The following is a 46,287-nucleotide window of genomic DNA, read 5'->3' on the forward strand; positions in this document are numbered from 1 at the left end:
AAATGAAAAGATTATTTTTAACCTCATCATTCAGTTCAGTAGCAAAATTATTTGAAGATTTTGCAGGTGAACCCGTAAAAGGAAAGAAACTAGCATTTATTCCAACAGCAAGTTTGGTAGAAGAAGTGCGTTTTTATGTCGATGACGATAGAAAAGCCTTTGAAAAATTAGGTCTTATCATAGAAGAATTAGAAGTTTCTACCGCTACTACCGAAGAAATAGCTACAACATTAGAGCGAAATGATTATATTTTTATCTCTGGAGGAAATACTTTCTACCTAATGCAGGAACTAAAAAAGAAAGGAGCCGACAAACTACTTATTGAACAAATTAATAATGGAAAGTTGTACATAGGTACTTCAGCAGGTTCTGTCATTGCCTCTCCTACTGTTGAATTTGTTAGTGATATGGACGAGACCAAAAAAGCCCCTGAACTCACTGATTATTCAGGATTACATTTGGTAGATTTTTACTTTTTACCTCATTATTTGAACTTTCCTTTTAAGGAATCTTCTCAAAAAGTAGTAAATGACTATTCACAGAGAATAGATTTGCGACCTATTTCTAACAATCAAGTAATTACGGTTTTAGGTGATGAAATAAAAACGCTTGAAAAACCTAAACGAGCAACTAAGAAATAGTCTTGATGATGCCCAACATCTTATTGCAACAATTAGAAAACGCACTTCCCGCAGGAATGCAAATCCCCGAAGAACTCCGCCAACTCTATCAGTGGATAGAAGATAACGGCTATTATGATAGGATTAGAAGTGGTAACCCCTCATAGTATGGACGACGAAGCAACCGATGACCCTTTTTTAAATTGGTTTTATGAGATGGCAGATGAGTAATAAGAAGTGATTATGCATCTTTATGCTACCTATAATCAAATGAAAAACAGCTATGGGAGATAGAAATACAGAAAAAAAGTTATTTCGAGACAAACTTTTAAAAGGTTTAGACGTTGCTTACAAGCGAATGATAGCCGAAAAGCGGAAGAATAATCAAAAGATTGTGGTGCGCCGTGAGGGTAAAATCGTTACTATTAATCCGTAGAGAAAAGCATTAAATACTAATTACAAACATCAATTATTTTTTTATTATTGCATTCTTATTAAAATATTTTTAGTAATTTTGCCTTACCTTTACAATAATGATTAAGATTAAAATGCTATGGGACTAAAATTCTTAGAAGAAATTAAACAAGGCATCAGAAGCGCCTCATTGAAAAAGGATATTATCTGTTATTACATCAATAACGGAGATGATACACTTGCCGACCTTGGCAAGGAACTGAACTTCAGTGTGCCTACCGTTACTAAAATGGTGGGCGAACTGATAGAAGATGGTATAGTGATGGACTTTGGGAAGATGGAAACCCCAGGAGGTAGACGTCCTAATATCTATGGATTGAACCAAAGTTCGGGATATTTTATAGGTGTAGATATCTCTCAAAAACGCGTTCATATAGGGCTTATCAACTTTAAGGGAGATTTGATAGATGAACAGATGGATATCTCTTTTGAGGAAGCGCATCCTCACGAGCGTTTTGAACGTTTATGTGAAATAATTGAAGATTTTATGAGCCATACAGTGGTTCCTAGGGACAAAATACTGAGTATTGGCATTAATATTTCAGGGCGTGTGAACCCTCAAACGGGGCATAGTTATAGTTTCTTTTATTTCGATGAACGTCCGCTTACTGAAATGTTTGAAGAAAAATTAGGTATAGATGTCTCTATTGATAACGATTCGCGTGCGATGGCTTATGGTGAATATATTAAAGGGCGCGTACAGGCTGAAAAAAACATCATCTACGTGAATGTAGGTTGGGGATTAGGCTTAGGAATCATCGTTAATGGGCAGCTATATTATGGGAAATCGGGCTTTTCAGGTGAGTTTGGGCATATTACGGCCTTTGAAAACGAGATATTATGCCACTGTGGTAAGAAAGGTTGCTTAGAAACAGAAGCTTCGGGCTCTGCTCTTTATCGTAAATTCTTGGAAAAACTTCATAACGGTCAATCGTCTTTACTTACTCAACAGAAGGAAAATGAAGACGAAATTACACTCAACGATATCATAGATGTAGCTTTGCAGGAAGATATATTGGCTATAGAACTTATTGAAGAGGTGGGAAATACGTTAGGTAAACACGTGGCGGGTCTCATCAACCTATTTAATCCTGAATTGGTGATTATTGGTGGTACTCTTGCCAATGCAGGCGACTATTTGATATTGCCTTTGCGCAGTGCTATCAAGAAGTATTCTTTGAATTTAGTGAATAAAGACTCTTCGATAAAAGTATCAAAATTAGGTGATAAGGCGGGTCTATTAGGTGCAAGTCTCCTCGCCCGTAGTAAATTTATAGGATTGATATGAGAGAGCAACAACTTCAGGCTTTTGGGAGACTTCTCGATATAATGGACGACCTGCGTGCGAAATGTCCGTGGGATAAGAAACAAACAATACAATCGTTGCGCTATCTCACTATTGAGGAAACTTATGAATTGGGCGATGCTATCCTCAGTGGCAATCTGCAAGAAGTGAAGAAAGAACTCGGTGATTTGTTACTTCATATCGTTTTCTATGCCAAAATAGGTAGTGAAACGGGTGATTTTAATATTGCTGATGTGGCAAATGGTGTGTGTGAAAAACTCATTGAACGGCATCCGCATATCTATGGAGATGTGAAAGTAGACAACGAAGACGATGTAAAGCGCAATTGGGAAAAAATAAAACTCAAAGAAGGTAACAAGAGCGTACTGGGAGGTGTGCCTAAAAGTTTGCCTGCATTAGTAAAAGCTACTCGTATACAAGACAAAGTAGCAGGTGTAGGCTTCGATTGGGATAATATAGACGATGTTTTTGCGAAGATAAAAGAGGAAATAGATGAACTACACGCCGAAGTAAAAGCGCAAAAACAGACAAATATTGAGAGTGAGTTTGGCGATGTTCTTTTTAGTCTTATTAACTATGCCCGATTTTTGAAAGTAAATCCTGAAGATGCCTTAGAGCGCACTAATCGTAAGTTTATAACTCGGTTTCAATACTTGGAACAACGAGCCAATGAGAAGGGAAAATCACTCAAAGATATGACCTTACAAGAAATGGAAACTTATTGGCAAGAAGCTAAGAAAATAGTAAAACAATAAAAAACAATGGCAATACAAAAACCAAGCATACCTAAAGGCACTCGTGACTTTTCACCAGCCGATGTGGCTAAACGCAACTTTATTATTAACACTATTAAAAATACTTTTAACGCTTTTGGATTTCAGCCTATCGAAACGCCCAGCTTTGAAAATTACGATACATTGATGGGTAAATATGGCGAAGAAGGTGACCGTCTTATCTTCAAGATACTCAATTCAGGTGATTTTACACAAGGAGTTAAACAAGACGATTGGGAAACTAAGAATACTCAGAAGCTCACTCCCCAAATATCAGAAAAAGCACTCCGTTATGACCTTACAGTTCCTTTTGCACGCTATGTAGTACAACACCAAAATGAACTGACTTTCCCCTTTAAACGTTATCAAATTCAGCCTGTATGGCGCGCCGACCGTCCGCAAAAAGGACGTTTCAGAGAGTTTTACCAATGCGATGCCGATGTGGTAGGTAGTACCAGCTTGTGGCAGGAAGTGGAGTTCGTACAGCTCTACGACACCGTGTTTACAGCGCTCAATCTTAAAGGGGTGACTATTAAGATTAACAACCGCAAAATTCTCAGCGGTTTTGCCGAAGTGATAGGGGAGAGTGATAAACTCATCGACTTTACTGTAGCTCTCGATAAGCTCGATAAGATAGGCGAAGAGGGTGTTATCAAAGAAATGATAGAAAGAGGTATCAGCCACGAAGCTATTAGCAAGTTACAACCTATCTTCGCACTTAAAGGAGCTCTTACTGAAAAGCTCACTGCTCTGAAAGAGATACTAAAAACTTCTGAAACGGGGTTGAAAGGTATTGAAGAGGTGGAGTTTATAGCACAACAAATAGAGCGGCTTACCTTACAAACAGCTATTTTAGACCTCGATGTCACCCTTGCACGTGGACTGAATTATTACACAGGAGCTATTTTTGAGGTTGCTGCTCCAGCGGGAGTACAAATGGGTTCTATTGGTGGAGGTGGACGTTATGACGACCTTACGAGCATCTTTGGATTGAAGGGGATAAGTGGTATAGGTATCTCGTTTGGTTTAGACCGCATAGGATTGGTGATGGAAGAACTGAATCTTTTTCCTGAATCACTGAGCAATAGCATAGAAGTGCTTTGTATAAATTTTGGCAATAACGAAGCTTTACAGAGTATGAAACTATTGAAAGAGTTGCGTAAACTCGGAAAAAGAGCAGAACTCTACCCCGATGCAGCTAAGATTAAAAAGCAAATGGAATATGCTAATAAGCGAAGTATTCCGTTTGTAGTGATGATTGGAGAAAGCGAGCTTACCAAAAATACTTTTGTATTGAAAGATATGCTTAAAGGCACTCAAAAAGAATATAATTTTAATGAGGTAAATGAAGCATTATTTCAATAAAATGAATCATAGAATATATATATAAAGGGACTGATATATCATCAGTCCCTTTTTTAATGTATGCTTTGCTTGATTGTTGCTTAAACAATAACGGATAATAAGAAGATAGATTTATTTCACTATTATCTGAACCGTATCTGAAGCCACTTGTTTAAGTAGCACTTCTTTGTTCATTTCCACTTCTTTAATAGCCTCTTCCGTAGCGTGACGAATGGTATAAAGTGTTACGTTCTCAGTTACCGATACCTTAAAGCGTTCTTCCAACTTTTCTAAAAGTTCAGTTAAGGTATCGAATTTGTTGTCTACACATACTGAAAAACTAATCGCCGAGTTCTGTATCACACTTACTTTCATCTTAGTCTTATGCAAATTCTTGAAGATATAGCTAATACCCTCTTCCATTATAAATGAAAAGTCAAGTGAAGAGAGAGAAAGCAGTATTTGTTCTTTCTTGAGGATAAAGCAAGGTACCTTTGGAGATAATTCAGCTACATTACACACAGCGCTTCCTTCAGCAGTAGGATTCAAAAACGAACGTACATAAAGAGGGATTTCCTTTTGTTGGAGTGGTTGTAGGGTTTTTGGGTGTATTACTGAAGCGCCATAAAAAGCGAGTTCTATAGCTTCCTTATAAGGGATTTTATGCAAGAGCTCTGTATGCTGAAAATATCGAGGGTCGGCATTGAGAACACCAGGAACGTCCTTCCATATCGTTACACTTTCAGCGTTTAAACAATAGGCAAAAATAGCCGCTGTATAGTCTGAACCTTCACGCCCTAAGGTAGTAGTGAAGAAATTTGCATCGCTTCCTAAGAAACCTTGTGTGATGTTCAGTAATGATTTGTTAATATGCGTGCGAATGTTACTTTGTGTTTCTTCCCAGTCGATAGAGGCATCACGGTAATTACTATCTGTTTTTACGAGATTACGGACATCTATCCACGTGTTTTTAATACCATTGTCATTCAGATATTGACTGATAATAGTAGTAGAAATGAGTTCACCAAAGCCAATCACTTGGTCATATACAAAACTGTGTTTCGGCGACTTGTTGCGTTCTAAAAACGAAGTGAGCTCTGCAAATAAGCCATCTACTTTCCAATACACAGGGTGATTTTCATCGGTAAATAGTTCGCGAATGATATGGTAATGAAAGTCTTTTATCAGCTGAACGCTTTCCGAAAGTTTTTCTTGTTCCTTAAAATAGCTATTTACCACTACTTCTAAAGCATTAGTGGTTTTTCCCATTGCTGAAATGACGATGAGCGTATTAGCATAGCCTACCGTTTCTAATATTTTAGCGACATTGCGTACACCTGCAGCATCTTTTACTGAGGCGCCTCCGAATTTAAATATCTGCATTTCTTTTAGATATGAGGTAAAGTCTGCGACAGCAGAGTATGGTAAGAGGTAAGTAATAAACCTAAATACCCAAAATACCGAGATTAACAGTGCAAAGGTAGTGTATTTTAGTGAAAAGAGAAAAGTGAAGATTAAAAAATGTCATTTGGAAGTGATATTGTTATATTCCTAACGTTCTTTTTTATCTCTCGTTTTAGATATTTAATAAAAAATAATGAGTGTTGAGAAGTACTTCTCAACACTCATTTGTATAGTCAAGTATCAAACTATTTTTATTTGTTTCCAGCCTGTTTTTTAGCGTCTGCTTTCATCTTTTCATTAGGAACGATTACTACATTCACACGGCGGTTTTTAGCTCGTCCATCAGCAGTTTCGTTACTTGCTACAGGGTTTCTTTCGCCATACCATTTGGTAGTAAAACGGCTACCTGCTAAACCTTTACTTTTAAAATAGTTAGTAACGGCTTGTGCACGGCGTTGTGAAAGACCTAAGTTGTACTCATCTTTACCTACATTATCAGTGTGGCCAGCTACTATCACATTAGTATCAGGATATTCTTTAAGAATAGCAGATAGTTTATCAAGTGTTTGTCTTGATTTGTTGTTGATGTTATACTTATTAGTATCAAAGTATACACCTCCGTTATTTTCGTCGAAAGTAACCACGATACCATCGTCTACACGTTTAACATCAGCACCTGGGATTTCTTCTTCTATTTTCTTAGCTTGTTTATCCATTTGGTTACCAATAACAGCTCCTGCAGCACCTCCCACTACTGTACCGAGTACAGCACCGAGTTCGCTGTTTTGTCCGTTACCTACGTTGTTCCCTAAAATAGCTCCTAATAAAGCTCCACCAGCAGCACCAATTACAGCTCCGCGTTGTGCTTTGTTAGAGTTGTTGTATGCCTCGCAACCGGTAAGCAATACAGCTGCCGATAAGGCTAAAACTACGATTTTTTTCATCTTCTGTTTGTATTAATCTTTAATTATTTTACAAAATTCATTGAGATAACAAAAGGTTTGCCATCTACTCTCACGGTTTGTTCCCATACCATTGAGTCGTCAGAAATACTTGCCAAGTGCAAACGAATACCTTGTCTAGTTTCTGAAACGTATTTTTCATTAGTAGGTTTCAAGAGAAAATCATAGTATCCTGTTGATTTATCTACTTCTTGTACAATGAAAATGAAGTTTCTTTGTCCTGTTGAACAACCACTCGCGTTGATAGTATAGTGTCCGCGATTGTTATTTGGAACGAATTTCCAAGTACTGCCTTCAAAGCATTCTTTGGAAGTATCGTTTAACAAGGTAACTTCATATTTACCTTTTTCACTATATGTGATGGATTGTAATGTCCATTCACCTTTAATAGCTTTATTAGCTATATTTGTTTCTTTGGGTTTTGCAGTCATTGAGCCTGAAGAACTCTTACAAGCCATTACCAATACTGCCATTACAAGTAAAAGTGCAATTTTTTTCATCTTTAATTGTTTTTGATTACGAGGGCAAAAATAAACTTTTTTTTCTCGCCCACCTAATAATTAACTAAATATTAACATTCTATTACTAAGTTATCATATGCCAAAAATACGTTTTTAGGCAATCTTTTTTGTATCTCATCGTGAAAACCAAAGGTTTGGCTCACGTGTGTGAGATAGGTGCGCTTAGGTTGTACATCTCCTATAATTTCCAAAGCTTCCGCTAAATTGAGGTGTGTAGGGTGCACATCATCTCTTAGGCAATTCAATACTAAAACATCTAAATCTCGTAGTTTTTCTCTTTCGCTCTTGTCTATATATTTGGCATCGGTAATATAACCCAAGTCTTCTATCCGATAGCCTACGATAGGCAAATTGCCGTGTATTATGTGTATAGGTTCAACTGTTTTACCATACAAAGTAAAAGGCGCTTCGTCTATCTCGTGAGGTATTACCGAGGGAGCTCCTTCATATCGGTTTTCAGTGGCAAAGATATAACCAAAACGCACTCTCAGCTCATCGATTACTCTTTTTAGTCCGTAGATAGGCATATCGCCTTGCAAGCGTACAAAAGGGCGTATGTCGTCCATTCCGGCGGTATGATCGGCGTGCTCGTGAGTGAACAGTATAGCCTCCAAATGCTGTACATCGTTGGTGAGCATTTGCTGTCTAAAATCAGGGCTGCAATCTATTGCAATATTGGTGTCTTCCCAACTGATAAGTGCCGAAGTGCGCAACCTCTTATCTTTGGGGTTGGTACTTTTCCCCACAGGGTGGTTGCTTGCTATTACGGGAATCCCTTGTGAAGTACCTGTACCGAGGAAAGTAATCTTCATAATAATGATAAATGATTAATGGTTAATGATTAATTTCACAAGTCATTAATCATTAACCACTAATCTTTAAACAATTAAAATTGTTATTTTTTATGTCTTGGCTCAGAGGATACAGTAAGTTTTTTACGTCCTTTAGCGCGACGGCGTGCTAACACTTTTCTACCATTGGCAGTTGCCATACGTTCTCTGAATCCGTGTTTATTTCTTCTTTTTCTCTTTGAAGGTTGAAATGTTCTTTTCATTGCTTGTTAATCTTTAAAATCTTATTAAAAATGATACTTTATCTCTCTATTTTATCAATAGCGGGGCAAAAGTACGTCAATTTTTTGGAATGACAAAATATTTTTTATTTTTTCTTGTGTAAAACCCTATATTCTTCGTAACACTGACTGATGGCTTCAAGCACTTGCAGGTCGTTTGCCGTCATTATAAAATCGTTAGAATAGTTGCAAGAGCGAATGATATCTTCTAATTCACTACGGTCTACTTGCAAAAGTTCTAATAGGGTTTCGCGGTCGTAACGGGTGGAAAGAGCATCGCTCAATTCGTTGTCTTTGCGCATCTCTCTCAGTTTGCGCATTTCTTTCCCTTTGGCGCCAAACGAGCGACTCAGCAAGTCGGCAGGGTTCATTACAGCACTTAGCACTCTGCCCACAGCACTTGCACTAGCTCTACTTTCATAACCTATATCTAACCCCGAAATGCTATAACGCGTATTGTCATTGATAGGTGCATTTTTAGCGTCAATATCCAAATAACCTGTGAGTTTATAAGGGGTTACAACCACTTCTTGTAAAGTATAAGCAAGCTCTGTCATTCCTATTTTCAACCCTTGATATTTTATCATATCGTTTGTTATGCGTATCTTGGTAGATTTATACCCTAAAAAAGAAATGTATAGCGTGTCGTTAGCACTTACTCTGATACTAAAATCACCTTTGTCATTGGTAGTAGTACCTCTTACTTTATTGAGGTTTAAGATGTGTACATTAGGCATTGGTTTATTGTTTTGCACACTGTAAATATGTCCGTGCAACACTGTTTCCTGAGCTACAAGTGTCGTCACACATAAAAACATACAAAACCATAATATCTTCTTCATCATACTTACTTCTTTTAAGGGTAAAAAAATGGGTGTTCGAGGAGTGCCCTCGAACACCCTAATCATATTAAAACATTAGTTCTTTACATTGAAGGCTTTTTCTTTAGGATAGTAAGCTACTGAACCCAAAGATTCTTCGATGCGGAGCAATTGGTTGTACTTCGCCATACGGTCAGAACGTGAAGCCGAACCTGTTTTGATTTGTCCGGTGTTCAAAGCTACTGCCAAGTCGGCAATAGTGTTGTCTTCTGTTTCTCCTGAACGGTGAGACATTACGGCAGTATAACCAGCGCGGTTTGCCATATCTACCGCTGCGATAGTTTCAGACAAAGTACCGATTTGGTTTACTTTGATGAGAATAGAGTTCGCAATACCTTTGGCAATACCTCTTTCAAGGATAGATACGTTAGTAACGAACAAATCGTCACCTACCAATTGTACTTTTTTGCCCAATTTGTCAGTAAGGAGTTTCCATCCGTCCCAGTCGTTTTGATCCATACCGTCTTCGATAGAGATAATAGGGTATTTAGCTACCAATTCTGCCAAGTAGTCAGCTTGTTCAGCTGAAGTACGTACTTTACCTTTAGCACCTTCAAAGATAGTATAATCGTATTTGCCATTTTTGTAGAACTCAGAAGAAGCACAGTCTAAGGCGATTTTGATATCTTCACCCCATTTGTAGCCTGCTTCTTTTACAGCTTCTTTAATAGAATCGAGAGCGTCTTCGATATCTTTAAAGTTAGGAGCAAAACCTCCTTCATCACCTACGGCAGTGCTCAATCCTTTTTTGTGCAATACCTTTTTAAGGTTGTGGAACACTTCTGAACCCATTTGGATAGCTTGTGAAAAGTTCTTTGCGTTCACAGGCATAATCATAAACTCTTGGAAAGCAATAGGCGCATCGGAGTGTGCCCCAGCGTTGATGATGTTCATCATTGGTACAGGCAAAGTGTGAGCACTTACCCCACCTACATAACGGTACAAAGGCAAACCGAGTTCTTCAGCAGCGGCTCTTGCTACTGCCAATGATACTCCAAGAATAGCGTTAGCTCCTAATTTAGATTTGTTAGGAGTACCGTCGAGCTCAATCATTGTTTTGTCGATAAGGTTTTGTTCGAAAACGTCCATACCTACGATTTCTTCTGCGATGATATCGTTTACATTAGCAACGGCTTTGAGTACGCCTTTACCCATATAACTTTTACCACCGTCGCGCAATTCAACGGCTTCGTATTCACCTGTCGATGCTCCTGATGGAACAGCAGCTCTACCAAGGAAACCATTCTCGGTCATTACATCTACTTCTACGGTTGGATTTCCTCTTGAATCCAAAATCTGACGTGCGTGCACGCTTACAATAATACTCATATATTTTGTTATTTAATTATTTACTTTGTTTAGGGGTTAGGGATATCGGACTTATCTGACTTTATAATGCTAATTGTCAATTGTCAATTATCAATTGTTAAAGCTTTCTCTTCCCCAAAAGAAAGGCGGTTCAATACCCAAAGCGCGGAGGTAGGTATACCCTTGTCCGCGGTGGTGACTCTCGTTTTCAATGAAGTATAATATCCATTGGGCAAAGCTAAAAGTCATTTGATAAATAGTGAATGGTTGGGTATAATCACCTACTTTTTGCCATTCACGGTCGAGAATTTCAGTAGCTCTATCCCATAAAACCAATACTTCCGCTTTGGTAGTAGGAAAGGCTCCTTCCAAGAAAAGCGTGTGTCGCTCCTGAAATCTTTCTTTAAAAAGATAGTCCATAACTCTCAAAAACTCTTCTACCATTCCTGAAAACGGACGTAGGTTTGCAATGTTGAACTCAAAGAGGTCTTTCTCGGGGAAAGCCTCAATCACCTTGCGGGTGAGGGCACGTACATCTTTTAAATTAGTGAGCAGTGCTTCGGGTGTAAGTAATTCTTTCATATTAATCGTTAGTGTTTAGTCCTTAGTTTTTAGCCTATATTTTATACTCTTTTTATCCTTTTCACGGCTTGTCTCCCTTCGGGGGTTCGGGGGTAATTTTCACATTTTCTAATTCCTCAATTGCTCCACAAATTGGTCAAACAAATACGTCGCATCATTAGGACCTGGAGCGGCTTCAGGGTGATACTGCACACTGAAACACTTCTTGCCTTTCACTCGTAAACCCATCACAGTATTGTCGTTTAGGTGGGTATGCGTGATTTCCACATTAGGGTTAGCTTCTGCCTCTGCTCTATTTACAGCAAAACCGTGATTCTGAGAGGTAATCTCGTCCTTACCTGTAAGCAAATTCTTCACAGGGTGATTAATACCACGGTGACCGTTATGCATTTTGTAAGTGCTAATGCCGTTTGCCAGTGCAATAATCTGATGTCCTAAGCAAATACCAAAGATAGGCAAATCTTCTGCTATCATCTGCTTTACTTGGGCAATTACCTCGGTGAGCGGTTCGGGGTCGCCAGGCCCATTAGACAAGAAATAGCCATTGGGGTTCCACGCTTTTAGCTCAGCCAAAGGCGTGTTGTACGGAAATACTTTGATGTACATATCACGGGCTGCCAAGTTGCGCAAGATATTTTTCTTGATGCCGAAATCGAGCGCTGCTACTTTGTACTTCGCTTCTGGATTGCCAAAAAAATAAGGTTCAGTAACCGACACTTTCGATGCCAATTCTAAACCTTTCATATTAGGAATCTCATTTAAGCGAGCTTTGAGCAGTGCTAAATCGTCAGTTTCTGTGGAAATAACAGCGTTCATCGAGCCATTATAACGAATATAACTCACCAAAGCGCGGGTATCTACTTCACAAATGGCTACCAAGTGGTTACGGTCTAAAAAGTCTTTCAAGGTTTCCTCGGCAACAGCACGGGAGGCATCATAACTAAAATTTCTACATACCAGCCCTGCAATTTTCATACCATTCGATTCGTTGTCGTCTTCACAGATACCGTAATTGCCGATATGAGCATTGGTCATCACCATAATCTGACCAAAGTACGAAGGGTCAGTAAAAATTTCCTGATAGCCCGTCATACCCGTATTGAAACACACTTCGCCAAAAGCAGTACCTTCATAGCCAACGCTTTTACCATAAAAGGCAGTGCCATCAGCAAGGAGTAATACCGCTTTTTTCTTTTGTTGATACTTCATTGTGCTATTTCCTTAAATCGACTGCAAAGGTACAAAATATTTTTGAAATATAAATAATCAATGATATTTTTTAGCCTAAACCTATTAAAATTATTTCAATATTACCCTAAAATACAATCAATATTCATCTTATCTCCATCTTATCTTCACCTTATCTCCATTCATCGTTCGTTCATTCTTCGTTTATTGTTCGTTCATTGTTCGTTTATTGTTCGTTGTAGACCCACTGTAGACCCACTGTAGACCCACTGTAGAGCCACTGTAGAGCCATTGAAAGACCACTCATCGTTCGATTATCCCATAAGCTTTGTATAATCCTCCCCCAATTTCACCATTAACCATTAACCATTAATCATTATTTAAATATTCATAAAAAAAGTTCCTATTTCCAAAAAAATATTATACCTTTGTCATTATTTTAAATTCTAAAGCTATGAAACAACTATTTATTGCATTTCTCATTGTGTTAGGATTGAGTGCTTGTACCAATCCTGAAGAAGCTATAAAAGCGTATCAGCAACAAAAGGAAGCTATAGGTTTGCAAACTCCCGAAAAGCAAAATGAACTTTTAGAGCAGAACCCCGTTGCTTTTCAGCAGAACCTACAAGCGATAAGTAAACAATGCGCTGAGGTGTTAGCTAACGCTAAAGGATTACCTTCTGATTTTATAGTTAAAGAAGAGAAAGAGAACCAATACGAACTCTTGTCTCTTACTTCTGCTTATTTACTGAATCATCGCAAATATACCGAAGAAGAAGCCCCTGCTATCAAAGCCTTGGAAGAATCTCTTAAAGATGTAGATTTAGATAACGCTACCGATTTCGATGCGTATAATGCTTATAAAACCTTAGTGCATAATTGCTTCCAACTGAAAATCTATCGCTATCAAGTGCAATATGAGTTCAACGACCCGTGGGGTAAGATTTTAGCCGATTTCAATACGCTCAAATCACAAAATATTAAAGAAGACCTCACCCCTTTGCTCATCGAAGGCGTATCGGCTACCTCCGCTGAGACTACCAATGAACAGATTATAGCCTTAGTGCAAAAGGCAGTAAAAGATAACGAACTGTTAAACGCTCTTTCAGGACGCATTGCTACAGTAAACCGACTCAAAGCAGGACAACCTTTCCCTCTTTTTAAAGCTCTTACCGACTTGAACGATAAAGAAGTGAAATATGAGAGTTTACCCCTCAAAGGTAAATTGCTATTTGTAGATATATGGGCTACTTATTGTCCTGATTGCCGTAAAGAGTTGCCCGCCTTAGAAGCCTTACAGCAATCCTATAAAGGTAAGCCTATTGTCTTTCTTAGTATTTCAGTAGACCGTGATAAAGAAGCGTGGAAAGAGATGGTAAAGAATGATAAACTAAGTGGTATTCATCTGTATACCACCCCAGAAGTGAAAGATACTTATAAGTTTTTGTACGACTTGCGAAGTATCCCTCGCTATATGCTTATCGATGCGCAGGGTAATATCATCAACAGCAATGCACCAATGCCTTCCGATGAGAATTTAAAGAAACTCATAGATACCCATTTGATGGCTATTAACAATCCCAAAGCCAAGTAACTTTTTTAAACCATAAACATAACATAAAATGAAAAGAATTCTATTTTTAGTAGCTTTATTGATGGCAATTCCTGCCTCAGCTCAGTTGCTTCGTCATAATTTCGACGAAGAAGGCGACACTTTTATTCAAGGTATTGTACGTGGACAGTTTTGGGCTCGCCTTACCGAAACAAACCCTGGTACTACCGTACAAGGTGAACCTGCCGATAAGGTATTCGACCTTTCTGTAAGGCGTTATCGCTTAGGCTTCTTCGCCCAAGTAGAAAAGAAATGGTTGTTCTATATCCTAATGGGAAATAACAATCTCAACCAAAGTACCCTCCAAAGCTCCGATTTCCGTCTGCTTGACGTGCTCGGTCAGTATACTTTTAGCGAAAAATTGAGCATTGGGGTAGCCAAGACCACCTTTGCAGGAGCTGGGCGCTTTTCCAACGCTTTCTCTAACGGCTCTATGCTCACTCTCGACCCTTCCGTTTATTATCTTAACACCCTTAATCATTTCGATGATATGGGGCGTAGGATAGGTGTTTACGCCAAAGGTCAGTTAGGAAAGATTGATTATTTTGTGTCTTTGCAAAATTCACCTGCCCCCTCTGATAATGTTCGTACAGCTTTTAATTATAGCAAAGGGCAACCCAAAGTGCTTACTTCCTCTTACCTAAAATATGAGTTTTGGGACGATGAGAGCAACAAATTGCCTACTAGCGGAGGTAATGGCACTTATTTAGGAACTAAACACATAATGAATCTCGGTATTGGCTATGAATATCAAGCTAAAATGAGAGAAATTACTGATGGAACTAATACTTCCTATCGCGATTACTTCAATTTAGGAATCGACTTTTTTATAGATACTCCTATTTCTGAACGCAACGACGCTATTACCGCTTATTTGGGCTTTAACAGCACTCATTTTGGTAGTGATTATGTGAGAAGTGTGGGTGCTAATAGCATTTTTGGAGGAGGAACCTCTCTTAATGGAGCTGGCAATGCTACTCCCGCCATAGGTACAGGTAGTACCTTATTCTTGCAATTAGGCTATCTGCTTCCTAAATGGGAAAATTGTAATATCCGTGTACAACCCAATGCAGGCTGGCGATTTGCTAACTATAAAGCCCTCAACAGCAACGTGAATATCTATTCAGTAGACGTGAATACTTATTTTAACGGACAAAAGAGCAAACTCTCCTTAGGTTATGAGAACCGCCCTATCTTCGATGCTACTGATAAAAAGGTAAGTACTCGCTTAGGTACTTTTGTATTGCAATACCAAATAGAGCTTTAAGAGAGAATATTGGATAGTGAAAAGTCGTTTTTCTATTATATATTCTCCCTTCCAACTATTTAATTTGCATTGTATATCACCTCCTAAAAAATAAAAGAAGGCTGTCTGTTTTATATCAGACAGCCTTCTTTATATTAGTATTAACATTAACCACTAATCATTAATCATTAAAAAAAGTAGTTTTTACTTTCTCTACAAAGTCTAACTTTTCCCAAGTAAAAAGCTCTACTTCTATCGTTTTTGTTTTGTGATAAGGTGACGAGAACACTTTGGTTACTACCTTAGGTGTACGCCCCATATGTCCGTAAGATGCTGTTTCGCTATAAATAGGATTGCGTAGTTTCAGGCGTTGTTCTATATCATACGGACGCAAAGGGAAGATTTCTTGTATCTTCTTCGCTATTTCACCATCGGTGAGGTTTACCTTAGCTGTACCATAAGTATTTACGTACACGCCCGTAGGTTCGGCTACCCCTATGGCGTAACTCACTTGCACCAATATCTCATCGGCTACTCCTGCGGCTACCAAGTTTTTAGCGATGTGTCGCATAGCATAAGCTGCACTGCGGTCTACCTTACTCGGGTCTTTGCCGGAGAAAGCGCCTCCGCCGTGAGCCCCTTTACCGCCATACGTATCTACGATAATTTTACGACCAGTCAAGCCTGTATCGCCGTGAGGACCTCCTATCACGAAGATACCCGTAGGGTTGATGTGGTAAATAATCTTGTCGTCAAAGAATGGTGCATATTGAGGATACTTTTTAATCACACGCGGTATGAGAATGTTCACAATGTCTTCTTTTATCTTTTGAAGCATCTTCTTTTCCGTGTCGAACTCGTCGTGTTGGGTAGAAATCACAATTGTGTTCACGCGCACTGGTTTGTTGTCATCGCTGTATTCAAGGGTTACTTGGCTTTTCGCATCGGGGCGCAAATAGGTAATCTCTTTGTTTTCACGACGTAAATCGGCTAATTCTCTCAGCAAAGCGTGCGAGAGGTCTAAGGCAAGAGGCATATAGTTTTCGGTTTCGTTTACCGCATAACCAAACATCATTCCTTGGTCGCCAGCCCCTTGTTCTTCGGGGTTACCGCGGTCTACCCCCTGATTGATATCGGGCGATTGTTCGTGAATTGCCGAAAGCACACCACACGATTTGGCTTCAAACATATAGTCGCTTTTAGTATAGCCAATTTTCTCAATCACGTTGCGCGCAATTTGCTGTACATCTATGTAGGTGTTCGATTTTACTTCCCCAGCCAATATTACCTGACCGGTAGTAACTAAAGTCTCGCACGCCACCTTCGAATGAGGGTCGAAAGCAAGAAAGTTGTCGATTAGAGCATCGCTTATTTGGTCTGCGATTTTGTCGGGGTGTCCTTCAGAAACGGACTCAGAGGTGAATAAATATCCCATTGGTAATTATGATTTAGTAGAGGACGCAATTGTAAAGAAGAATGGGGAACCGACGTGAAAAGCAAGTAAAGATTACTGTTTTAGCATTTTTCGGGGAGTACCCCAAGAGGTTGCAATCAGTACAAATTTGTCCTCTTGTTATGTTTTTCGGTGCAAAGGTATAAAATAATTATAAATGAACAATTATAAATAAATAAATTTCTCTACTGTTCATTCGCTCACACCTATTTTTCGTGCTAATTGTCTGTGTGGCTCGCACTTCACTCTGTGGCTCACACTAAAGTCCTATCACTATCCCAACGCTCGGTATAAAACCACTGCTGAAAACACTTTTGTCCTTCTTGTAGAGCACATTGTAGCTCACACCTATCTGTATGTACACATTACCCCCCACATTTTGCATATAACCAGCTCCTACATACAAGGCATTTTCCTCAGTATTGTATTTGTAATCGGTGTTTTTATGCTTCTGAGAGATAAAATAATGCTGATAAGAACTACTCACATATGCTACCCTACCTATGTAATAGGTTAAAGCAGGACCTACGCCCACTAACAAACTGCGGTAGTATTCCGAGTTTTGAAAAGAACCATTCACCACAGCAGCAAGCTCCAAATCCTCAGTGATTTTGTACCCTAAGCGTGGCGATACATCAATCCCCAATCCATAAGTAGAGTAGCCAATGCCTATATTTCCCCCATAAGTCCAAGGGTTAGGACGGCTGTTTTGGTAATCAGGGTCTAAAATGTTAGGACTTTGTGACCAAGCTAAGTGGCTCATAACAAGGAGTGTGATAGCTGATAAAAAGCGCTTCATATTCATATGTTTATATTTTTCGGCAAAGATAATAAATAATTGCAAATAGCCAAATCTTATCTTATCAATAAGCAATGGCGTATTTTTCTATAAGATAATACTTTTTTAGAAAAACCAATAACAGAACATAAGTGTAACTACCTTATAGCGCTCAGCCAAGGTGTACAAAGGCTTTCGGTAACATTCCTATATCTATCTTCCAAGATTCGTATAAGCTTCCTATAAGCTTCCTATAAGCTCCATATAAAATTTTTTTTACCCAAAAAAACGCTCATAAAAAATATATTCATCACATTTTCAGTATATAAACTCTCAAAGTTCTAAAAATGCCATTTTGTCAATAAAGAGGCTATAAAACATATTTATTTTCTGTTTTGAGTTCTATTTTTAGAAAAATATTCTAAATGAAGAATCTCTTTTTTCTTTTGTTTGTTTTTCTCATTTTTTTTTAGAAAACTTTGCACTGAAAAATAAAGCGATTTATGAATTTGAAAAATTTATTAGTTTTTGTAGGTATTTTCCTTTGGGTATTACCTTCCTTAGCGCAAAATGTAACGATTAAGGGCTCGGTGAAAGACACTAAAGGTGAACCTATGATGGGCGCTTTTGTCTTTATAAAAGGCACCCAACACGGTACTTCTACTGACTTTGATGGCAACTATACTCTCAATGCCCAAGTAGGCGATGTACTCAAATATTCATTCTTGGGAATGAAATCTGTCGAAAAGAAAGTAACGGCAGGTGTAACCCAAATAGATATCGTCCTTGAAGACGATATTCAGCAATTAGAGGGTACAGTGGTAACTGGCTATGGAAGCAAAAAAATAGCCAGTCGCACGGTGGCTTCGGTAGCTACTGTAAAAGGCAAAGATTTTGCCGAGACCCCTAATGCTAATATCACCGATGCACTACAAGGTAAAGTAGCAGGTATGGTGGTAACTACCGAGTCCGGAAGACCAGGAGCAAGCTCTTCGGTACTCATTCACGGGCTCAACACGTTTATGTCAGTTTTTGATAAGACGATAGTCTCAGAACCTTTGTATATAATAGATGGTGCCCCTGTAAGTGGCGATATAATGACGATGTATAACCCTACCGATATAGAGAGCGTAACAGTACTCAAAGATGCTGCTTCTACTTCTATCTATGGAGCTCGTGCTGCCAATGGGGTGATTTTAATTACTACCAAAAGAGGTAAACGCAATGAGCGCACTCATATTACTATTAATCATCAGTTGGGCTTCTCAATGCGCACCAATGTAACTCGCAAATTTTTTGATAATATGGCGAGCCCACAAGAGTATATGGACTTTTGGGTAAAAAAAGACCCCAATGCTATTGTAGCCTTCGGTAGGCGTTCAGGCTACACCCAAACTACGGCAAGAGCTATCGCCGATAGTATCTTGGCGGCAAATCCTTATAATACACGTTGGGATAAAGTTTTCTTTCGCGATTTCGCTCCTATCTCACGCACCGATGTGTCTATTTCGGGAGGAAGTAATACGACCTCTTATTACATTTCGTTGGGCTACTTAGACCAACAGGGTATCAAGGCGCGTTCGGACTACAAACGCTATAATCTCAATACTAATTTAGACACTCAAATAACCGATTGGCTTAAAGCAGGGCTTTCAATCTCCTTAGGAACTACCACTGCCGAAGGAGTATCGAATGCTGGTAGTGAAACCGATATATTGTCGCTTCCTATTTATTCTCCCAAAGAGAGCGATGGGAAGAGAAAGAATTACATTCCTTCTTTTATTAATCGTCAAAATGGCTTTTTTCATCCTGATTATATGGCCGAAAAATACCCTTCTATTGATTATACTGAGGATATATTGCCTATAGGGTATTTATTAATAGAACCTATCAAGAACTTAACATTTAAAAGCCAAGTAGGGATACAGTATAATGTAAATGAAACTGAAAGCAAAGGGCCTCTGCCTTCTTATATAGATTATCGTTATAGTAATGATAGTAGCAAAACGGTAGCACAAACCTTTCGCTATCTCAATAAATACATACAGCGTACTTATACTAACCTATTGCAATACAAATGGAATATAAAGAACTTACACGATTTTGACTTCTTATTGGGGCAAGAATCTATCGAAACGCTGTGGCGCTCATTCAACGCATCGTCTAAGGGGCAACCTTCTGATGCTTTATCAATGCTCAGCCACGGAACTAAAGAATATAATGTAGGAGATAGTCAGTCTGAATCAGGATTTAATTCCTATTTTGCTCGTTTGGAATACTCTTATAAATATCGTTATTTTATAGACCTATCAGCACGCCGTGATGGTTCATCGGCTTTCGGTTCAAATAATCGCTATGCCAATTTCTGGGCGATAGGAGGAATGTGGAAACTCAAAGAAGAGAAGTTTTTGCAAAAGGTAAATTGGCTTACCAGCTTAGATTTGCGTTTTAGCACTGGTATTTCGGGTAACTCTTCTATTGGTGATTATCGCAATAGAACCTTGGTAGATGCTTCAAAATTATATAAGCAAACCCCAGGTTATTTTATTGCAATGCTCGGTAATCCCGATATTATGTGGGAAGAACAACAGAAAACAACACTCGGCTTGCACATTGGTATCGCCAAAGGTACTACTATCAATTTTGAAGTGTATGAACGCAATACCCATAAAACTCTTGCACAGCGTTATATCAACTCGGCATCGGGCTTTACTTCTATTCCGGATAATATAGGTGATATGCAAAATAGAGGTTTTGACCTTACTATTTCAACGATTGCGTATAGAAGTAAGAACAATGATTTAAGTATACGTCCTTATTTCAATATGAATTACAATGAACAGAAGGTAACCTCGCTATTCTTGAGCAAAGATAATTTTGTAAATAGACTTTTTAATAATGGATATAGGCTAAATGAACCATTACAATGGGCATTACCAATATTTAAGGGTATCAATAAAGACGGAGATGCCGAATGGTATCAACGAAACGAAGATAACCCTATGATACAACAAAAAGACGACTCCAAAGTTACAACCCAATTCAGTGAAGACCTAATACAAACTACAGGTAAGAAAATGTTTGCACCTATCAATGGTGGTTTTGGGCTAAGCGCTACTTATAAGAATGTATCACTCGATTTGGCATTTTCTTATGCTTTGGGCAAATGGCTTATCAATGAAGACCGATACTATACTTTAAACCAAAGCACTTTTGGAGGTAAGAATTTTAATAGAGAATTGTTTAACTATTGGAAACAAGAAGGTGATGATACAGAGTTGCCTAAACTCAGCAGTGCTTATTATATGCGCAAAGATACTCGCTTACTCGAAAATGCTTCTTATATGCGCTTGAAGAGTATAAGTTTAAGTTATGCGCTTCCTCAGGAAGTAATAGACCAAATGAGATTCTTTTCAGGAGTGCGCCTATATGCATCGGCACGTAATATTTTCACCATTACCAAATATTCAGGAGCCGACCCTGAGTTTTCTAATACGTTATCAAGAGGAGGTTATCCGCCTGCTCGTCAATTTAGTATAGGTGTAGAACTTAAATTCTAAAAAAGGAAAATGAAAAAAATAATATATATAGCACTTTTATGTTCTTTTTTGGTGTCATTGCCTACGGGTTGTGCTCGTTTGGACTTAGACCCTTATAATTACGCCAGCGAAAATACCAGTTTTAAAAATAAGCGCGATGCTGAAATGTGGGTAAACGGGATGTATAACGCTTTGCGTGATTACAATCAGGGGCAACAGATGTATGCCTCAGACCTCCAAGCCGATTATCTCAACGCAGCTGCGGGAGCAATGGAAAAGTTGCCCGATATGCATCGTTGGTCTACGTTTGCTTCTTCAGAGCACGCTACTGCCTCTATATGGAAAGAACGCTTTCTTATCATTCAAGATATAAACACAGGTATTAAGGGCTTTCCTAATATACCTGAGCAATCAGAAATACAAGAACTTACAGGAGCTCTTTACTTAGGGCGAGCCTATTGCTTTACCTATTTGGTTACGCACTTTTGCAAACCTTATAACAGTAGTACAGCAACTACCGATTTAGGTTTACCTCTGCTTACAGCTCCTACGCTCAAGAACTTTCCTCCGCGCAGTAGTTTAGCCGAAACCTATGATTTTATACTCAGTGATATTCAGAAAGCCGAAACCTTATTAGCAAACCAAACAGGAGCAGCAGGAGCTGATACTTTCACCCTCGATGCTGCCAGAGCTCTCAAAGCAAGAGTCTTGCTCTATAAAAATGACTGGGCACAAGCCTACCAAGTAGCAGTAGCACTTATCAATACTAATCGCTATCCACTGGCTACCTCTGCCGATGCTTTCAAGAAAATATGGACAGAAGATGATAATGCCGAAAGTATTATCCAGTTATACGCAGCTGTCAATGCAGGAGTTTATGAAACTTCTGATAATACCAATGAGCTCTATTTAGGTGAAAGTGAAAGTTTCTTTTTCCCAGGACAGATAGACGCTAATCCTAATGTATTGCCTACTCAGGATTTTATAGATTTATTTACTACTGACGACTGGCGAAAAGATGTTTTCTTGAAAGAAGTAACCGTAGGGTTTAGCTCTCTTTATGCTGTAAACAAGTACCCTCGAAATAGAGAATTAGAACCTATTGATAGTTATAATTTTTATTATGGGCATAAGGCTAAGCTTTTCCGCATAGCTGAAACTTACCTTATAGCAGCCGAAGCTGCCTATAAAAACAATGATGAAACCAATGCTAAAAAGTACTTAAACCTATTACGTGCTGCAAGAGGGCTCACTGCTATTACTACCTCAGGAAGTAACCTTTTTGCCGACATACAAAACGAGCGCAATAGAGAGTTAGCTTTTGAAGATTTCCGCCTGTATGACCTTAATCGCTGGGGATTGCCTGTAAAAAGAGGTACCCCTCAGGATGTAACGGCTATTAGGAATACTCCTGCCTCTGATTATAGTGAACTCAATATTCAAGTAGGAAGTAATTACTATTACAAAATAGTATGGCCTATACCAGTAGATGATATAGACTACGAACAAGGCAATTGGAAACAAAACCCTAATTGGTAATCCTATAATTAGCAAATTAGTAAATGTGGAAATTTGCTAATTTGCTAATTTTCTAATTTATAAAAATATGGAATATTACGAATTATACAAAAAACTAAAAACAGTTTTCGATACCCAGTGCGATACCGAATTACCCGAGCTGGGTATTCGTATTTTGCATAATAGCTTCTTCTCCGAAGGGGCTAAGTATTACTTGCCAGGAAGTCCGCATTTGTTTTGCCAAGAGCATAACTTATCGTTTCCTTCTCAGCTTAATGATGCGCAAGACGACCTCCATTGGGCTGACTATGATGTGGATTGTAATATTCATTTCCAGTATCATATAATACAACCTTTGGAAACTCCAAAAGCTGAAGGGGTGATTATTGTATTCCACGGACTCAACGAAAAAAAATGGGATAAATACTTACCGTGGGCTTATGGATTGGCAACACAAACAGGTAAGGCAGTAATGCTCTTCCCAATAGCCTTCCATATGAGTCGTGCCCCTGAGCGATGGAGCTCTCGCCAAGAAATGTATATTATTGCACAAAAGCGTATGAATGAGTTTCCGGATAATTCGGAAACCTCTTATGTGAATGCGGCGACTTCTACGCGTTTAGATGCCTTTCCTCAACGTCTCTTTTGGTCGGGTTTGCAAACGTATAACGACATAGTACAGCTCATCACCGACCTGAAAGCGGGCTTGCTCCCTACCATTGCACCTACGGCTACGGTAGACCTATTTGGGTATTCCATAGGCTCTTTCCTTTCTGTAATATTGATGATGGCAAATCCCAAAGACTATTTTACTAATTCCAAGCTCTTTTGCTTCTGCGGAGGTATGACTATCGACCGTATGTTTCCCATCTCTAAATACATAATGGACGGACGTGCAGCGATAACAATGCAGAAAACCTTTGCCGAACTGCTTAGCACTAATTTCAAGAACGACGACCGCCTAAGACATTATCAAGACAGTAACCTTCATTTTGGTGAAGGTTGGTTCAAAACGATGCTGCGCTACAACTATTACCAGAAAGAACGTGAACAGCGCTTTTTGCAGTTGGAGAAGCAAATCAAAGCTTTAGTATTGGAGAAGGACGAGGTAACACCTCCTATTGAGGCACTCAATACCCTTAAAGGAGGTTACAGAAATATCAATATAGAGGTACAAATAGAAGATTTTCCTTATCCGTATACCCATATGAGTCCGTTTGCTCTCACTACCAAGAATGCTCCCCAAGTAACCGAGGCTTTTGAGAGGTTTGTAACATCGGCAGTAGCGTTTTATTTAGGTAAAAGGTAAAAGATAAAAGGTAAAAGGTAAAAGGGAGTACAGGAATAACGAATGATGAACAAAAGACGAAGGGAAGGTGAACGAAGAGTGGCTTTACAGTGGCTCTACAGTGGCTCTACAGTGGCTCTACAGTGGCTCTACAGTGGCTAAAGGACGAACAAAAGACGAAGGAAAGACGAACAAAAGACGAAGGAAAGACGAATCTATACCGAGGATAAGGCAAAGAAAGGTTATAGAAATATTGGCTATTAGGAGTTGCACTTGTGATGTATTTAACCTATATAATTGTAAATAACTACTAAACACTAACGGCTGACAATCGATGATAGATACACATACACACTTATATTCAGAAGAATTTGACGCTGACCGTACCGAGATGATCGCACGAGCCAAAGCAGCTGGCGTAACCCGTTGTTTTATCCCAGCTATTGATGCGAGCTATACCCAGCGAATGTTTCAGCTGAAAAACGATTATCCTGACTACGTTTTCCTAATGAACGGTCTGCACCCTTGTAGCGTGAAAGAAAACTATCAGGAGGAACTTGCGCACGTTGAGAATTTGATGCAATCGCATTTCTTTTGTGCTATTGGCGAAATAGGCATCGACCTTTATTGGGATAAAACTTTTCTCAAAGAGCAACAAGAGGCTTTCCAGAGGCAAATACAGTTGGCTAAAAAACATCAGTTGCCTATTGTTATTCACTGTCGAAAGGCTTTCGACGAAGTGTTTGAGGTTTTAGAAACTGAAAAAAGCGACGACCTTTTTGGCATTTTTCACTGCTTTACGGGTACAGAAGCGCAAGCTCAGCGCGCTATTGCCTACGGCTTACATTTAGGTATTGGCGGAGTGGTAACTTTTAAGAACGGAAAGATAGACCAGTTTTTAAAAAATATAGATTTACAGCATATCGTTTTAGAAACCGATTCACCTTATTTGGCACCAGTACCTTACCGCGGGAAACGCAACGAAAGTGCTTATATAGTGAAAGTTGTAGAGAAATTATCGGATATATATGCTTTGCCTGAAAGCGAGATTATACGCCTTACTGACGAAAATGCTACAAATATATTTAAGATTTAATTAGGTATTATCAAATATATTTCGTTACTTTGCCTTTCGTTATCCAAAACAAGAGAATATAGAGTATCTGAAATGACCGATTATTTCAAGTCCATACGTCCGTTTAACGACAACGAAGTAGCACGTGCCTTGTCGCAAATTAAAGATAATCCTTTGATTCGAGCGATGATGGCTTATGCATTTCCTGATGAAACTCCCGAGGAGCGAGAGCGACGACTGCTTGCTTGCCAAAAGGTGTCCGATTTTCAGGAGGATATAATGTATCAAGTGGTTACTAAGGCGATTGAGAAAAGTATTTCGGAATTTACCTGTGATGGGTTTGACGGTTTAGACCCGCGCAAAGCTTATGTATTTGTTTCCAATCACCGCGATATTGTTTTAGATACTTCCTTATTAAACGTTGCCCTATACGATAATCACCTCTCGATGACGGCTTCGGCGATGGGTGACAATTTGCTCAGGAAAAAGTATTTGAAGATATTGGCGATGCTCAACAGAAATATTATTATATATAGGAGTCTGCCCCCACGAGAGGCTTTGGAGCATTCTAAATTGGTATCAGAATATATTTACCACTGCATTACAGAAGAGCATCGCAATGTGTGGATTGCGCAACGAGAAGGGCGCACTAAGAACGGCGACGACCGTACCCAGCAAGGGGTTTTGAAGATGCTCACCCTTAATGCTCCCGAAGATATATCACCTTTGCAGTACCTGAAGACACTTAATTTAGTACCGATGTCGATTTCCTATGAGTTTGACCCCACTGATGTGTTGAAGTTGCCCGCACTTATTGCCCAACATAACGGGGTAGAATACGTGAAATCTAAAAAAGAGGATTTTGAGAACATCATTCAAGGCTTGTTGGGACAAAAAGGACGTGTGCATATTTCGGTAGGACAACCGCTGTACGACCAGATAGACACTATAGAAGCCACACATCAGCATCTTAACAAGCAATTGCAAGCCTTAGCTGAATGTTTAGACAGAGCTATTCATCAACAGTACAAGTTGTTTCCTGCGAATTATATTGCTTATGATTTGCTGAACGACACCTCTATATATAAGGAATACTACAACGAAAAAGATTTTCGACGTTTTGAACGCCGAATGAACAACCGAAGCAATTCTGAAGACCTTTCACAAAAGAAGTTTTTAGAGATGTACGCTAATCCTGTAAAGAACAAATTCGATGGAAACCAATAATTCAAAAGTGCTCCTCATCTATACGGGGGGTACTATCGGGATGATAAAGGACTACCAAACAGGAGCCTTGCGTGCTTTCGAGTTTGATAATCTTTACAAGCGTATTCCTGAGCTCTCGCACTTAGATTGTGAAATCTCGGTGCACTCGTTTGAGAAAGTGATAGACTCCTCGGATATGAACCCCCAGCATTGGATTGAAATTGCTGAGGTGATTGAAAGAGAGTATAATCACTACGATGGTTTTGTAGTGTTGCACGGCAGTGATACGATGAGCTACTCGGCTTCGGCTTTAAGTTTTATGCTACAAGGACTTACTAAACCTGTAATATTTACCGGTTCGCAACTGCCGATAGGCGATTTGCGCACCGATGCCAAAGAGAACCTCATTACCTCTATACAGCTGGCAGCCCTAAAAGAAAATGGCGAGCCGGTGATACAAGAAGTAGGACTCTATTTCGAGTACAAGCTCTACCGAGGTAACCGCACTACCAAAATAAACGCCGAGCACTTTCAAGCTTTTGCCTCGCTGAACTACCCGCTGTTAGTAGAAAGTGGTGTACATTTAAAGGTAATGAAAGAGAACCTTTTACCCCGCAAGCAAAAGCAACACTTAAAAGTGTGGAAAGATTTTGAAACTAATGTAGCGATTATCAAGATGTTCCCAGGCATTACTGCATCTATACTGAATGGTATTTTCAATATCTCAAATCTGAAAGGGGTAGTGTTAGAAACCTACGGTTCAGGTAATGCTCCTACTGATGCTTGGTTTGTAGAGAGTTTGCAGAGTGCTATTGATAAAGAAATACACATAGTGAATGTTACCCAGTGTTCTGGAGGTAGTGTGATGATGGGCAAATATGAAGCGAGTGAAGCCCTCAAAAAGATGGGAGTGATAGACGGAAAAGACCTCACAACCGAGTCGGCAATCACAAAATTGATGCTTTTGCTTAAAAAAAATATTTCTCATAAACTATTCAAAATCAAGTTTGAAGAAAATATAGCTGGAGAAATTTAGCAAAAAATTAAGAAAAAACTTGTGGGATAGAAAAATAATTTGTTACTTTGGCATTCAGAAACAGCATAGAGAGAGGTGTCCGAGTGGTCGAAGGAGTACGCCTGGAAAGTGTATATACGCCACAAGCGTATCGAGGGTTCGAATCCCTTCCTCTCTGCTTCTTTCTAAAAAAAACAGAATAATTATTAAACATTAAATTATCAACTAACAATTTAAAAAGATTAAACAAATGAAAAAAATGTCATCTAAGCTACTTCTAGTAGCAATGTTAATTTTAAACGTGGCTATGGTTAGCGCTCAGGAAGCAACTGAAACGATGCAACAAAGCAAAGGCTTCCACCAAGTATTTAAAGAGCGTTTTATTGAAGGGGGTCCTATGTATATGGCTCCTATCTTGCTCTGCTTGATTATTGGTTTGGCAGTAGCTATTGAGAGAATTATTTACCTCAATATGGCGACTACCAATTCTAAAAAGCTAATTGCCGATATTGAAGAGGCATTGGATAGCAAAGGTATTGAGGCAGCTAAAGAAGTGTGCCGTAATACAAAAGGCCCTGTTGCATCTATTTTCTATCAAGGTCTTGACCGTTCATCAGAAGGTATTGATATGGTTGAAAAATCAGTAGTATCTTACGGAGGTGTACAGATGGGTCAATTAGAAAAGAACGTATCTTGGATTTCGCTCTTTATTGCTATTGCACCGATGTTAGGGTTTATGGGTACGGTAATTGGTATGATTGAAGCGTTCGATAAGATTAGTTCAGCTGGTGGTTTGGACGCATCATTGATTGCTGGTGATATCAAGGTTGCCTTGCTTACTACAGTGTTTGGTTTGATTGTAGCGATGATACTACAAGTATTCTACAACTACATCATTGCTAAAATCGACGCTATCGTAAATGATATGGAAGATGCTTCTATCTCATTGATAGACCTTTTAGTAGCAAGAAAAATGAAATAATTTATTCACCCATTAAACAACTTTAAGTATGTATAAAATAGCAAAATATGGAGCTCTTGCTTTGGGCGTAATTGGGGTAGTTCTATGGATTGTTTTGTCTTTCTTTACAAACGCAGAGGATCCCAATAACGGTACTATGCAAGCTTTGTTTGTGCTCACATATGTTCTTTTAGGAATAGCTTTGTTAGCAGTAATCATATCAGCGGCACAAAACATTTTAGCTTCACCAAAAGCACTTAAGAAAACGCTTATCTATACAGGAGGATTTGTGGTAGTTCTTCTTTTAGCTTATATCTTCTCATCAGGAGCTGTAGAAGCTAATGCCAGTGACGAAGTGAAGAAAGCCAGCGAATCTGTAAGAAGATGGGTAAGCACAGGTTTAATCGCTTTGTACATATTGGTAGCGGTAGCCGTAGTAGCTCTTATAGCTTCCAATGTGAAAAAAGCACTAATGAAATAAGAAATTATGGCAAAACGTTCCGCACCCGAGGTAAATGCAGGTTCAATGGCTGATATTGCTTTCTTGTTGTTGATATTCTTTTTGGTAACAACAACTATTGAGAGCAACTCAGGGATTACTGTAAAGTTACCTCCTAAACCACAAGAAAATACGCCACCACCTCCACCAGTAAAAGAGAAAAACGTATTGGTAGTGGTAGTGAACAAGTACAACCAGTTGTTAATAAACAACGAAGTTAAGGAACTTAAAGACGTAAAAGAAACAGCGCTTAATTTCTTGGATAACAATGGAGATGGTTCTTGTACTTACTGTAAAGGTAAAAGAGACCCTCTATCATCAGACAACCCAGATAAAGCAGTTATTTCTTTGCGCAACGACCGTGAAACTTCATATCACACTTATATAGCTGTACAAAATGAATTGATTAAGGCATATAATGAGTTACGTGAGCGTGAACGCAGACGTTTGTTCCCTAACGAAGTACCTTACGTTCAGATAGAGGAAGAATTTAACGCAGCTCGTACTCCTAAAGACAGGAAAGATGCGTTAGAACCTAAAATCGTGAAATTACAGGAGCTATTCCCAAGAAAATTGCTTGAAACAGCACCTAAGAAACACTAAAATTAGAAGGATATGTCAAAATTTACAAAAAAGAAAAGTGGCGAAACGCCCGCTGTTTCTACGGCTTCTTTGCCAGATATCATCTTTATGCTTTTGTTCTTCTTTATGACAGTAACAGAATCTAAAGATAGTGATTTGATGGTACAAAATAAGTTGCCAGTGGCAGACCAGGTACAAAAATTGGACAAGAAAGACCCAGTTGTGTACATTTATGCAGGGAAACCACTTCCTAAGTATCAGGCTAAGTTTGGTGTAAACGCTAAAATCCAAGTGAACGATAAATTCATTGATGTTTCAGAGGTAAGCCACTATATATTGAATTATAGAGAAGGTTTACGCGATGCACTAAAAGATGTATTTATGACCGCTTTGAAAGTAGATGCTGATACCAATATGGGATTAGTGAGTGATATTCGTGAGAAATTACAAGATGTTAATGCCTTGAAATTGACTTATATCGCTCGTGAAGGTTCTCCTTTGAATCAAAAATAAATAAGAAACATATTTCTGTGTTAAAAAGACTACCTTAAAAATTAGGGTAGTCTTTTTTTGTTATTATGAATAAAAATATTACCTTTGCATTATTAAAACAAGTTAATAGTAATTATTTATGAGAAAAATCGTTTTACTTTTTGGATTACTCCTCAGTGCAGGAGTAGCTTCAGCACAGTCGTTTGGGGCTGGTGATGTACAAATTAACGGAGGTTTAGGTGTTTCAACTCCAGGGGTTATGGTATATGGTTCAGTGGATGTTGGAATTAATGACCAAATAACCGTAGGGGGAGAGTTGTTTTACCGTGGTAGAAACTACAATAGCGTAAAATACAATAATATAGGTATTTTAGCTACGAGTAATTACCACTTTAATAAACTTATAAAAAGACTTCCTTCAAACGTAGATTTGTACGGTGGTTTAAGTTTGGGATATTACAATTGGAATAATGATTATAAATATGACAATTGGGATCCTTATTATGATTCAGGATTTGCAGTGCGTCTTCAAACAGGGGGGCGTTACTTCTTTACAGAAAACTTCGGTGTGAATGCTGAGTTGTTTGTAGAACACAACTCTTTTGCAACAGGAGGTTTTAAAGCAGGTGTTACTTATAGATTTTAATAACTTGAAAAATGAAAAAAGGGACTTCTGAGGAAGTCCCTTTTTTATTATGCTTTTTTAGCTTCTTTTAGTAAGTAGGCTCTGAATAAACGCAGTTCGTCCCAACTGTATCTTTCTTCTGTCTTTTCATAAAGACTTTTCAGGGTAGTAAGTTCTTCGTTTTCTTTAAAAATTGTATTCAGTTCATTGATGGTTTCCTCAGGAAGTACCTCAGTAATAGCAATTTTATCTTGTTCTATGCATTTGGCTATGTGAGAATAGATAGTAGCCTGTGATAGTGTACGCTCTTTGGCTATTTCGGCTACTGTTTTACCTTCTTTCCAAAGCTGAAGTGTAATATCATAAGTAGAGTGTTTTTCCTTCTTGGGCTTATCGTCTTTGGAGAGAGTATATTCGCCTATAAAGAGTTTTTCGTTCTTTAAAATATTATTAATTTTTCCGGTGAGTTCAGTATACAAAGTTTCTAATTTAGCTGAATGTATCTTTTCTTTATCAAAAGGTTGGTCGGATTGTGCTAATTGTATCATTTGTTCTAAGCGGAAGAGCTTCTTTAGCGTCTCGGAAAGGCTATTGTCTAACTCTTTTAGTTCGGTGAAAAATTGCTTGACTTTTTTCTGATTAGCTATCTTTCCTTCAACTAATAGCACTTCATACCACAATTGTTCTAAGAGCGGTGTAAAATAAGTGATACCTTTGGCTACGCGTTCGAAAATATGCTGAACATCGGTTGCATTATTGAAAAGTGTTTTGAGTTGCTTGATGAATTTCTCGGAGACGGTAACGAGTTCTTGCACTCTTACTAACTGCTGTGATGCCCAATCTTTATATAGGTTTTTATTGCCAATTTCACCTGAATAACTATTGCGGTGTAGCACCCATTCTTCTAAAAGAGTATTCCATTGGAAAGTGTTTAGAATATTCTCCTGCAAAAATTCGGTTTTTCCTGTATAACAAGCGGTTTGTACTTCTTTTTCGGAGGCTTTGTTTTCGGCATAACTTATTACTTCGCCATTGTTGTTGATACCATTAGCACTTACTGAGGATAGTAATACCAAGCCGTCTAACGAACGCAGGCGCGAAAATGCTACATAGGCTTGACCTGAGGCAAATACGCTTGCCAAATCTAAGATGGCTTTCTCGAAAGTGAGCCCTTGACTTTTGTGTATGGTAATTGCCCACGCCAAGCGCAATGGGTATTGGGTAAACGAGCCCAGGCGCTCTTCTTCTATATCTTTGGTTGTTTCATTCAGTTTATATCGCACGTTTTCCCATTCGTAGCGTTCGACGTTTATGACCCTTCCACCGTCTAATTTCACGGTAATTTCACCTTCGGAAAGAGAGACTACTGTACCCATCTTTCCGTTGAAAAACAGGTGTTCTCCTGAAATGTCATTTTTGATGAACATTACTCTTGTGCCTTCTTTTAGCTGAATGACTTTTTCGATAGGGTAGAGGTATTCGGGAAAATCATCAACAATATCAGCCTCGTAAGAGAATAGGGTAGAGGAGAGTTTACTCATTTCGCGTTGGTTCATTGCATCGGCTTTGGCGTTGTGAGTGGTAAGGGTGATATAATCTTTTAGGTGTTTTTTAGGGAAATCTGGCTGTACATACCTTTCTAACTGTTTGATATCCTCAGAGGTAAGTTGGTTTTCACGTAAGTGATTTAAAATGGAGATAAACAGCTTATCGGTTTGTCGGTAAATGGTTTCGAGTTCTACATATAGCAAAGGATTTTGAGTTATGACTTCGGACTGGAAAAAATACATTCCTTTATAATAATGTTTGAGCACTTCCCATTCCTCTTGTTTTACTACGGGGGGCAACTGTAACAAATCGCCGATGAAGAGCACTTGTACGCCTCCGAAGGGTCGTTTGTCTTTTCGGATAAACTGCAACATATAGTCCATAGCATCGAGCACATCGGCACGGAGCATACTCACTTCATCTACAATTAGCAATTCCATATTGCGGATAACCTGCTGTTTATTTTTGTGCATTTGGAAGTGTTTTCGCAAAGAAAATCGGTTTTCGAAGCGCAAGAATTCATTCACAATAGGGGGATTGCTGAGTGTTGGTAAGAAAGAAGCAAAAGGGAGTTGGAACATCGAATGAATGGTTACGCCACCAGCATTGAGAGCTGCAATACCCGTAGGGGCAACTACCACCGTATTTTTATAACAAGTATTGATGATTTTGTGTAGCAGAGTAGTTTTACCTGTTCCTGCTTTCCCTGTGAGAAAAATATTTCTATTTGTTTGATTTACAAGTGTAAGTATGTACTCTTCCATACCATTTGTTTGGTTGTTATCATTTAAAACGCAAAGATACGAAACTTATTTTAATTAGCAAATTAACAAATTAGATGTGAACTACACAGCTAAATTTTGGTAGGAAGGAGGGTAGGTTTAGCTTATAGAAAGCTTATAGGAAGCTTATACGAATCTTGGACGATTGGTATAGAAAGGGTATATAAATAGTTGAAAGTGAATGGTTAAGAGTGAACGTTTTTTTGTAAAAAAGGTACTGAAAAGTAATTGTACAGGAGCGGATAAATAAATCTTTTTTACTTTTCTTTTGTTACTATTAATTTTTTTTGCTACTTTTGTCACATTAATAATCAACCTTTAAAAATATTCACAGCTATGATTAAAAAAATCTATCAAGTAGCCATAGGCATTGCTGTATGTCTTGGCTTTGTGGCTTGTAACTGCAATCAAGCTACTTCTAATGAGAATAAGAGTAGAAGTTCTTATCAAATTAAAGTAACTACCCCCCCTCGTCCAGCTGGGCAAACAGATGTACTAAACCTTACTACTCCTAAAATGGATACCGTGCGTGTGGGAATCATTGGTCTTGGAATGCGCGGACATAGTGCGGTAGAACGTTATATGCACGTGCCCGGAGCGAAAGTTACAGCTATCTGCGATATACGTCCTGAAATGGTAGAAAAAGCGCAACAAGTAATTGAAAAAGCAGGACATAAGCGTGTAGCCCAGTACACAGGTGATGAAAATGCTTGGAAAGCGCTATGTGAGCGCAAAGATGTAGACCTCGTGTACATAGTAACTGACTGGAAACACCACGTACCAATGGCGCTTTATGCTATGGAACACGGTAAACACGTGGCGATAGAAGTGCCCGCAGCTCTTGATATGGAACAGATTTGGGCATTGATTAATATGAGTGAGAAGAAACGCTTACACTGTATGATGCTTGAGAACTGCGTGTATGACTACTTTGAAATTACTACTCTTAATATGGCACAACAAGGACTCTTGGGTGAAGTGATTCACGGCGAAGGCTCTTATATTCATAACTTAGACGACTTTTGGACTGAGTATTGGAACAACTGGCGTTTAGACTACAATGCTAAGAATCGTGGAGATATATACCCTACGCACGGTATAGGTCCTGTATGCCAAGCGCTTAATATTCACCGAGGAGACAAGATGAACTATTTGGTTTCATTTGATACGCACGCTTTTAGAGGTAAAGAAGTGTACAAACGCGTAATGGGCAAAGAAGATCCTAACTTCCAAAACGGTGACCTTACTGTTACAATGATTAAGACAGAAAAAGGGAAAACCATACAAATACAACACGATGTGGTAACACCACGTCCATATTCACGTATGTATCAGCTTACAGGAACAAATGGATTCGCGAATAAATATCCAATAGAAGGTTATCTTATTCAGCCAGAAAGTATAGCAAAAGACGAAGTGCCTAACCACGAAAATCTTTCGGCACACAGCTTTATGCCCGAAGAGGCTAAAAAAGCAATGATGGAAAAATACAAACCACGTATTCTTAGAGAATTGGAAACTAAAGCAAAAGAAGTGGGAGGTCACGGAGGTATGGATTTCATTATGGACTATCGCCTCATCTACTGTTTGCGCAATGGTTTGCCTTTGGATATGGACGTGTATGACCTTGCTGAATGGTGTTGCTTAGCACCTCTTTCTAAACTATCATTAGAAAACGGTAGTGCTCCTGTAGAAATACCTGATTTTACTCGCGGAGCTTGGAATAAACAAAAAGGTTACAAACACGCGTTTGCTAATTAGAATCCCCACCCCTTTCCCTCCCCCAAGGGGAGGGGGTAGGATAATATATTTTTCTAACTATTTATATTGCATTCTCTCTTCCTTGGGAGGGGGCGAGGGAGGATTATATAACTTATGTCAAACGTATTACGTCTTCCTGCGGAACAACTATATGCAAAAGAATTAGAGGCTTTAAAAGAAGAGGATAAAAAACAAGAAAAGCCCATAGGCTGGCAATTGTCGCCTAAAGCTGTGCTGAAATTTGTAACTGGAGGTACTGCCAGCGGGGTAGAGATTACTCCTAAATATATCGGTCATAACCGCTTGGTGGAGATAGCTATAGCTACACTCCTTACCGACCGCTCACTATTGCTTATAGGCGAGCCAGGAACCGCCAAATCGTGGCTTTCCGAGAACCTTACTGCAGCCATTTGTGGTGATTCTGGCAAAGTGATTCAAGGTACTGCGGGCACCAGCGAAGAACACATTCGCTATTCGTGGAACTACGCAATGCTCTTAGCTAACGGGCCATCGCACGAAGCCTTACTTAAATCACCTATTTATCGCGCGATGGAAACAGGAACTGTCGCTCGTTTTGAGGAGATTTCACGTTGTGCCTCCGAAGTGCAAGACGCACTGATTTCTATTCTATCGGAGAAGAATATTGCTATTCCAGAACTCAGTGAAGAATTACCTGCTCAGCGTGGTTTCTCTATTATTGCCACAGCTAATACTCGCGATCGTGGTGTAAACGAGATGTCCTCAGCACTTAAAAGACGTTTCAACATCATCGTGCTACCAGCTCCTGCTACTTTAGAAACTGAAGTGTCTATCGTAACCAAGCGCGTAGCCGAGATTTCTAACAACTACAAACTGAAAGCTGCCTTGCCAAGCAATGAAGCTATAGAGAAGATTGTAACTATTTTCCGCGAATTGCGCAAAGGAGCTACTTTAGACGAAAAACAGAAACTCAAATCTCCTAGCGGAGTTATTTCTACTGCAGAAGCTATTTCGCTTATCACCAATAGTATGGCATTAGCAGGCAGTTTTGGCAACGGTACTGTTACTGATGAAGATTTAGCATCAGGATTGCAAGGAGCTGTAGTAAAAGATGAAGATAAAGATAAAATGGTGTGGAAGGAATACCTTGAAAATGTAATGAAGAAACGCGGAGCATCGTGGCGTGAACTCTACAACCAATGTTCGGCAATGAACAATTGATAATTATTACATTGCTATATTGGCAAAATTACACATTTTCACATAGTAATAAATAAGCGAATTGTATTCAGGGTGTGCTTGAATCCACTGATGCAAGATAGGTATAAAGGTGGCGATAATCTCTTTATCGCCACTTTCTAATATATGTTTGCTATAAGCGATATAGATTTGTTCTGCCAAAGGCATAATAAGAATACCTTGGTATGACTTAGGTGCGAAATCCTCAGCGCGCAGAAACGGCATTACATCAGTAATTACTTCTAAATATTCATCGCGATCTTTATACGCTTTGTGCAACTGCTCTGCTAAGGCAGAAAACGCTTTTGAAGGCATCGTGAAATACATACCTTTCAAATTCTCGTACAGCACATCAATAAGCGCTATTTTTCCTGTTTTGCGCAACTGTGCGAAGAACTTCACGTATTGCCAAAGCAGTTGGTCGGTAATGAGCACTTCTTCAATGCTAAAACGCAGGTCTTTGAGTGCTTGCACATATTGCAGAAAAGTGTCTAAGTCGTTTTCGGCTACTGCCCTCTTGCAAAAATCGTAATACACCCAGCCCAACGAATATTTGTTGATACTGCTATTGTTTTCCTTAAATTCCTCAAGAGCGATGCGCAACGCCTCGTCCAAGTCACCTGCTTTGCGCAAAGCCGTTACCTCACTTATCATCATTTCTTTACAACTCTAAAAAGGGTGATTTTCTCATTGCCCGAAGCAACCATAGTTTGCTCATCTACAAAGAGTAGCGCGTGATAGGATTTATCCGAAAGTTGTTGCCAACTCTTGCCTTGGTCGTTAGAGAAGAAAAGACCATTAGGCGAAGTTGCCACCAAAGCATTCCCTTCACTATTAGGGATGTATTGCACACAACTCGCATAGCCAATAGCCTTGTCGGTCGCGATAGGCTGCCAAGTTTTACCTCCATCGAAAGTGAGTGCGCCAGAGCCTTTGCGCTCTGTAGGTTGTTCATAATCGCCACCGAGAACAATGCCCTGCTGGTCGTTGTAGAAAGCTATGGTGAAAGCCCCTTGAGTAGCTTGCCCTTGGGCGAGAGGTAGGGTAGCGAGGTCTTGCCATTTATAGCCCTTGTTGTCCGAGAACAACACCCTGCTCTTACTGCCGCCTGTTACTACCCATAGTTTGTTGCCATAGTGTGCCAAAGCCGAGTTGCTAGCGGCGAATACACTTTCACCCTCTTCGAGTTTTGGTGATTGTGACCACGTGAGTTTCGTCCATTGTTGTCCGCCGTTGAGCGTTGTTACTACCGATAGACGATTGTCGATAGGGTCGCCAATAGCGATGCCAAATTGGTCGTCCGTAAAGCGCAATACATCGTAGAATACATCGGGGTGTTCCTCGCGATACACTTCCTCCATACCACTTTGTTCTGCTTTGTAAAGCAATGCAGGGTTGCCGATAGAGAGCATAAAAAAGTTCTGACTCGTTGTTGCTACCGCACGGAAATCCGAAATCACCCCACGATTCTTCAAGTTAGAAGTCGCAATGGTTTGGTTTTGTGTGTTGATAAAACCAAAGGTAGCATCGGAGCCTGCAAAAGCCACGTTTTTCTCTAAGAGCACCATTGCTCGCACGCTTATCTTCTCCAATGGAAAAGACTTTACTTCTACCAATTTGATAGTAGTGTCCTTATAAGGATTAGAGTGCTTACACGCCCCAAAGCAAAGCAATATAAAAATAATAGCAATATGTTTCATACATCAGTGATAAACAAAGGCAAAGATAATGTTTTTGCTTGGAATAACAAAGAAAGGATATAATTTTTTCATCACTGACACTATTTGGCAGAGTAATGCCTTACCTTTGCACCGTGAAACTAAAAAACAAATAATCATTACTAAAACCTTTTTGAACAATCCTAAGGCGTATTTTAGAGAGGATTAGAGAATCTTTATCACTTCTCCTAAGTCCAAATACACTAAATATTTTCCTTTTACTTGCCAGCCTATGGCTGTTAGGTTTTGTTGGTAATGCTGTAGTTGGGTGCGGTATTGGTCGTTGGGTTGTCCGGTTTTGTAATCTATGATATAGACTTCGCGAGTGGTAGGGTTGTAGGCAAGTCGGTCGGGACGGAAATAGTTGCCATTAGCATCTATAAACTCGCGTTCCATAAAGTATTCGTAGTCCTCACTAAAGAAGGGTGCTAAAGTGTTGTCTTTGAGCAATCGCGCCATTTGAGGTTGCAATAACTCATATTGTTCGGCAGTGAGAGTGCCCTCTTGTAACGCATCGTTGAGCACAGTATCGAGGTCGGTGGCATAAGTGATTTTTGAGAATAACTCGTGAATGAGGTTACCGCGCTCCAAGGCTTCTTGTTGGTGAGTGTCCCATAATAGGGAGGCTCCCGTCGCAATCTTGTAGTTTGGCTGTTGCCAACCTTTTTGAAAAGGAATAGGTGATTCTTCAGCTGCTGCTTTCTCTTTCTTCTCAGGAAATATAGGGTTCCCAAAGGTATATTCCATTACATTCTCATTCCACTGCTTGTTTTCTTCTAAAAACTCTTTAAAGAACGTGCCATACGTTCCGGTACTACTTTTGGATAGTGAGGTGATTATATAGAGGAAAGATTCGGGACGCGTCATCGCTACATATAATACATTTAGCTGGTCGAGGAGGTTTTGTTCGTGCAATTGTGTCATCAGTTCTTCGGCTTGCGGGTCGTAGTTCACTAAACTTTTATTACTGTTCACCAGTAGATAGTCAAAACCGTTAAACTGCTCGTGATCTACGGGAAACCAAAGTTTTTCAGTATGTGTATCGATGAGTTTGCTATCGGCAAAAGCGTAGATAATCACGGGGGCAGAAAGCCCTTTGCTCTTGTGAACCGTCATCACGGTAATAGCATTCAAACCTTCGGGTGAACTGATACTCAGTTTTTCTTGCTGGTCGTCCCAAAACTCCAGAAAATCGGCTAAGCCTCCTTTGCGCGCATTCTTAAAATCGAATACAATATCCATAAAGTGAGTGAGATAAGCATCGGAGGTGTGGGCAAGCCCAAAACAATTCACCGCCAAAGCTACTCCTTCGTATAAAGAATATTGGTTGAACAACTCTATAGAAAACTGAAAATCGGCAAGGAAAGTGTTTATGGGTTCTTCTACATATTTGCTGAGGAATAGGTGAGGGTCTTTATCTCCTTTAAATCGCAGATAATCAAAGAGTAATTGCAGTTTGATTTCCTTACTATCAGCGTGGTAGAGCAAACGTAATAGGGTGATGAGAAACTGTACCGATACCACGTTTTTCAGCAATAGCGAATCGGGAGAAATCACATTTCTTTGGTGTTCTGAAAGGAAAGAGGCAACGGCAGCTCCTTCGCGGTTAGTGCGCACTAATATCGTAATATCCTTATCGGCAGCCCCTGCTCGGTTAGCGTGTTCTATTTTCTCTAAAATAGCTTCACAATAGCTGTGTTCGCGCGGTGAGAGTATAACGGCATTGCTGTTGTTATTCTCTTCTGTAAACATATCCTCTTCTTCTGTAGTGATGAACGAGAGATTGAAATAGCCTTTGGGTAAGGATTGGTCTTTTTTGTTTTCGGGATATTCCTGTGTAGAGTTTTTGTAAAGTTCTTTGTAGGTCTCACTTTGGAAAAGGTCTCCAGCAAACTTAAAAAAATGGTTGTTAAAATCGATAATGGCTTCTAAACTGCGGAAGTTTTCATTGAGGTCTTTGACTTCTCCTTTGATGCGGAAAGGGTTTACTTCATTGTTATACAGACTCATAAACTGTTCCGCTTTTCCTCCTCGCCAACGATAAATTGATTGTTTGGCATCGCCTACAAGTAATACCGACCCGCACTTATTGTTCACCTCACTTTGCACTGCATTGAGGATAAGCGGTATAAAGTTTTGCCATTGCAGTACTGAGGTGTCTTGAAACTCATCGATAAAATAGTGGCGGAATTTCTCACCGATACGCTCGTAGATAAAAGGTGCAGGCTGATTGCTGAGCTCTGAGGAAATCACTCCGTTGAACTCCCATATAGGCAAGATGTTTTCTTCTTCTTTAATGTTCTCTATTTCTTTTTGTATGCGGTTGAGTAAAGCCAAAGGCACAACATATCTCAGTGCGTTGTTCGCAAAGGCAAGAGCACCAAAAGCCTTTTTGATTGCCAAAAACAAGTTGGCAATCATCTCTTGCAAACTATCTATCAGAACAGTGTCGTACTTCTTAGCCGCTGAACCAGAATAAAGAGGTTCGCCTTCTAATAGATTGTTTTGCCAACCACTGCCCCACGAAGGCTCCTTAGAGTTGTCGGCAGTGAGGTTATCGAAGAATTTGTATAAATGTCCTCCATTAAAAGCGCCTTTATCCAAACCGTGCTCACACATCAGTTGCATAAAGTCTTGAGCAGAAGTTTTAATGCTTTTCAGGGCATTGTTGCGTTGTTTGAGTAAGGTATTTTTAAGGATTAGAAAATCAGGTATTTCCTTGTCTTTCAGTGATTGTAATTGCTCGTAATGGTTCTCATTGGTGAGCATTTCGGCTACGCCTAATAATTCTTTAGTAGTATCCCAACTCTTGTCGTCATCTATCTTTTCGTTGGCGAAATCGATGAGCAATTGGGTAAGCTCGGGGTCGTTTCCTGCCTGATTCATCAAATTATCAACCGCTCGCTCTAGTAAAGCCTTGCTGTCCAACTGTACTTCAAAGAAAGGATTGAGATGCAAATCCTGTGAAAAGTGGCGTATCAGTTGGTGATTGAACCCATCGATAGTACTGATATTAAAAGCTGCGTAGTTGTGCAGTATATGCTCCAAAGCCTTAGCCGAACGCGTTCTCAATTCTTCGTCGGGGAGATTCAATTCCTTTGCTAATTCAGTAAACATAGCGTGAGGTTTAGTGAGCATTTTGTCCTCACTGAATACCCCCAATAACTCTATGATGCGATTCTTCATTTCAAAAACCGCCTTATTGGTAAAGGTAATAGCGAGTAACTGCCTAAACAAATCGGGTTGCTTACTGCCGAGAATAATTCTCAGATAAGCTTTCACCAGACTGTAGGTCTTTCCAGACCCTGCCGAAGCGTTGTATATAATATAATTTGCTGAAGGTGTATTCATTTAATTACCTCTTACCTTAAAATTGCGCTGCAGGAGCGGTATCGTTGTTGAGCTTCTTGTCTACCGAATTGTTCTTTCCTTTGGAGAAATCGTAGCTAACCCCTAATACAAACATATTGCGGTTGTTTTCTATGTAGGTATAGCTATGCTGGTTTACCAAACCTTCGTAACTGCTCTTCATCTTGTATTCCGAAGGCATTCCTAACCAAAACATACCACCTTTAAGTGTCCAACTACCTAACTGGTATTCTATAAAAATATCATTGTTATTTTCATAAGTGCTCATAGTGTTGCCGTCTATGTAATAAATAGGAAAGTTGAAACTGTAATCTACCCTCAAATCTTTATAAGTAAAAGTAAGTGATAGGTTGTTGTCGATATAATCATTGCGAGCGCGTAGTCCAGCATCAGTAACCAAAGTCTCACGTGTAGGGGCTATATTAGCTGAAAATACAAATAAATCATTCCTTAATGGTTTGAAAGTACCATCTAATGAAAAACCAAACTCCTCGTGATATTTACTGTTTTCATAAGTGCTGAGTAGTCCATTGCGTACGGGGTCTTTGATATAAATATCAGTAATTACTCGTTGGGTGTTTTTGTAGAAGGGTTGAAGGTTAAAATCGGTGTACTCATTGTTGAAAGTATAAGAGAGTCCAGCCCAAAATATATGTTGTGATTTTAAGTAAGGATTTCCTGTCTCCAAGATGTTCGGCGCTTGTTGTGCTATATTGCTACTGAGTTCTGCACTACGCGGACTGCGGGGTACATAGTAACTTGTGAGGCGCAAACTCTGGTTATTAGCGAGTTCATAACCCAACACTACTTTTGGGGTAAACACCCATTCGGTAAAAGTGTTTTCGGCACTACGGTTGTGGGTGTGGGTAAGCCCAGCACTGGCTCTGTACATAAAATTAGCCTTTTTACCTACAAACTCGGTGTACAAATACTGATTGGTATAGGTAACATCGTAAGCCGAAGTACCTGCTAAGTTACGTAAGTCGTTGTCGATAAAAGTACTGCTAATGCGGTAGCCCGAATTGAGTTTGCCTATAGTAAACTGATGAGTATGTGCTACTTCACCTACCCAACCGCGTTGTTTTACTTTCAAATCCATATCATCGTCGTACACATTCTGCTGGGTTGCGGTCTCCCATTCCTTTGAGAGGTTCTCTTTGGTAGTGTTGTAATAGCTCCCCACGGCGTTCACGCTCAATTCATCACGTTTGCCTAATTTTTTAGAGAAGTATAGGTCTATCTTGGGGCGTAACCAATGGTCGTGACTTTTACCTGATAATGTGTGATGGCTAACCGTTGTACCTTGTGTAAATAGGTTTATGCCATTGCTATGTGCAGAGCGATTCAAAAGCTCCATTCCTGCTTTAACTTGAAAATTGTAGTTTTGTGGTACTACTGCGCTATAACGCACCGAAGCGTTGTGCGCATTATAGCTAAACCCTGATTTTGACTGTTGGTCGTTTGCATAACGTACACCCGATAGTTCGTAATCGGAGTGTTTTTCATAGTATCTATCGTTGTAATTGCGAAACTCCAATTTGTATTCGACTCCCAACGTATGTTTGCCTTTGGTGTAGTTACCATAAGCCGAAGCATCTACAAAACCCGTAGTAAGTGCCGAAAGCCCATCCACCCCTATCGAATACCCCTCTTCAGCCGAACGAGTGATGATGTCCACCACTGTATCAGCCCTATTGCTCCAGCGAGCGGGTGGAATATCGTAATAGTCAATTCGTGCCACATTTTGAGGAGCAATACCGCGTATTTGCAAGTCAGTTGCTTCTACACCGTTTACTAATACCAAGAGTGTACCCCTTTTAAGGGTGGCAATCTGGTTGGTTACAGGATTGAGGTGCAGGTTAGGCAAACTGCGCAAGAGGTCTTTGGCATAGCGTGCTTGTTCCACAGCTTTCTTTTCAAAGGTAAAACTCGCCTTATCGGTATACTGTGTTTTGCGCTGTGCTTTTACAATTATCTCATTGAGCACAATCGTATCCAAAGGTGTTTCAGGCACTACTTCTTGCGCTGTAGTGGTCATAAAATAAACTAATAGTAAGGTGGTTAAAAGGAGTTTCATATTTTATCCTGCAAACTCGTCTAACATATCCAAAGATGGTACAAAGAAAAGTGTTCCTGTTTCGGCAGTGCTGAAATCTAATAGGCGGTCGTAATTGCCAGCGGGATTGCCTATAAACATATTGGTAAGCATCTTTTCTACCGTGCTAAACGTATTGGCATAGCAGATGAAGTAAGTGCCCATTTGGTGACTTACGGGGTCGTGGAAAGGCATATTGTCTCTCACTACTTTCAAATCATCGCCTACATTGGCAAGTGCCGAGTGCGCATTGGTAGGCTTGGTATCCTCGTCCATTTCTATGTCCATTTCTTTGCTACGCCCTATTACTTTTTCTTGTTCGCTAACGGGGAGCACACGCCAAGCGTTCATATCGTGTACGTATTTTTGTACGAATAGGTAGCTTCCTCCTTGGTAATCGGGGTCTTCATCACCCACTACGGCAAACTGTTCGCGTTCTGCGCCACGCGGGTTTTCGGTACCGTCTACAAAACCAATGATAGCGCGTCCGTCCCAATATCTAAAACCTTGTACGTTTACAATACCATTGGCGATGGGTTGCATAACCTCGCTAATGGCAGCTGCCATATCGTAAGCCAAGCTGGGGTTGTGTGCGCGGATATGAAAGTGTAAGTCGCCTTCAGTGGCTACAGCAGTGTGTTTACTACCTCTGATGGGCTCAAAATCTTTGAGTTCTTTGGGGAGCGGTTTGGGTAACCCTAAAGTAAGCCACGCCCTATGGCTAATGCCTATGGTTACACTGGCACGACCTTCGGGAAAGCGGTCGGCTACCGAGTTGTTGAGGTTTCCTACCAAACCACATACTTTTGCAAAAGTATTATTAAGCAATGTCTTGTCTATATCTTTTTTAAATGCCCATACCAAAAATATGGTATTGTTATTAGGCAAGTCTGTTACATTCTGATAATTCATTATATTAAGTATTTTTAATTTTTTAGGGATATTTCACGTGCTCTTTTCTTAACTTCAGTATAAGGTCTCAACAATCCGTTATTAGCTTGCTCAATACCTCTTTCTGTGGAAGCTAATTACCCTCTTGTGAAATAAGTTTTTCTTCTGTCAAAAGAAATCTGTTTTTCCTTGCACCATTCTTCTACTAATAATTGCTCTTCGGTATGTAAAGGTTGTGTACTATGATGTTCATAGTTCATTCATTTTATAACTCCCTAAATTCACTAATGTTCTACCGAATAATCGTTTGAGTTCTATCAGGTCCCACCGATACTACTTTGATGGGCACTTCGAGTTCTTTCTCTAAGAAACTGATATAATCCAGAAGTTCTTTGGGTAGTTGCTGGTAATTGGTGAGTTTGGTAAGGTCTTGTTGCCAGCCTTTGAGTTCCGTATATATGGGCGTTACGTTCTGTTCCTCTATATTGTAAGGCAAGTGCTTGATTTCTTTTCCTTTATAAAGATATGACGTACATACTTTTAAAGTCTCAAAACCGCTGAGCACATCGGCTTTCATCATTGTAAGTTCGGTAACTCCGTTTACCTGTACAGCGTATTTAAGGGCTACCAAATCAAGCCAACCACAACGGCGACGCCTACCGGTAGTGGCGCCAAATTCGCGACCTACTTGGGTCATTGTTTCGCCCACTTCGTCGAACAATTCGGTAGGGAAAGGCCCACTGCCCACACGGGTGGTATAAGCCTTAAAGATACCTATTACCTCACCAATACTGCGAGGGGCTACACCCAAGCCCGTACAAGCTCCAGCAGCCGTTGTGTTCGACGAGGTTACAAACGGATAGGTACCAAAATCAATGTCCAACATAGAACCTTGTGCTCCTTCGGCAAGTATTTTTTTACCCTTTTTGAGGGCTTGGTATAGGTATTCTTCACTGTCGATAAGCTGAAACTCTTTCAGCACTTTTATCGCTTCAAAAAACTCGGCTTCCAACTCTTGTAGGTTATACTGAATATCCACCTTGTAGTTAGCGAGCATCTCTTCGTGTTTATCGGTCAGGTTACGGTAACGCTCGTTAAAGTCACTGAGCTCTATATCGCCCACGCGCAAGCCGTTACGACCTGTCTTATCCATATAAGTAGGTCCTATGCCTTTAAGAGTAGAACCTATTTTAGCTTTACCTTTGGAAGCTTCGGAAGCAGCATCTAAGAGGCGGTGAGTAGGCAAGATAAGGTGTGCTTTGCGAGAGATGAGCAAATTCTGTTTTAAATTTACCTCGTAAGGAGCGAGTGCCTCTATTTCTTTTTTGAAAATGATAGGGTCTATCACCACCCCATTACCGATAATATTTACAGCACCTTTGTGGAAGATTCCCGACGGAATAGTGTGTAACACGTGTTTAATACCGTTAAATTCAAGAGTATGCCCTGCGTTAGGACCTCCTTGAAAGCGTGCGATAATGTCGTAGTTCTGCGTAAGGACATCTACTATTTTCCCTTTTCCTTCGTCTCCCCACTGAAGACCTAATAATAAATCTACTGCCATTTTTGTTTCTTTTATTTAGTTGCTCTCTCTTCTTTTGGGGCATCTGCTTTGCGTGTACCGTAAAAATAAAGAGAGTGATTGCTAATATTAATGTTAAAAACTTCTTCTATGGTTTTCTGTATTGCTTGAATACGAGGGTCGCAAAACTCCACAATCTCACCCGTATCGGTAAGGATTACGTGGTCGTGCTGACGGTCAAAATACGATTTCTCGTAATACGCTTGGTTTTGTCCAAACTGATGTTTGCGCACCAAACCACATTCCAGCAAGAGCTCAATCGTGTTGTAGAGGGTCGCTCTACTCACCCGATACTTTTTCTTTTTCATATTTTCATAGAGAGTCTCTATGTCAAAATGGTCGTTGTATTCGTAAATCTCCTTCACAATCGCATAGCGTTCAGGGGTCTTACGGTGTCCGTTGTCTTCCAAATATTTGGTAAGCACCTTTTTTACAATCTCCAAGTTCTCTTCGGAGGTGTTTTTTTTATCTTTCTCAGCTATATTTTTCATATATTAAATATGTTTTTCAATAAAGGGCAAAAGTACTATTTATTTTTCAGAAAACAAAACACTACTATTATTTTTCAAAGCAAACACACCTCAGCCTCGCTACATTCGCTCTCTTAACATTACACCAACTCCTCCTTTGAAGGTAGCCAGCGATAGCTGGGTATGTGTAAAAGGAGAGGTTTGTCACCTTTTCCAGCTTGCCCCCCTTCGGGGGTTCGGGGGCTTACCGAATAAGAGCCTCGCTACATTCGCCCTCTTAGCATTGCATCAACTCCCCCTTTGAAGGTAGCCAGCAATAGCTGGGTATGTGTAAAGAGAGAGGTTTGTCACCTTTTCCAGCTTGTCCCCCTTCGGGGGTTCGGGGGCTTACCGAATAAGTGCCTCGCTACATTCGCCCTTTTAGCATTGCGTTAACTCCTCCTTTGAAGGTAGCCAGCGATAGCTGGGTATGTGTAAAAGGAGAGGTTTGTCACCTTTTCCAGCTTGCCCCCCTTCGGGGGTTCGGGGG

The 46,287-nt window shown here is 39.7% G+C and carries 40 protein-coding genes, 1 tRNA gene and 1 pseudogene; 23 read left to right on the forward strand and 19 right to left on the reverse strand.

Annotated features, from left to right (window positions below):
• Window positions 1–2: 2 nt before the first annotated feature.
• The 6 genes from HMPREF1321_RS05095 to hisS all read left to right on the forward strand — a co-directional run bounded on the left by HMPREF1321_RS05095 (window position 3) and on the right by hisS (window position 4,538).
• The gene (locus tag HMPREF1321_RS05095) at window positions 3–641 is read left to right on the forward strand and encodes a Type 1 glutamine amidotransferase-like domain-containing protein (RefSeq protein ID WP_009421702.1); all 639 of its coding nucleotides are present in this window, start codon (window positions 3–5) and stop codon (window positions 639–641) included.
• A gap of 8 nt (window positions 642–649) precedes the next feature.
• Window positions 650–787 carry a hypothetical protein gene (locus HMPREF1321_RS12000; RefSeq protein WP_198003457.1) on the forward strand — a complete coding sequence of 46 codons (138 nt, stop codon included), beginning with the start codon at window positions 650–652 and terminating at the stop codon, window positions 785–787.
• 116 nt (window positions 788–903) lie between these two features.
• Window positions 904–1,056 (forward strand): hypothetical protein, encoded by a 153-nt coding sequence (locus tag HMPREF1321_RS12005; RefSeq protein ID WP_002673339.1) that lies wholly within the window; start codon window positions 904–906, stop codon window positions 1,054–1,056.
• A gap of 117 nt (window positions 1,057–1,173) precedes the next feature.
• Window positions 1,174–2,382: an ROK family transcriptional regulator gene (locus tag HMPREF1321_RS05105; protein WP_009421688.1), complete on the forward strand. Its 1,209-nt coding sequence runs from the start codon at window positions 1,174–1,176 to the stop codon at window positions 2,380–2,382.
• On the forward strand, window positions 2,379–3,155 hold the full coding sequence (gene mazG, locus HMPREF1321_RS05110) for a nucleoside triphosphate pyrophosphohydrolase (RefSeq protein ID WP_009421696.1): 777 nt from the start codon (window positions 2,379–2,381) through the stop codon (window positions 3,153–3,155). Before HMPREF1321_RS05105 ends, mazG begins: the two co-directional genes overlap by 4 nt.
• Window positions 3,156–3,161: 6 nt before the next feature.
• A complete protein-coding gene (gene hisS, locus HMPREF1321_RS05115; protein ID WP_009421705.1) occupies window positions 3,162–4,538 on the forward strand; it encodes a histidine--tRNA ligase in 1,377 nt (458 codons plus the stop codon).
• Window positions 4,539–4,649: 111 nt separating this feature from the next.
• Here the strand turns inward: hisS and HMPREF1321_RS05120 are convergent, their stop codons facing one another.
• The 9 genes from HMPREF1321_RS05120 to carA form a co-directional block, all read right to left on the reverse strand.
• Entirely contained in the window at window positions 4,650–5,900 is a 1,251-nt protein-coding gene (locus HMPREF1321_RS05120; protein WP_009421686.1) for an aspartate kinase, read from the reverse strand.
• A gap of 272 nt (window positions 5,901–6,172) precedes the next feature.
• Window positions 6,173–6,865 carry an OmpA family protein gene (locus HMPREF1321_RS05125; RefSeq protein WP_009410919.1) on the reverse strand — a complete coding sequence of 231 codons (693 nt, stop codon included), beginning with the start codon at window positions 6,863–6,865 and terminating at the stop codon, window positions 6,173–6,175.
• Between the two features lie 23 nt (window positions 6,866–6,888).
• Window positions 6,889–7,383, reverse strand: a complete 495-nt coding sequence (locus tag HMPREF1321_RS05130; RefSeq protein ID WP_009421674.1) for a lipocalin family protein — start codon at window positions 7,381–7,383, stop codon at window positions 6,889–6,891.
• 71 nt (window positions 7,384–7,454) lie between these two features.
• Entirely contained in the window at window positions 7,455–8,216 is a 762-nt protein-coding gene (locus HMPREF1321_RS05135) for an MBL fold metallo-hydrolase (protein ID WP_009421693.1), read from the reverse strand.
• 83 nt (window positions 8,217–8,299) lie between these two features.
• Window positions 8,300–8,458: a 50S ribosomal protein L34 gene (gene rpmH / locus HMPREF1321_RS11530; RefSeq protein ID WP_002669412.1), complete on the reverse strand. Its 159-nt coding sequence runs from the start codon at window positions 8,456–8,458 to the stop codon at window positions 8,300–8,302.
• A gap of 104 nt (window positions 8,459–8,562) precedes the next feature.
• Window positions 8,563–9,321, reverse strand: coding sequence for a carboxypeptidase-like regulatory domain-containing protein (locus HMPREF1321_RS05140; protein WP_009421677.1), 759 nt, complete (start codon window positions 9,319–9,321; stop codon window positions 8,563–8,565).
• A 72-nt stretch (window positions 9,322–9,393) separates the two neighbouring features.
• Window positions 9,394–10,686, reverse strand: coding sequence for a phosphopyruvate hydratase (gene eno, locus HMPREF1321_RS05145; protein WP_009418860.1), 1,293 nt, complete (start codon window positions 10,684–10,686; stop codon window positions 9,394–9,396).
• Between the two features lie 90 nt (window positions 10,687–10,776).
• Window positions 10,777–11,247 (reverse strand): DinB family protein, encoded by a 471-nt coding sequence (locus HMPREF1321_RS05150; protein ID WP_009421683.1) that lies wholly within the window; start codon window positions 11,245–11,247, stop codon window positions 10,777–10,779.
• 108 nt (window positions 11,248–11,355) lie between these two features.
• Window positions 11,356–12,456 (reverse strand): glutamine-hydrolyzing carbamoyl-phosphate synthase small subunit, encoded by a 1,101-nt coding sequence (carA, locus tag HMPREF1321_RS05155; RefSeq protein WP_009421694.1) that lies wholly within the window; start codon window positions 12,454–12,456, stop codon window positions 11,356–11,358.
• Between the two features lie 433 nt (window positions 12,457–12,889).
• Here carA and HMPREF1321_RS05160 point away from each other — a divergent pair, with 433 nt between their 5' ends.
• Both HMPREF1321_RS05160 and HMPREF1321_RS05165 read left to right on the forward strand, forming a co-directional pair.
• Window positions 12,890–14,029, forward strand: a complete 1,140-nt coding sequence (locus tag HMPREF1321_RS05160) for a TlpA family protein disulfide reductase (protein ID WP_009421699.1) — start codon at window positions 12,890–12,892, stop codon at window positions 14,027–14,029.
• A gap of 28 nt (window positions 14,030–14,057) precedes the next feature.
• The gene (locus HMPREF1321_RS05165) at window positions 14,058–15,314 is read left to right on the forward strand and encodes a hypothetical protein (protein ID WP_009421690.1); all 1,257 of its coding nucleotides are present in this window, start codon (window positions 14,058–14,060) and stop codon (window positions 15,312–15,314) included.
• A gap of 160 nt (window positions 15,315–15,474) precedes the next feature.
• Here the strand turns inward: HMPREF1321_RS05165 and metK are convergent, their stop codons facing one another.
• Both metK and HMPREF1321_RS05175 read right to left on the reverse strand, forming a co-directional pair.
• On the reverse strand, window positions 15,475–16,728 hold the full coding sequence (gene metK, locus HMPREF1321_RS05170) for a methionine adenosyltransferase (protein WP_009421700.1): 1,254 nt from the start codon (window positions 16,726–16,728) through the stop codon (window positions 15,475–15,477).
• Between the two features lie 277 nt (window positions 16,729–17,005).
• Complete coding sequence (locus HMPREF1321_RS05175) at window positions 17,006–17,620, reverse strand: hypothetical protein (protein ID WP_009421684.1); 615 nt, start codon at window positions 17,618–17,620, stop codon at window positions 17,006–17,008.
• A 407-nt stretch (window positions 17,621–18,027) separates the two neighbouring features.
• On the opposite strand from HMPREF1321_RS05175, the gene HMPREF1321_RS05180 reads away from it, so the two are divergent.
• The 12 genes from HMPREF1321_RS05180 (at window position 18,028) to HMPREF1321_RS05235 (ending at window position 30,345) form a co-directional block, all read left to right on the forward strand.
• The gene (locus tag HMPREF1321_RS05180; RefSeq protein WP_009421680.1) at window positions 18,028–21,084 is read left to right on the forward strand and encodes a SusC/RagA family TonB-linked outer membrane protein; all 3,057 of its coding nucleotides are present in this window, start codon (window positions 18,028–18,030) and stop codon (window positions 21,082–21,084) included.
• A gap of 9 nt (window positions 21,085–21,093) precedes the next feature.
• Window positions 21,094–22,602: a RagB/SusD family nutrient uptake outer membrane protein gene (locus HMPREF1321_RS05185; RefSeq protein ID WP_009421697.1), complete on the forward strand. Its 1,509-nt coding sequence runs from the start codon at window positions 21,094–21,096 to the stop codon at window positions 22,600–22,602.
• A 67-nt stretch (window positions 22,603–22,669) separates the two neighbouring features.
• The gene (locus HMPREF1321_RS05190) at window positions 22,670–23,890 is read left to right on the forward strand and encodes a DUF6051 family protein (RefSeq protein WP_009421685.1); all 1,221 of its coding nucleotides are present in this window, start codon (window positions 22,670–22,672) and stop codon (window positions 23,888–23,890) included.
• Between the two features lie 313 nt (window positions 23,891–24,203).
• Window positions 24,204–24,965: a TatD family hydrolase gene (locus tag HMPREF1321_RS05195; RefSeq protein WP_009421691.1), complete on the forward strand. Its 762-nt coding sequence runs from the start codon at window positions 24,204–24,206 to the stop codon at window positions 24,963–24,965.
• Between the two features lie 72 nt (window positions 24,966–25,037).
• Window positions 25,038–26,171 (forward strand): 1-acyl-sn-glycerol-3-phosphate acyltransferase, encoded by a 1,134-nt coding sequence (locus tag HMPREF1321_RS05200; protein WP_002673277.1) that lies wholly within the window; start codon window positions 25,038–25,040, stop codon window positions 26,169–26,171.
• Window positions 26,158–27,186: an asparaginase gene (locus HMPREF1321_RS05205; RefSeq protein WP_009421704.1), complete on the forward strand. Its 1,029-nt coding sequence runs from the start codon at window positions 26,158–26,160 to the stop codon at window positions 27,184–27,186. The genes HMPREF1321_RS05200 and HMPREF1321_RS05205 overlap by 14 nt, the downstream gene beginning before the upstream one ends.
• A 69-nt stretch (window positions 27,187–27,255) precedes the next feature.
• Window positions 27,256–27,343, forward strand: a tRNA-Ser gene (locus HMPREF1321_RS05210).
• A gap of 72 nt (window positions 27,344–27,415) precedes the next feature.
• Window positions 27,416–28,147 (forward strand): MotA/TolQ/ExbB proton channel family protein, encoded by a 732-nt coding sequence (locus HMPREF1321_RS05215; protein WP_009418843.1) that lies wholly within the window; start codon window positions 27,416–27,418, stop codon window positions 28,145–28,147.
• Between the two features lie 28 nt (window positions 28,148–28,175).
• On the forward strand, window positions 28,176–28,607 hold the full coding sequence (locus HMPREF1321_RS05220) for a hypothetical protein (RefSeq protein ID WP_009410901.1): 432 nt from the start codon (window positions 28,176–28,178) through the stop codon (window positions 28,605–28,607).
• A 6-nt stretch (window positions 28,608–28,613) separates the two neighbouring features.
• The gene (locus tag HMPREF1321_RS05225; RefSeq protein WP_002673266.1) at window positions 28,614–29,228 is read left to right on the forward strand and encodes an ExbD/TolR family protein; all 615 of its coding nucleotides are present in this window, start codon (window positions 28,614–28,616) and stop codon (window positions 29,226–29,228) included.
• Window positions 29,229–29,240: 12 nt separating this feature from the next.
• Entirely contained in the window at window positions 29,241–29,720 is a 480-nt protein-coding gene (locus HMPREF1321_RS05230) for an ExbD/TolR family protein (RefSeq protein WP_002673265.1), read from the forward strand.
• A gap of 118 nt (window positions 29,721–29,838) precedes the next feature.
• Window positions 29,839–30,345 (forward strand): outer membrane beta-barrel protein, encoded by a 507-nt coding sequence (locus HMPREF1321_RS05235; protein WP_009421701.1) that lies wholly within the window; start codon window positions 29,839–29,841, stop codon window positions 30,343–30,345.
• Between the two features lie 47 nt (window positions 30,346–30,392).
• On the opposite strand, the pseudogene HMPREF1321_RS05240 reads toward HMPREF1321_RS05235, so the two are convergent.
• Window positions 30,393–32,639: pseudogene (locus HMPREF1321_RS05240) on the reverse strand (helix-turn-helix domain-containing protein); the annotation flags it as partial.
• 351 nt (window positions 32,640–32,990) lie between these two features.
• Between HMPREF1321_RS05240 and HMPREF1321_RS05245 the strand changes: the two are divergent.
• Both HMPREF1321_RS05245 and HMPREF1321_RS05250 read left to right on the forward strand, forming a co-directional pair.
• On the forward strand, window positions 32,991–34,415 hold the full coding sequence (locus HMPREF1321_RS05245; RefSeq protein ID WP_009421678.1) for a Gfo/Idh/MocA family protein: 1,425 nt from the start codon (window positions 32,991–32,993) through the stop codon (window positions 34,413–34,415).
• 114 nt (window positions 34,416–34,529) lie between these two features.
• Entirely contained in the window at window positions 34,530–35,615 is a 1,086-nt protein-coding gene (locus tag HMPREF1321_RS05250) for an ATP-binding protein (RefSeq protein WP_009421703.1), read from the forward strand.
• Between the two features lie 6 nt (window positions 35,616–35,621).
• Here the strand turns inward: HMPREF1321_RS05250 and HMPREF1321_RS05255 are convergent, their stop codons facing one another.
• Window positions 35,622–36,290 carry a hypothetical protein gene (locus HMPREF1321_RS05255; RefSeq protein WP_009421692.1) on the reverse strand — a complete coding sequence of 223 codons (669 nt, stop codon included), beginning with the start codon at window positions 36,288–36,290 and terminating at the stop codon, window positions 35,622–35,624.
• Window positions 36,287–37,333, reverse strand: a complete 1,047-nt coding sequence (locus HMPREF1321_RS05260) for a WD40/YVTN/BNR-like repeat-containing protein (RefSeq protein ID WP_009421675.1) — start codon at window positions 37,331–37,333, stop codon at window positions 36,287–36,289. Before HMPREF1321_RS05260 ends, HMPREF1321_RS05255 begins: the two co-directional genes overlap by 4 nt.
• Window positions 37,334–37,361: 28 nt before the next feature.
• On the opposite strand from HMPREF1321_RS05260, the gene HMPREF1321_RS12440 reads away from it, so the two are divergent.
• The gene (locus HMPREF1321_RS12440) at window positions 37,362–37,520 is read left to right on the forward strand and encodes a hypothetical protein (protein ID WP_009421689.1); all 159 of its coding nucleotides are present in this window, start codon (window positions 37,362–37,364) and stop codon (window positions 37,518–37,520) included.
• Here the strand turns inward: HMPREF1321_RS12440 and HMPREF1321_RS05265 are convergent.
• The 5 genes from HMPREF1321_RS05265 to HMPREF1321_RS05285 all read right to left on the reverse strand — a co-directional run bounded on the left by HMPREF1321_RS05265 (window position 37,517) and on the right by HMPREF1321_RS05285 (window position 45,779).
• Entirely contained in the window at window positions 37,517–40,702 is a 3,186-nt protein-coding gene (locus HMPREF1321_RS05265; protein WP_009421679.1) for a UvrD-helicase domain-containing protein, read from the reverse strand. The genes HMPREF1321_RS12440 and HMPREF1321_RS05265 overlap by 4 nt on opposite strands.
• 16 nt (window positions 40,703–40,718) lie before the next feature.
• On the reverse strand, window positions 40,719–42,797 hold the full coding sequence (locus HMPREF1321_RS05270) for an outer membrane beta-barrel protein (protein ID WP_009421681.1): 2,079 nt from the start codon (window positions 42,795–42,797) through the stop codon (window positions 40,719–40,721).
• Window positions 42,798–42,800: 3 nt separating this feature from the next.
• Window positions 42,801–43,727, reverse strand: a complete 927-nt coding sequence (locus HMPREF1321_RS05275) for a Dyp-type peroxidase (RefSeq protein ID WP_009421687.1) — start codon at window positions 43,725–43,727, stop codon at window positions 42,801–42,803.
• Between the two features lie 271 nt (window positions 43,728–43,998).
• A complete protein-coding gene (locus HMPREF1321_RS05280; protein WP_009421695.1) occupies window positions 43,999–45,270 on the reverse strand; it encodes an adenylosuccinate synthase in 1,272 nt (423 codons plus the stop codon).
• An 11-nt stretch (window positions 45,271–45,281) separates the two neighbouring features.
• Complete coding sequence (locus HMPREF1321_RS05285) at window positions 45,282–45,779, reverse strand: Fur family transcriptional regulator (RefSeq protein ID WP_002673241.1); 498 nt, start codon at window positions 45,777–45,779, stop codon at window positions 45,282–45,284.
• Window positions 45,780–46,287 lie beyond the last annotated feature (508 nt).

Origin of the sequence: Capnocytophaga sp. oral taxon 412 str. F0487, assembly GCF_000271925.1 — a bacterium.
GTDB classification, from domain to species: Bacteria; Bacteroidota; Bacteroidia; order Flavobacteriales; family Flavobacteriaceae; genus Capnocytophaga; species Capnocytophaga ochracea.

Bases quoted from the DNA above. Each gene is read 5' to 3' on its own strand.
- HMPREF1321_RS05095 (WP_009421702.1), top strand. From the start codon at position 3: ATGAAAAGATTATTTTTAACCTCATCATTCAGTTCAGTAGCAAAATTA.
- HMPREF1321_RS12000 (WP_198003457.1), top strand. From the start codon at position 650: ATGCCCAACATCTTATTGCAACAATTAGAAAACGCACTTCCCGCAGGA.
- HMPREF1321_RS12005 (WP_002673339.1), top strand. From the start codon at position 904: ATGGGAGATAGAAATACAGAAAAAAAGTTATTTCGAGACAAACTTTTA.
- HMPREF1321_RS05105 (WP_009421688.1), top strand. From the start codon at position 1,174: ATGGGACTAAAATTCTTAGAAGAAATTAAACAAGGCATCAGAAGCGCC.
- mazG (WP_009421696.1), top strand. From the start codon at position 2,379: ATGAGAGAGCAACAACTTCAGGCTTTTGGGAGACTTCTCGATATAATG.
- hisS (WP_009421705.1), top strand. From the start codon at position 3,162: ATGGCAATACAAAAACCAAGCATACCTAAAGGCACTCGTGACTTTTCA.
- HMPREF1321_RS05120 (WP_009421686.1), bottom strand. From the start codon at position 5,900: ATGCAGATATTTAAATTCGGAGGCGCCTCAGTAAAAGATGCTGCAGGT.
- HMPREF1321_RS05125 (WP_009410919.1), bottom strand. From the start codon at position 6,865: ATGAAAAAAATCGTAGTTTTAGCCTTATCGGCAGCTGTATTGCTTACC.
- HMPREF1321_RS05130 (WP_009421674.1), bottom strand. From the start codon at position 7,383: ATGAAAAAAATTGCACTTTTACTTGTAATGGCAGTATTGGTAATGGCT.
- HMPREF1321_RS05135 (WP_009421693.1), bottom strand. From the start codon at position 8,216: ATGAAGATTACTTTCCTCGGTACAGGTACTTCACAAGGGATTCCCGTA.
- rpmH (WP_002669412.1), bottom strand. From the start codon at position 8,458: ATGAAAAGAACATTTCAACCTTCAAAGAGAAAAAGAAGAAATAAACAC.
- HMPREF1321_RS05140 (WP_009421677.1), bottom strand. From the start codon at position 9,321: ATGATGAAGAAGATATTATGGTTTTGTATGTTTTTATGTGTGACGACA.
- eno (WP_009418860.1), bottom strand. From the start codon at position 10,686: ATGAGTATTATTGTAAGCGTGCACGCACGTCAGATTTTGGATTCAAGA.
- HMPREF1321_RS05150 (WP_009421683.1), bottom strand. From the start codon at position 11,247: ATGAAAGAATTACTTACACCCGAAGCACTGCTCACTAATTTAAAAGAT.
- carA (WP_009421694.1), bottom strand. From the start codon at position 12,456: ATGAAGTATCAACAAAAGAAAAAAGCGGTATTACTCCTTGCTGATGGC.
- HMPREF1321_RS05160 (WP_009421699.1), top strand. From the start codon at position 12,890: ATGAAACAACTATTTATTGCATTTCTCATTGTGTTAGGATTGAGTGCT.
- HMPREF1321_RS05165 (WP_009421690.1), top strand. From the start codon at position 14,058: ATGAAAAGAATTCTATTTTTAGTAGCTTTATTGATGGCAATTCCTGCC.
- metK (WP_009421700.1), bottom strand. From the start codon at position 16,728: ATGGGATATTTATTCACCTCTGAGTCCGTTTCTGAAGGACACCCCGAC.
- HMPREF1321_RS05180 (WP_009421680.1), top strand. From the start codon at position 18,028: ATGAATTTGAAAAATTTATTAGTTTTTGTAGGTATTTTCCTTTGGGTA.
- HMPREF1321_RS05185 (WP_009421697.1), top strand. From the start codon at position 21,094: ATGAAAAAAATAATATATATAGCACTTTTATGTTCTTTTTTGGTGTCA.
- HMPREF1321_RS05190 (WP_009421685.1), top strand. From the start codon at position 22,670: ATGGAATATTACGAATTATACAAAAAACTAAAAACAGTTTTCGATACC.
- HMPREF1321_RS05195 (WP_009421691.1), top strand. From the start codon at position 24,204: ATGATAGATACACATACACACTTATATTCAGAAGAATTTGACGCTGAC.
- HMPREF1321_RS05200 (WP_002673277.1), top strand. From the start codon at position 25,038: ATGACCGATTATTTCAAGTCCATACGTCCGTTTAACGACAACGAAGTA.
- HMPREF1321_RS05205 (WP_009421704.1), top strand. From the start codon at position 26,158: ATGGAAACCAATAATTCAAAAGTGCTCCTCATCTATACGGGGGGTACT.
- HMPREF1321_RS05215 (WP_009418843.1), top strand. From the start codon at position 27,416: ATGAAAAAAATGTCATCTAAGCTACTTCTAGTAGCAATGTTAATTTTA.
- HMPREF1321_RS05220 (WP_009410901.1), top strand. From the start codon at position 28,176: ATGTATAAAATAGCAAAATATGGAGCTCTTGCTTTGGGCGTAATTGGG.
- HMPREF1321_RS05225 (WP_002673266.1), top strand. From the start codon at position 28,614: ATGGCAAAACGTTCCGCACCCGAGGTAAATGCAGGTTCAATGGCTGAT.
- HMPREF1321_RS05230 (WP_002673265.1), top strand. From the start codon at position 29,241: ATGTCAAAATTTACAAAAAAGAAAAGTGGCGAAACGCCCGCTGTTTCT.
- HMPREF1321_RS05235 (WP_009421701.1), top strand. From the start codon at position 29,839: ATGAGAAAAATCGTTTTACTTTTTGGATTACTCCTCAGTGCAGGAGTA.
- HMPREF1321_RS05245 (WP_009421678.1), top strand. From the start codon at position 32,991: ATGATTAAAAAAATCTATCAAGTAGCCATAGGCATTGCTGTATGTCTT.
- HMPREF1321_RS05250 (WP_009421703.1), top strand. From the start codon at position 34,530: ATGTCAAACGTATTACGTCTTCCTGCGGAACAACTATATGCAAAAGAA.
- HMPREF1321_RS05255 (WP_009421692.1), bottom strand. From the start codon at position 36,290: ATGATGATAAGTGAGGTAACGGCTTTGCGCAAAGCAGGTGACTTGGAC.
- HMPREF1321_RS05260 (WP_009421675.1), bottom strand. From the start codon at position 37,333: ATGAAACATATTGCTATTATTTTTATATTGCTTTGCTTTGGGGCGTGT.
- HMPREF1321_RS12440 (WP_009421689.1), top strand. From the start codon at position 37,362: ATGTTTTTGCTTGGAATAACAAAGAAAGGATATAATTTTTTCATCACT.
- HMPREF1321_RS05265 (WP_009421679.1), bottom strand. From the start codon at position 40,702: ATGAATACACCTTCAGCAAATTATATTATATACAACGCTTCGGCAGGG.
- HMPREF1321_RS05270 (WP_009421681.1), bottom strand. From the start codon at position 42,797: ATGAAACTCCTTTTAACCACCTTACTATTAGTTTATTTTATGACCACT.
- HMPREF1321_RS05275 (WP_009421687.1), bottom strand. From the start codon at position 43,727: ATGAATTATCAGAATGTAACAGACTTGCCTAATAACAATACCATATTT.
- HMPREF1321_RS05280 (WP_009421695.1), bottom strand. From the start codon at position 45,270: ATGGCAGTAGATTTATTATTAGGTCTTCAGTGGGGAGACGAAGGAAAA.
- HMPREF1321_RS05285 (WP_002673241.1), bottom strand. From the start codon at position 45,779: ATGAAAAATATAGCTGAGAAAGATAAAAAAAACACCTCCGAAGAGAAC.